Annotated in this window: 45 protein-coding genes and 2 tRNA genes (1 of these 47 running past the window's edge); 14 read left to right on the top strand and 33 right to left on the bottom strand. The window is 46.8% G+C overall.

Annotated features, from left to right (window positions below; all coding sequences use genetic code 11):
• Positions 1-1,180, bottom strand: the 5' portion of a protein-coding gene (locus L3C95_RS10060; protein ID WP_236386591.1) for a S8 family serine peptidase. 296 nt of this gene lie to the left of the window's left edge; the window shows 1,180 of its 1,476 coding nt (coding positions 1-1,180); the start codon lies at positions 1,178-1,180; its stop codon lies beyond the left edge, outside the window.
• A 105-nt stretch (positions 1,181-1,285) separates the two neighbouring features.
• On the opposite strand from L3C95_RS10060, the gene L3C95_RS10055 reads away from it, so the two are divergent.
• Positions 1,286-2,161, top strand: coding sequence for an alpha/beta hydrolase (locus L3C95_RS10055; RefSeq protein ID WP_236386593.1), 876 nt, complete (start codon positions 1,286-1,288; stop codon positions 2,159-2,161).
• Positions 2,162-2,416: 255 nt separating this feature from the next.
• Here the strand turns inward: L3C95_RS10055 and L3C95_RS10050 are convergent, their stop codons facing one another.
• A complete protein-coding gene (locus L3C95_RS10050) occupies positions 2,417-2,956 on the bottom strand; it encodes a hypothetical protein (protein ID WP_236386595.1) in 540 nt (179 codons plus the stop codon).
• Between the two features lie 405 nt (positions 2,957-3,361).
• On the opposite strand from L3C95_RS10050, the gene L3C95_RS10045 reads away from it, so the two are divergent.
• The 5 genes from L3C95_RS10045 (at position 3,362) to L3C95_RS10025 (ending at position 10,430) form a co-directional block, all read left to right on the top strand.
• Positions 3,362-3,649 carry an ArsR/SmtB family transcription factor gene (locus tag L3C95_RS10045; protein WP_236386596.1) on the top strand — a complete coding sequence of 96 codons (288 nt, stop codon included), beginning with the start codon at positions 3,362-3,364 and terminating at the stop codon, positions 3,647-3,649.
• A 31-nt stretch (positions 3,650-3,680) separates the two neighbouring features.
• Positions 3,681-4,355 carry a GNAT family N-acetyltransferase gene (locus tag L3C95_RS10040; RefSeq protein WP_236386600.1) on the top strand — a complete coding sequence of 225 codons (675 nt, stop codon included), beginning with the start codon at positions 3,681-3,683 and terminating at the stop codon, positions 4,353-4,355.
• Positions 4,356-4,796: 441 nt separating this feature from the next.
• Positions 4,797-7,883, top strand: coding sequence for a SusC/RagA family TonB-linked outer membrane protein (locus tag L3C95_RS10035; protein ID WP_236386602.1), 3,087 nt, complete (start codon positions 4,797-4,799; stop codon positions 7,881-7,883).
• 25 nt (positions 7,884-7,908) lie between these two features.
• Positions 7,909-9,420 carry a RagB/SusD family nutrient uptake outer membrane protein gene (locus L3C95_RS10030; protein ID WP_236386604.1) on the top strand — a complete coding sequence of 504 codons (1,512 nt, stop codon included), beginning with the start codon at positions 7,909-7,911 and terminating at the stop codon, positions 9,418-9,420.
• 266 nt (positions 9,421-9,686) lie between these two features.
• Positions 9,687-10,430 (top strand): hypothetical protein, encoded by a 744-nt coding sequence (locus tag L3C95_RS10025; RefSeq protein ID WP_236386606.1) that lies wholly within the window; start codon positions 9,687-9,689, stop codon positions 10,428-10,430.
• A gap of 195 nt (positions 10,431-10,625) precedes the next feature.
• Here the strand turns inward: L3C95_RS10025 and L3C95_RS10020 are convergent, their stop codons facing one another.
• From L3C95_RS10020 to L3C95_RS09985, 8 genes are all read right to left on the bottom strand, one after another.
• A complete protein-coding gene (locus L3C95_RS10020) occupies positions 10,626-12,374 on the bottom strand; it encodes a RagB/SusD family nutrient uptake outer membrane protein (RefSeq protein ID WP_236386608.1) in 1,749 nt (582 codons plus the stop codon).
• Positions 12,375-12,391: 17 nt separating this feature from the next.
• Positions 12,392-15,910 carry a SusC/RagA family TonB-linked outer membrane protein gene (locus L3C95_RS10015; RefSeq protein ID WP_236386610.1) on the bottom strand — a complete coding sequence of 1,173 codons (3,519 nt, stop codon included), beginning with the start codon at positions 15,908-15,910 and terminating at the stop codon, positions 12,392-12,394.
• A gap of 36 nt (positions 15,911-15,946) precedes the next feature.
• Complete coding sequence (locus L3C95_RS10010; protein ID WP_236386612.1) at positions 15,947-16,993, bottom strand: FecR family protein; 1,047 nt, start codon at positions 16,991-16,993, stop codon at positions 15,947-15,949.
• Positions 16,994-17,086: 93 nt separating this feature from the next.
• The gene (locus tag L3C95_RS10005) at positions 17,087-17,704 is read right to left on the bottom strand and encodes an RNA polymerase sigma factor (RefSeq protein WP_236386615.1); all 618 of its coding nucleotides are present in this window, start codon (positions 17,702-17,704) and stop codon (positions 17,087-17,089) included.
• A 114-nt stretch (positions 17,705-17,818) separates the two neighbouring features.
• Positions 17,819-19,144, bottom strand: coding sequence for an APC family permease (locus L3C95_RS10000; RefSeq protein WP_236386617.1), 1,326 nt, complete (start codon positions 19,142-19,144; stop codon positions 17,819-17,821).
• 85 nt (positions 19,145-19,229) lie between these two features.
• Entirely contained in the window at positions 19,230-19,916 is a 687-nt protein-coding gene (locus L3C95_RS09995; RefSeq protein ID WP_236386620.1) for a RibD family protein, read from the bottom strand.
• Between the two features lie 94 nt (positions 19,917-20,010).
• Positions 20,011-23,439 carry a PA14 domain-containing protein gene (locus L3C95_RS09990; RefSeq protein WP_236386623.1) on the bottom strand — a complete coding sequence of 1,143 codons (3,429 nt, stop codon included), beginning with the start codon at positions 23,437-23,439 and terminating at the stop codon, positions 20,011-20,013.
• 301 nt (positions 23,440-23,740) lie between these two features.
• Positions 23,741-24,223, bottom strand: a complete 483-nt coding sequence (locus L3C95_RS09985; protein ID WP_236386625.1) for an ankyrin repeat domain-containing protein — start codon at positions 24,221-24,223, stop codon at positions 23,741-23,743.
• A gap of 210 nt (positions 24,224-24,433) precedes the next feature.
• On the opposite strand from L3C95_RS09985, the gene L3C95_RS09980 reads away from it, so the two are divergent.
• Positions 24,434-25,912 carry a catalase gene (locus L3C95_RS09980; protein ID WP_236386627.1) on the top strand — a complete coding sequence of 493 codons (1,479 nt, stop codon included), beginning with the start codon at positions 24,434-24,436 and terminating at the stop codon, positions 25,910-25,912.
• Positions 25,913-26,112: 200 nt separating this feature from the next.
• Here the strand turns inward: L3C95_RS09980 and L3C95_RS09975 are convergent, their stop codons facing one another.
• The gene (locus L3C95_RS09975; RefSeq protein ID WP_236386629.1) at positions 26,113-27,051 is read right to left on the bottom strand and encodes a hydrogen peroxide-inducible genes activator; all 939 of its coding nucleotides are present in this window, start codon (positions 27,049-27,051) and stop codon (positions 26,113-26,115) included.
• Positions 27,052-27,089: 38 nt separating this feature from the next.
• Positions 27,090-27,557: an ankyrin repeat domain-containing protein gene (locus L3C95_RS09970; protein WP_236386631.1), complete on the bottom strand. Its 468-nt coding sequence runs from the start codon at positions 27,555-27,557 to the stop codon at positions 27,090-27,092.
• 159 nt (positions 27,558-27,716) lie between these two features.
• Between L3C95_RS09970 and L3C95_RS09965 the strand changes: the two genes are divergently transcribed.
• A tRNA-Gly gene (locus tag L3C95_RS09965) sits at positions 27,717-27,789 on the top strand.
• A gap of 10 nt (positions 27,790-27,799) precedes the next feature.
• Positions 27,800-27,871, top strand: a tRNA-Cys gene (locus L3C95_RS09960).
• Between the two features lie 4 nt (positions 27,872-27,875).
• Here the strand turns inward: L3C95_RS09960 and L3C95_RS09955 are convergent.
• The 4 genes from L3C95_RS09955 to L3C95_RS09940 form a co-directional block, all read right to left on the bottom strand.
• Positions 27,876-28,985: a hypothetical protein gene (locus tag L3C95_RS09955; protein ID WP_236386633.1), complete on the bottom strand. Its 1,110-nt coding sequence runs from the start codon at positions 28,983-28,985 to the stop codon at positions 27,876-27,878.
• 39 nt (positions 28,986-29,024) lie between these two features.
• Complete coding sequence (locus L3C95_RS09950) at positions 29,025-30,482, bottom strand: SDR family NAD(P)-dependent oxidoreductase (protein WP_236386635.1); 1,458 nt, start codon at positions 30,480-30,482, stop codon at positions 29,025-29,027.
• Between the two features lie 140 nt (positions 30,483-30,622).
• Positions 30,623-31,009 (bottom strand): DoxX family protein, encoded by a 387-nt coding sequence (locus L3C95_RS09945; protein ID WP_236386637.1) that lies wholly within the window; start codon positions 31,007-31,009, stop codon positions 30,623-30,625.
• 19 nt (positions 31,010-31,028) lie between these two features.
• Entirely contained in the window at positions 31,029-31,490 is a 462-nt protein-coding gene (locus L3C95_RS09940; RefSeq protein WP_236386639.1) for a hypothetical protein, read from the bottom strand.
• A 129-nt stretch (positions 31,491-31,619) separates the two neighbouring features.
• Here L3C95_RS09940 and L3C95_RS09935 point away from each other — a divergent pair, with 129 nt between their 5' ends.
• Positions 31,620-32,261: a MarR family winged helix-turn-helix transcriptional regulator gene (locus L3C95_RS09935; protein WP_236386640.1), complete on the top strand. Its 642-nt coding sequence runs from the start codon at positions 31,620-31,622 to the stop codon at positions 32,259-32,261.
• 125 nt (positions 32,262-32,386) lie between these two features.
• On the opposite strand, the gene L3C95_RS09930 is transcribed toward L3C95_RS09935, so the two are convergent.
• The 14 genes from L3C95_RS09930 to L3C95_RS09865 form a co-directional block, all read right to left on the bottom strand.
• Positions 32,387-33,826, bottom strand: a complete 1,440-nt coding sequence (locus L3C95_RS09930) for an NADH-quinone oxidoreductase subunit N (protein ID WP_236386643.1) — start codon at positions 33,824-33,826, stop codon at positions 32,387-32,389.
• Positions 33,819-35,288 (bottom strand): NuoM family protein, encoded by a 1,470-nt coding sequence (locus tag L3C95_RS09925; RefSeq protein ID WP_236386646.1) that lies wholly within the window; start codon positions 35,286-35,288, stop codon positions 33,819-33,821. The genes L3C95_RS09930 and L3C95_RS09925 overlap by 8 nt, the downstream gene beginning before the upstream one ends.
• Complete coding sequence (nuoL, locus tag L3C95_RS09920; protein ID WP_236386647.1) at positions 35,285-37,174, bottom strand: NADH-quinone oxidoreductase subunit L; 1,890 nt, start codon at positions 37,172-37,174, stop codon at positions 35,285-35,287. The genes L3C95_RS09925 and nuoL overlap by 4 nt, the downstream gene beginning before the upstream one ends.
• A gap of 7 nt (positions 37,175-37,181) precedes the next feature.
• Positions 37,182-37,490, bottom strand: a complete 309-nt coding sequence (gene nuoK, locus L3C95_RS09915; RefSeq protein WP_149694548.1) for an NADH-quinone oxidoreductase subunit NuoK — start codon at positions 37,488-37,490, stop codon at positions 37,182-37,184.
• Complete coding sequence (nuoJ, locus tag L3C95_RS09910; RefSeq protein ID WP_236386648.1) at positions 37,490-38,023, bottom strand: NADH-quinone oxidoreductase subunit J; 534 nt, start codon at positions 38,021-38,023, stop codon at positions 37,490-37,492. The genes nuoK and nuoJ overlap by 1 nt, the downstream gene beginning before the upstream one ends.
• A gap of 12 nt (positions 38,024-38,035) precedes the next feature.
• A complete protein-coding gene (nuoI, locus tag L3C95_RS09905) occupies positions 38,036-38,551 on the bottom strand; it encodes an NADH-quinone oxidoreductase subunit NuoI (RefSeq protein WP_236386649.1) in 516 nt (171 codons plus the stop codon).
• Between the two features lie 25 nt (positions 38,552-38,576).
• A complete protein-coding gene (gene nuoH, locus L3C95_RS09900) occupies positions 38,577-39,533 on the bottom strand; it encodes an NADH-quinone oxidoreductase subunit NuoH (protein ID WP_236386650.1) in 957 nt (318 codons plus the stop codon).
• On the bottom strand, positions 39,530-42,238 hold the full coding sequence (gene nuoG, locus L3C95_RS09895; RefSeq protein WP_236386652.1) for an NADH-quinone oxidoreductase subunit NuoG: 2,709 nt from the start codon (positions 42,236-42,238) through the stop codon (positions 39,530-39,532). Before nuoG ends, nuoH begins: the two co-directional genes overlap by 4 nt.
• 31 nt (positions 42,239-42,269) lie before the next feature.
• On the bottom strand, positions 42,270-43,547 hold the full coding sequence (gene nuoF, locus L3C95_RS09890) for an NADH-quinone oxidoreductase subunit NuoF (RefSeq protein WP_236386655.1): 1,278 nt from the start codon (positions 43,545-43,547) through the stop codon (positions 42,270-42,272).
• A 4-nt stretch (positions 43,548-43,551) separates the two neighbouring features.
• Positions 43,552-44,016, bottom strand: coding sequence for an NADH-quinone oxidoreductase subunit NuoE (gene nuoE / locus L3C95_RS09885; protein WP_236386657.1), 465 nt, complete (start codon positions 44,014-44,016; stop codon positions 43,552-43,554).
• 14 nt (positions 44,017-44,030) lie between these two features.
• On the bottom strand, positions 44,031-45,773 hold the full coding sequence (gene nuoC / locus L3C95_RS09880) for an NADH-quinone oxidoreductase subunit C/D (protein ID WP_236386659.1): 1,743 nt from the start codon (positions 45,771-45,773) through the stop codon (positions 44,031-44,033).
• A gap of 12 nt (positions 45,774-45,785) precedes the next feature.
• Positions 45,786-46,424: an NADH-quinone oxidoreductase subunit NuoB gene (gene nuoB, locus L3C95_RS09875; RefSeq protein WP_236386663.1), complete on the bottom strand. Its 639-nt coding sequence runs from the start codon at positions 46,422-46,424 to the stop codon at positions 45,786-45,788.
• Positions 46,405-46,842 (bottom strand): NADH-quinone oxidoreductase subunit A, encoded by a 438-nt coding sequence (locus L3C95_RS09870; RefSeq protein ID WP_236386665.1) that lies wholly within the window; start codon positions 46,840-46,842, stop codon positions 46,405-46,407. Before L3C95_RS09870 ends, nuoB begins: the two co-directional genes overlap by 20 nt.
• Before the next feature lie 146 nt (positions 46,843-46,988).
• Positions 46,989-47,420, bottom strand: coding sequence for a CBS domain-containing protein (locus L3C95_RS09865; RefSeq protein WP_236386667.1), 432 nt, complete (start codon positions 47,418-47,420; stop codon positions 46,989-46,991).
• A gap of 663 nt (positions 47,421-48,083) precedes the next feature.
• On the opposite strand from L3C95_RS09865, the gene L3C95_RS09860 reads away from it, so the two are divergent.
• The 3 genes from L3C95_RS09860 (at position 48,084) to L3C95_RS09850 (ending at position 52,195) form a co-directional block, all read left to right on the top strand.
• Complete coding sequence (locus tag L3C95_RS09860; RefSeq protein WP_236386670.1) at positions 48,084-48,806, top strand: hypothetical protein; 723 nt, start codon at positions 48,084-48,086, stop codon at positions 48,804-48,806.
• A 204-nt stretch (positions 48,807-49,010) separates the two neighbouring features.
• Positions 49,011-49,301 (top strand): hypothetical protein, encoded by a 291-nt coding sequence (locus L3C95_RS09855; protein WP_236386671.1) that lies wholly within the window; start codon positions 49,011-49,013, stop codon positions 49,299-49,301.
• A 608-nt stretch (positions 49,302-49,909) separates the two neighbouring features.
• Complete coding sequence (locus L3C95_RS09850) at positions 49,910-52,195, top strand: histidine kinase dimerization/phosphoacceptor domain -containing protein (RefSeq protein ID WP_236386673.1); 2,286 nt, start codon at positions 49,910-49,912, stop codon at positions 52,193-52,195.
• 180 nt (positions 52,196-52,375) lie between these two features.
• On the opposite strand, the gene L3C95_RS09845 is transcribed toward L3C95_RS09850, so the two are convergent.
• The 3 genes from L3C95_RS09845 to L3C95_RS09835 all read right to left on the bottom strand — a co-directional run bounded on the left by L3C95_RS09845 (position 52,376) and on the right by L3C95_RS09835 (position 54,953).
• Positions 52,376-53,374, bottom strand: a complete 999-nt coding sequence (locus tag L3C95_RS09845; RefSeq protein ID WP_236386675.1) for a hypothetical protein — start codon at positions 53,372-53,374, stop codon at positions 52,376-52,378.
• Positions 53,375-53,471: 97 nt separating this feature from the next.
• A complete protein-coding gene (locus L3C95_RS09840; protein WP_236386679.1) occupies positions 53,472-54,239 on the bottom strand; it encodes a rhomboid family intramembrane serine protease in 768 nt (255 codons plus the stop codon).
• A gap of 66 nt (positions 54,240-54,305) precedes the next feature.
• Positions 54,306-54,953, bottom strand: a complete 648-nt coding sequence (locus tag L3C95_RS09835) for an NAD(P)H-dependent oxidoreductase (protein WP_236386680.1) — start codon at positions 54,951-54,953, stop codon at positions 54,306-54,308.
• A gap of 786 nt (positions 54,954-55,739) precedes the next feature.
• Between L3C95_RS09835 and L3C95_RS09830 the strand changes: the two genes are divergently transcribed.
• Positions 55,740-57,671 (top strand): SusC/RagA family TonB-linked outer membrane protein (locus tag L3C95_RS09830; protein ID WP_236387251.1); only part of this gene is annotated, 1,932 nt, incomplete at its 3' end.

The following is a 57,671-nucleotide window of genomic DNA, read 5'->3' as shown; positions in this document are numbered from 1 at the left end:
CCTTATCCTTTCCATAAGGCGCTTTTATAATAGCAGTTTGTACGGTACGGGCGGGGAAGGTCTTTTTTCTACCCATCGCCGATACGGCTACAGACAGGCTGTAAGAGGCAGGGAAGCTCACCTTCTCGCGGTCGTCATTGCCATTGGCACAAAAGCACAATACGCCGGCATTGTAAGCCTGTTTGATATAACTGATGATACCTTCATCCTGTTCAGCTTCTCCCAGGCTCATATTGATGAGATCACATCTGTCGAGGATGGCCTGGTTGATAGCCTTCATGATATAGAAATTAGAGGCAGCTTGACCTACAGGGAATACCCGGTAACTAAAGATCTCCACACCTGCTGCCATACCATGTATGCCTCCTGATGCGCCGATGATGCCAGCCACGTGTGTGCCATGTCCTTCGCCGTTGTCTTTGTAATCTTTCGGGTCTTCATCTTTTACACAATTCATCCCACCAGATACCATGAGGTCTTTATGCGGGCCAACGCCTGTATCGATAACAGCTATTCGGATACTGGCAGGGATGGAGGGCCAGCCTGCAGTGTGATAAAAATGCCGTAATACATCTTTGTAGTTGATGTCAATAGATGTCAGTGCGATATTGAGTGTGGTGGTAGCGGTAAAGCTGCTGCGATAATATCCCCAGTAACTATGTTCCGGGTAAACATACATCCGCTGTATGCGTTTACCCTTCAGGTTGAGTGTGACCCTGCCTTTGCTGTTGGTGGTACCGGAATCGCCCAGTCTGTTTACAAAATCAGTAAAGGCTACGATGTATATATCTTTGAGCAGATTGCCAGCTTTGTCTGTTACTGTGATCTGCAGCTTATTATTGATCTGGTTTTTCTTCGCCTTTTTCTCTATTGCTTCGCGATAAATAATGGCCTTTTTATAAAACTTCTCCCTGATGATCCTGAAGCCCGGATAAGAGAAGCGGAAATCTGCCAGCTCATCGTTGCTGAGTTCTACCAGTTTGGCGCCATCTTCCTGTATTGAGTCCAGTACCTTTACGGGAATCTTTTTCTCCTGTCTGGCGGGCATCCTCGCATTGAGTTTCAGTAATTCACTTTTAACAGCAGGTTCGAGTACTGTAGTGAGGAAGTCTTTCACTTTCGGGTTGGTATCTTCGTTGGTCTGGGTTTGAGTAGCGGGCAGCAGGATGAAGTTTGCCATGGATGTAACTTTTGATAGTGAAAAAAGTATACTGACAGTTGCTCTTACTAATTTACTAATTTATACGGCCGGTAAAGTATATCTTGTAGTAAAACTACTTAGTCTATGCAACGCAGGTACGTTCTTCTGGCATTGCTCCTCCTGGTGCCATTTTCCACGATTATAGCCCAGGATACCGCCAAGACTTTCTATTTGTGGCCTAACGGTGCCCCCGGGTACGAAAACCGGAAAAACGAATCGGAAGAGGCCAAAGATTATTATGTGAAGAACATCCATAATCCCTCTGTCACGATCTATCTTCCTCCGAAGGAAAAAGCGACCGGTGCTGCGGTGGTGATCTGTCCGGGAGGAGGCTTTCGTTTGCTTGTGTACAATTCCGAAGGGCGAGATCCTGCCCGTTTCCTGAACAGTATAGGCGTAGCCGCGATCATTCTGAAATACCGCCTGTTCCGTGAGGAGAACTCGCCTTATACGCTCGAAAAGGAGATCAGGCAGGATGCCTACCGTGCTATGCGTTTTGTGCGCAGTCATGCAACCGAATGGAACATTGATACGAACCGGGTGGGCATCTGGGGCTTTTCAGCCGGAGGAGAAGTGGTGGCTCAGGTGGCGTATGGCCGGGGGGATGGTGATCCGAAAGCCAAAGACCCTATCGACCGCCTGAATGGTAAGCCGGATTTCCAGATATTAGTGTATCCGGGGCCCCTGGGCATTCCGGAAAAGGTGCCGGCAGATGCACCCAAAGCTTTCCTGATCGCCTCCAACGATGATGAATGCTGTTCTGCACCTATTGTCAGCCTCCTGGAGCGCTATAGGGAGGCAAAAGTGCCAGTAGAGGCACATATTTTCGCTAATGGCAACCATGCCTTCAATATGGGTTACCGCTCCAATTTACAGTCCGTCCGCGCGTGGCCACAGCTGCTCACCAACTGGATGACGGATTGTAAACTCCTTTCTCCGGCAACTACAGCCGCCAGATAAGCAATTTCAAAAATTCAATAGCAGTGCAGGAGTACGGCCTTGTCGTACTCCTATATGTGCTTGATATCAATGCTGTCCCTGATGATAAGGGACCAACTTGAAAAACTGAGGGCAAGGCTATGCCTACCCGCTTTTAAGGAGGGAACAACACCTATCAAATAATTGTCGCTGGCTGGCAGATTGGAGAATATTCCAGCTATACAGGTAAAAGTCCCCAATCAGAAAGAAGCCATTCGTAAACAGTGAAGACGTTTTTTATGTAAGCAGCAATTCCTTCACCGTATACCTCCCCGGCAAATTTTCCACTTCCACAACGACTTTACCGCCTGCAGGCAACGCTGTTGCTTTATAATGCCAATCAACGCCGTTCCAGCCTAAAACTGCCCGCCCACTCTCAGTAACAACACCGTCAGCGTCTACTACCTTTACCTCTACTTCTGCTACGCGGAACTCATTTTTCGCAGTCACTACCACTTCCTCCTTTTCTAACCTGATACTTTGGATCTCAGGACTGTTGTAAGCATCCTTCACTGCCATATTATAGGCATTTTGTCCTGGGCCCGCCAGCGACGCATTGTAGGCTTTTACCTCCGGATCAGCCATCATTAGCTGCGCACGTGCCGAAGCAATGGTCATCCTCTCCCTTGCTTCTAACTGCTTTTGGGTAGGCTTTTTCCTTGAAGGGCCACGTTTGGTCGCCATAATGATCTGCCCATTCCGTTCGTAGATCGTGAGTTGTTTGCCGAGGGTTCCCCGTACAAATTGGAGGAGGATATTGTCTTTAACAATGGCCATAAAAAGGTTTTTTGAGGTTATTAATTACAAGTGTACTGTTTCGCTTCTCTAAGGTATCGATAAACTTTCATAATTGACACCAAAATTATATTTAAAGGTCACTTCAATATCGAAAAGATATATAAATACCCTTTTGATACCCTTTTAATACCCTTGTGGAGACCTTTCAGTAAGTTTATCGCGAACCGATAGCGTACTTCCCGAGCAGGAGAAAGGATTAAGTATACCTGGGTAGTCTTATTATTTTGATGTGTGAGATTGCCGGATGGTTTAAGCCATTCGATCAGGATTGCCATGCAAAGGAGCCCCCGGCGATTAAAAACATATCGATATATGACATTTTAATGACACTGTAGGAGAGGGCATCTACGTCTTTCAAGAAGCATAATCGATAAATTTGCATCAATGAATAAGAAATTAGACATTAAAAGAATTGAAAAGATCTCCAAAGCACTTGGCGACCCCTACCGTATTAAGATCATGGAGGCCATACGAAAAGAGCAGGACTGGACCCCATGTACTTTGATACTTAATATGCTTGACCTGGCGCAGTCTACTGTTTCCCACCACATCAAACAGCTGGTAGACGCCGATCTGTTGCTGGCCGAAAAAGAAGGCCGTAATACAAAATATAAGATCAATAAAGAGGTCTTTGAAGAGTATGTAACATTCCTGTCGCTCTTCACCGCATAAGGTTTATTTTCAAACAAGCTCAATCTGTACCATGCATAACTATGCTGCATTAGATAACCCGGTATGGCACGCCTTACAAACAACGCATAAAGCATTTGCACAGGGAACTGAACGCGTTCAGCGCTATCCTGCCGATACGCTGCAATTTGTGGGATGTGCCGATCCACTGCGCGCTGATCTGAATGAAATATTACCCTGGACAGCTGTAGGGGAGAAAATGATCATGATAGGCGAGCTACCTGTTTTACCATCCAACTGGACGCTGCTCCGGCAACTGGATTGTATACAGATGATATGCGATGAACCAACGTCCGTTGCCAGCCCCGATGTAGTTCAACTGGACAATGTTGAAGAAATGCTGGCGCTTGTCAATCTCGTGCAGCCGGGATTCTTTTATAAGCATACACCTTTACTGGGGACTTACTATGGCATATATCAGGAAGGACAGCTTGTTGCTATCGCGGGTGAACGTACGAAGATAACTGGATTGGTAGAAGTGAGCGCTGTATGCACACACCCGGAATTTACAGGCAGAGGATATGCGCAACAGCTGGTAGCACATATTGTGAATAAGCAAGTAGCGGAGGGCAATGCGTTGTATTTACATTTCCTGACGAATAACGAGCGGGCAAGGAAGGTGTATGAGCGACTAGGGTTCAGAGATAGGAGGCCGATTGTGTTTTGGGAAATTGTGAGGAACACATAAGTAGGCTGATTAGTTAACCTTCATTGTGACGAAGACGAAAATAAAGCAGTCAATTCTTTTCTTTTAAATGATCCGAAACTAACGCTCGGTATTATAAATCCTGCCTCTATCACTCAAGATAAGAAGTTTGAAATTAGCTGAAAATATTACCCCACTATTTTGGTGGACTATTAATTTATCCTATTTTTGCAGTGCCCGATATGTTATTTCAGCAATGACTGGGATAAACGACAAGAACCAGGATTATATGAAACCAGCTGTACTTTTATCAACTTTACTCCATTCAACATCTTTGTCTGTAAGCATTAGTTGCTACTGTAGCTCTTCCTGATTTACACACATAATAAATTTAACTATTGCCAGCTGCTTTCACCCGGCAGCTGAATAACATACTATTGCCTCCAGGTAATGTATTTCTCTATTCTTATAATCTAAACACGCATGTTCAAGAAAAATGTAACCCTCGTGCTTACGCTGCTATTAAGCACAGGGCTTTTTGCGCAGCAAAGACAGGTACAGGGACAGGTACTGGCTGCAGAAAACAGGCAGCCATTGCCAGGAGTAACTGTCAAGATCAACCGTACTTCCGTTGGTACGGCGACAGATCAGGACGGACGCTTTCAGCTGAATGTTCCCGGCAACAAGACAGTGCTTTCAGTTTCCTTCATTGGCAGGGAAACCGTTGAAACGGAAGTACATGAAGGTGACGCGAATATCACCATTCTTCTGAAGCCTGCTAATACTACGCTGGACGAAGTAGTAGCAGTGGCTTACACAAGTGTAAAACGTTCGGGATATCCGGGGGCCGTATCAACAGTAAGTGCAGAGAAGATCAATAACCGGCTCACACCTAATGTGACCAATGCTTTGCAAGGATTAGTCACGGGGCTGCAAACCACATCGGCCAATGGACAACCGGGTAACAGCTCCACTATACGTATCCGCGGTGTTGGCTCTATCAATGCTTCCAGCGCTCCCTTGTTCGTTGTGGATGGCGCGCCGTACGACGGTGACATTAATGCACTCAACGCGGCAGACATTGCGGCTATCAGTGTATTGAAAGATGCTGCTGCTGCCAACTTGTATGGTTCTCGTGCTGCCAATGGCGTTATCATCATCACAACCAAACAGGGTAAGAAGGGAGAATCGGCAGTGAATGCTGTATTTAATCAGGGTTGGAGCAGCCGCGCTGTGGAGGACTATGACAAGATCAATACAGATCAGTATTTTCAGCTTTACTGGGAAGCATTACGTAACAAGCAACTGACGAACGGACAAACGCCGGCACAGGCGGCGGCTACAGCCAGTGCACGTGTCGTGTCAGATCTGGGTATCAATCCATATGGTCCTGACTTTCCTCAGCCCGTTGGTACAGACGGCAAAATTGTAGCAGGAGCGAGGCCTTTATGGAATGATGACTGGGAAAAAGGTATACAGCAATCCGGAAAATATACACAGGCACAGCTCAGCTTCAGTGGTGGGAGTGACAAATCTACTTACTATGTCAGCGGTGGCTATGTCAATAATGAAGGTGCTTACATGGGTTCCGGCTTCAAACGTTATAATGTGCGAAGTAATATCACCTTGCAGGCAAAGCCATGGCTGAAGGCTGGTCTGAATGTAACGGGTTCCAGCTCTGCACAGGATTATCCTACATCCGCTGATTCACGTACAGACAACGTGGTGCTGTTTGGCAGAACTGTTCCCAGCTTTTATCCCATCTATCAGCGTAATGCGGACGGTTCTTATAAGCTGGATGCCAGCGGACAAAAGCAGTTTGATTATGGCGCCTATCGTCCTTCCGCAGCGCTTGCCCGTGAGAATCTGATCGGTTCCCTGCCGCTGGATAAAAACAGGTATACCAATGAGAATGTTTCTGCAAGAACATTCCTCGAGGCCTCGATTATTAAAACACTGAAATTCAAAACCAGTTATAATATCGATTACGTCAACAACAATTCGCTGGTGTATACCAATCCTATAGTAGGTGGGGACGCCGAGATCGGAGGTACTATCAGCAAAGGCAATGGCAGAAAACTGATCTATACCTGGAATAATATTCTTACATACGACATAGACCTCCCGAGCGGTCATCATCTTAACCTGCTGGCAGGACATGAATATTATTATTTCAATTCCAGCACCCAGAGCGGCAGCCGGCAGAAGTTTGCACTACCTGACTTGTACGAGCCAGCGGCAGCTTCTCAGCTGAATGATTTTTCAGGCATTTCAGACAACTATACAAAACTGAGTTTCTTTGGCCAGGGACAATACAATTACCTGAACAGATATTATATCACTGCTTCAGTGAGAAGGGATGGTTCCTCCCGTTTCTCTCCCGATTCCCGTTGGGGTACTTTCTGGTCTACCGGCGCATCCTGGCGCATCTCGGAAGAAGCATTCCTTCGCTCTGTCAGCTGGCTGAATGCACTGACACTAAAAGGTAGCTATGGCGCTTCCGGCAATGACAATCTGAGTAGCTACTATGCATATCTGGCGCTTTTTGATATCAAGAACAACCTGGGTAACGGAGGCGTTATCACGTCCAGGCTGGCTACACCAGGCCTGAAATGGGAAAGCAATCTTAACCTGAACATAGGACTCGATTTCGGATTGTTTGACAATAGGTTGTATGGTACCATCAACTATTATAACAGGACCAGCAAGGATCTTTTGTATGCAAAGCCTATGGCGCCATCTACCGGCTTCGGATCTATCAGCGCGAATATCGGAGCCCTGCGTAACACCGGTGTGGAGCTGGAGCTGAATGTGATACCAGTGCGCACCCGCGATTTCAAATGGAATATCGGACTAAATGTAGCGCATAACAAAAACAAGATTACAGAGCTGCCACAGAAGGAAATTATCAGTGGCACTAAAAAACTGATGGTGGGCAGTTCCATTTATGAATTCTACCTGCGTGAATGGGCGGGGGTAGATGCAAAAACCGGTAACCCGCTTTGGTATCAGACCGGTGCAGACGGTAAGAAAGTAACTACTACCAACTATGCTGCTGCTACCCAGTACTATGCCGGTTCTGCTTTGCCGGATGTAACGGGAGGCTTCACCAATACGCTTAACTATAAAAATGTTGAGCTGTCATTCTTATTAGCGTACAGCATCGGTGGTAAAGTACTGGACCTTGATTATGTATCTCTGTTAAGCGGTGCTGCAAGTCCTGGTCGTAACTGGTCTACAGAATTATTGGAACGCTGGACGCCTGAGCATACCAACACCGATGTACCAAGACTTACAACTGATAACCTGAACTGGACGTCCACTTCTACACGATTCCTGTACAGTGCTACTTATGCACGTCTCAAAACGGTCTCACTGGGATATTCATTGCCCGCACAGCTGTTGTCCCGTATGGGTATTGGAAGCCTGAAGGTATATGCCCTGGGTGAAAACCTGCTTACCTTTTACGGTCACCAGGGTATGGACCCGGAACAGTCCATAGATGGTACCACTTACTATCAGTATCCCGCAATGAAGACATTCTCGCTGGGTGTACAGATAGGACTCTAATGTGTAACGTTAATATTGAATGAAAATGAAAGCAAGCAGAATTTATACATATACAGCAGCGCTGATCATTGGTTTATCAGCCTGCAACAAGCAACTGGACACTGCTCCATCCAATGCAGTATCTGAGGATATTGTACTGAAGAATGTGGATAATCTCAGTACTATTTCAGAAGGTACCTGGGCAGCTATGATGGATGATTTTTATGGCGGTACCTTTAGTAATCCGGGCTTCAAGACCATCGCACTTACCAGCGATGCGATGGCGAATGATGTAGCATTGATCACTACCAAATATGGTTTCCCTACGGCATACCGTTTTACGCAAATGAACGATAAGACGCAAGCTCGTGTAAGTGCTATATGGGGACAACTCTACAAGATTATCAATAATAGCAATATCATCATTGCTAATGCCGATAGGGTAGACGGTGACGCTACTGCGAAGAAGGTACTCAAAGGACAGGCGCTGGCATTGAGAGCCCATACGTATCTGACCATTGCCTCCTTTTATCAGTTCTCATTCCTGAAAGATTCTCTGGCCAAAACAGCGCCTATTTACACCACACCAACAACAGCAGCGACGCAGGGCAATCCTAAAGCCTCGCTGAAAGAGATCTATGAACTGATTTTTTCTGATCTGTTGCAGGCAAAAGAATTGCTGACTAATTACGAGCGCCCGGCTAAATACAAGATCAATGCAGATGTTGTGAACGGTTTGCTGGCACGTGCCTACTTAAACACCGGTAGGTGGACCCTGGCTGCAGCCGCAGCAGATGAAGCACAACGCAACTATCCATTAATGGCGCCAGCTGAATACAGCAAAGGTTTCAATGATGTCGGCAACTCTGAATGGATCTGGGGGCATACCGAAATACCGAGCCAGAGTGATGGCAGTTACAGCTTTCATTTCCTGGATGTATCCTCCGCATCCTCCTACTATTATAGCTTTATGGCCGATCCTTTTTTTGCAGAGCTCTTTGACGCTGGTGATATACGTAAAACACTTTTTTCGTGGGACGGTTCCGCAGCAGCCAGGGAAGGATTCCTGCAATACAGGAAGTTTAAATTCAGGGCAGATCAGACGGCAGACCTGGTGTTGATGAGAAGTGCAGAAGCTATATTGATCAAAGCAGAAGGTTATGCACGGGCCGGCAATCTTACTGAAGGCATCAATGCGTTAAATCAGCTCCGTACAGCAAGAGGCGCCAAAATATTTGAACCAGCAGGAGCTACGCAGGAGAACCTGATAAAAGAGATCCTGGTAGAAAGAAGAAAAGAATTGTGGGGTGAAGGGTTTGGTTTGTCTGATATTATCCGCAATCAGTTGCCTGTTGTGCGTAAACCTTATGTAGATGCAAACGGCGACGATATCAAGGTGACTGTAGTAACACCAGATGGTACTACCAAACAGGTGAATGCGAGATATCATACAGCACTCAGTTTTTCTGATCAGAGTAACTTTGTGCCGAATAGTCCTTATTATATTTTTGTGGTGCCGCAGGCGGAAGAACAGAATAATCCGAATCTTAATAAGTAGGGGAATTGAAGATATAAGTAAAGAGGGTGTCGAAAGGCACCCTTTTTTGATGACGCTAATTCATCCTCATTGCCTCATTCGCCGTATTTCCTCCATCATGTCAGTCAGGGGCAAAATGTTCACTCCATTCGACGACGGAAAGCGTTCTTTACCTGGGTAAACAATAAAACGCTTTGTCGCCTGAAATATAACACTTAGTCGACCAGTATTTCCCGACTTTTATTAATTTACCACAGACACATTAACAACCAAACCCATTTCAAACCATGCAGGACATCCACCGTGAAGTACTACGCCTACGTCGCCAGATGAACTATTTTCGTATATATGTTATTGCCACATCCGTTCTGATATTCGCACTCATTGGCTATGGCTTCCGCAAATCTGTCCAGGACGACATCGTGAAAAGTCTACGCGCTGAAAGGATCGAAATTGTAGAACCTGACGGTACCGTTAAACTTTCGCTGTTCAGCAAAAAACATCTTCCGTTTGCCGTTATTAATGGCAAACAATTAACTCGCCAGGGAGGAGATGAATCAGGCCTGATGTTTTACAATACAGAAGGAGAGGAGTGCGGTGGTCTGGTATATTCCGGAAACGGTAAGAACGGCAAAGGGCAGAATGAATTGAGTATGACATTCGATAAATACAAACAAGACCAGGTGGTACAGTTATCTTATATTCAACGGGAGAACGGCAACCATACAAAAGGACTAAGTGTTTATGAGCGCCCCGAATTTCCCCTTAATATGACAATGGATAAAATTGACTCGATTCGTAAGAATGTAAAAGATGTTCAGGAACAGAACAGCATACTGGAACAACTTAAAAAGGAAGGCTTTTTCGGTTATACACGCATGTTTGCCGGTCAGCAGGGACAAAGAACTGGCGTTTTTGTACGTGATGATAGGGGCAGAATACGCCTGGAAATGATCGTTAATGAGAAAAATGAACCAGAGATCCTTTTTTATGATGAAAAAGGCGCAGTGCATAAAAAGATCACTTATTAAACCCGTAATGGAACACACAAAAAAAGTCTGAGCCTTTATGCGCTACAACAGGAAATCAATGTTTGGCAAGTGTGCTTAAATGCAGGACTGTGTGAACATTCGCAACTTATCGGCTAAATAACCAAAAGGCTTTCAGGCACACGCCTGAAAGCCTTTTTCAATTGTAAAGGGAGGGCACCAGCCAACCATATCCTGTCAATGGTATCCGTTATTCTGTTTCAGCGTTTTTGTACTTCCATTCATTGAGAGATCTATCTGCCGCTGAGGAATGGCAAAGTATTCGTTCGTTCCCTTCACAAAACCGGCCCCTTGTACATCTAATGTCAGTGCACCTTCAAAAGCGAAGAATGCATTCAGCACCTGGTCAGCCACACCCCAGCGTACGAGGTCAAAGAAACGGTGACCTTCCATTGCCAGCTCCAGCTTGCGTTCAAAATAAATGGCTTTTAAGGCGTATTCCTGACCTTTTACTGCAAAGGAGCCTGTGGGGTAAGGGGCGACCCTATAATTGGCCGCAGGCACGTTAGAAAAGCCATCCATAGGGGCATTGTTGTTCTTGTACCTGTAAATAGCACTTGCCGGTTGAGCCGCACGTTGCCGTACGATGTTTACATATGTTTCTGCTGCATCAAAGTTTTGCAGTTGTGCTTCGCACTCCGCCGCCAGGAGCAATACGTCGGCATAGCGGATCAGGTTGTAGTTGATAGCATTGCCTGGCGCCCATCCGCGGGGATCGTAATATTTGTCCTGGGTAGCCTGCCAGTATACATTCTTTTTGGGAGAATAGTGACCGGCTGTAGAGGCTTCCCTTATCCAGGTATCGCCCGGGTGTACACCCCAGTCAAGATAGGGAATGCCCTGACGGCCTACTGTCCAGTCCAGGCGTGGATCTACCGTTTCTGTATTCACATTGTGCGTGTTATAGCTATCCAGGAAGGGAAGCCCCTGAGGATCGGTAATATAGGAGTTCACAAGATCTTGTGTAGGCTGGAAAAATCCGCAGCAGCTGAATGGACCGTTGTACGGATAGTTCAGCATCTGCCCCTGGTTGGCATTGGCGGAAGTGCCTGAATTGTCATTGGCGTTAAACTGTATTGCAAAAACAGATTCAGACGTGTTCTCTGTAGCAGCGTCGAAGTTATCTTCAAAACGATCTCTCAAGGCGTAACGATCGCCCCGGGACGTAATACCCTGGGTAATGATCTGGTCGAACAGTGGTTTCGCGTCTGTGTATTTGCGCCCGAACATATATGTCTTGGCCAGGTAACAGGCTGCTGCCCATTTATTGGGTCTTCCAACTTCAGTTTGTGTAAGAGCAAGGTTGTCCATGGCGAATTTGAAATCGGCTTCTATCTGAGGCCAGATGTCTTTGTCATTTGGCGTCTTCATGTCTGTGGTAGTTTCATCTATCCAGGGCACCATGTTGAACATCTTTTTAAGATCAGAATAGTAATGGCCCCGCAGGAATCGTGCTTCTGCTGCCGCTTCTGTCTTTTCGGCATCTGTCATATCGGTTGCCTGAGCTAACAGTTTCAGTACCGAATTACAGCGGGTCACACCTTCATAGTCTACCCGCCATTTATCGTTCAGGAAACTGTTCGTCGCGCCTGCACTGAAACGGGCGAGGTCCAGAGTGGGCGGGGAATCAAAATGATCACTCCCTTTGTGGGCATCACCGCCACATACGCTGCCATAGATCCAATTGTCCGGCGATACGGCGTAACCAGCGCCGCCAGAGAGATTGGTCATATCGCCACCGGTGAAGTCCTGTCCGTCGAGTGCCCCATAAGCACCTACCAGTAAAGCATTGACGCCTTTTTTATTGGCTATCAGCTCTTCCTTTAAAGATGAAGGCGGCACCCTGTCGAGAAATTTGCTGCAGGAAGGAGCACTTACGCCAATGCCTGCTATGAAGAGTGTCGCTATATGTTTATTCAGTTTCATGGTTTTCAAGTTTAACATCAGAAAGTAAGATTAAGACCTGCCAGGAATTGCCGCTGACTGGGATAAGTGCCTTCATCAATGCCGAAGCTCCTTACATCGCCGCCGCCTATTTCCGGATCAATCCCTGAGTACTTTGTAATGGTGAACAGGTTAGCCGCCTGTACATAAATGCGAAGTCTTTCTATATGCCATCTGCCACCCGGCTGTTGAGGGAAGGTATATCCCAGCTGCAAGTTCTTGCAGCGCAGGTAAGCCCCGTTTTCTACATAGTAAGAGTTGGGAACGGCATTGGTGCTAAAAGAGCCTTCACCCTCCTGTATGGGTGCTTTGGCGTTCATCCGGTCTGGCAGCCAGGATTCATACAAAGCCGTTTTGCTCTTGGCGCCATCAAAGGAGGAAGAAAAGTCTGTCCACCATTTCACCTGGTTCCAGATCTCATTGCCCTGTACGCCGAACAGGAACATGCTGAAGTCAAACCGTTTGTAGGTCAATCCCAGGTTAATACCATATGATACTTTCGGATTTGGATTGCCAAGGAAAGTACGGTCATCCGCATTGATCACACCGTCCTTGTTAATGTCTGTATACCTGAAACGACCGGGAGCTGCATCTTCCTGGAAGCTGGCAGAAGGGTCGCCGGTGGCCGACTGTGCTGATTGATCGGCTTTATCTATTTCGCTCTGACTGTTCCAGAAGCCATTGATCTTATAACCATAGAAACTGGAAATAGGCTGTCCTACCGCATTACGGATGATGCTTTCCGAGAAGTTGCGGGGATCCCTGTCGAAGTAATCTACACCTTGCGCTATTTTTACGATCCTGTTCTTAAAGGTCGTAAAGGTAACGGTGGCATCAAACTTGAGATCTCTGGTAATAGTTGTATGGCTGGCAATGGTAAGGTCTATCCCCTTATTCTTCATGTTGGCCACATTAGAGTAGGGGGCCGGTGCGGTGCCATAAGTACCGGGCAGCTCGCTGTTATAGAGCAGGTCTTTGATGTTTTTCTGGTAATAATCTGCGGATACTTCCAGCTTTCCGCCAAAGAGGGTAGCGTCAAAGCCGATGTTGGTATTGATATCGCTTTCCCACTTCGCATCCGGGTTGCCGATCTGCACCTGCTGGAAGCCCAGTACAATACTGTTGTTTGTTCCCAGGAGGTCATAGAAGGACGTATTCTTGTTACCGCCATACAGTGTAAAGGCATTACCGGGAGTAAGGCTGAGCTGATTACCCATAATGCCCCATCCTCCGCGGATCTTCAGGTCTGTCAGCCAGTGGATGTCTTTCATAAAAGGTTCCTGCGAGATCCGCCATCCTGCACTGGCAGCCGGGAAGAGACCATAACGATTGTTAGTGCCGAATTTGGAGGAACCGTCGCGCCGCAGGGTACCACTCAACAAATATTTATCCCTAAAGTTATAGTCTATTCTGCCGATGAGTGATAAGAGGCCTGCAGAATAGCGGGTGGCTGTGATGACCTGTCCGCCGGAGCCCGTACCATTGTCTACATAATCAGGATCGAAAATGAAGAAGTCCTGTGTAGTACCTACCTGCTGGCGTGAGCGTTCATCATAGGCTTCCGCACCTACCAGTATATTGAGGTTATGTACGGTGTTAAAACTATTGTGATAGTTCAGTGTATTTGTCCATGTCCAGTTATGTTCGAAATTGCTGGATTCTGTATAGGCGTTCACTCCTGCGTTCTCTTTATTCTCATATTGCGGATATGTGAAGTTGTGCCGCCATCCGGAGTTCACCTCGCCGCCGAAGCTGGTGTGGAAAGTGAAGTGGCGAAGGAAGTCGATATCTGCATAGATATTTCCAAATACCCTGTTCACCTGTCCGCGGTCATTCCTGGTGCGGTACTGCATGGCAACCGGGTTCATGGCATCACCCAGGCCCAGGCCATTGGAGCCTCCGAAATTCCCTTTAATGTCATATACAGGGATAATGGGTTGCTCACGTAAAGCCATGCCTACCGTACCACTGGATGTAAGCAGGTCTACAGTGGGATTATCGGTAATGGAGAAGGAAAGGTTTTCTCCTATCCGGATATTCCTGCTGATGCTAAACTGGCTGTTGGAACGGATGATATATCTTTTGAGATAAGTGTTCATTAATGTACCCTGCTGATTGAAATAGTTCAGCGAGAACAGGTAACTACCTTTGTCTGTACCACCACTTACAGATAGATTATGACTTGTCATGGACGCAGGATTGAAGATCTCATGAAACCAGTCAGTGCCTGCTTTATTCGCCTTTGTTATATAGTAGAAACTGTTGTAGTCGTCCTGGTCAGTGTAATTGGGATTGACATAATAGAGGTCGGGATTGACACGTGGATCGCCCTCCTTTAATCCTACAGGTTGTATGTAATCTGGTAATACGGGAGTAGCGCCGTTTCCATACAATGTATCACTCAGTGGCATACCGGTGTTCTTATAACGCAACCAGCGGAGATTGGCCATTTCCTGCGAATTGAGTGTATGCCACACGTTACCGCCCTTAGGGTACTGACGGCCATAATAGGCGTCGTACCTGATCTTTACCTTGCCACTGCCTTTTTTGGTGGTAATGATGATGACACCGTTTGAAGCACGTGAGCCGTAGATGGAGGCAGCACCTGCATCTTTCAATACCTGCATCGAAGCTACATCATTGGGGTTGAGGTCATTGATGCTTTGTGTGGGCACACCATCTACTACGTATAGCGGCGTGTTGTTGTCAAAGGTGTTCACACCGCGGATGCGTACCACAGGTTCCTGGCCTGGTTGTCCGGAACCGATGACGGTCACACCGGAAGCCTGCCCCTGTAACTGGCTGGTGACCTGTCCGGAAGGCTGTTTGACCATCTCGCCGATATCTACAACTGTAACAGCGCCCGTGAGGTCCTTTTTACGTTGTGCGGTATAACCGGTTACGATCACTTCGTTGAGGTTACTGGTGTTTTCTGAAAGTGTAATATTGACTTCAGATTGTGTACCGACAGGGATCTCCTGCGACTGGTAACCGACCAAGGTTACTTCGAGTATGTCATTCCCTGTACCTGGAACATTGACTGTATAGGTGCCATCGGCAGCTGTTACGGCGCCGGTGTTTGTGCCCTTGACGCGAACAGTTACGCCGGGCAATGCTGCGCCTTTTACATCAGTGACTTTTCCGCGCACGGGTCGCTGAGTGGTCATGACGATGGTAACCGGCGAGGCCTCCTTTGCTTTAACGAGATAAAATTTGTCACGTACTTTTTCGAAAGACAGGTTAAAGGGGGCCAGTGTTTTTTCGAGCGCTTCTTCCGGCGACCTGCAGGAGGCGATATCGACGCTGGCTTTCTGATCTGTGATCAGTTCACTTTTGTAGGCAATGGAAACGCCGAATTTTATTTCCGTTTGCCGGAATAACTGCCTGATGGATATGTTATCCTGCTGTTTCAGCAAATGCAGGGCCGGTGTGGCATCTGGACTATGGGCCAGCGCATGCGAGCATAGGGCGCCTGACACAAGGGCATGCATCAGCAGCACACGTAAATTTGTTTTCATGTGCGATTTAATTTTGGTTAATAAAAAATCCGGGTATCAGTTTTCCCTTACGTGGTTTGTATCATCGCGTTTGTCAAAGCGTACATTGAAGGCCTTTTCAAACTGCATTAACATCGTGTCTGCATTGTAAATAATCGGCATGGATCCGGAAACACTGTACTGTAGTAACCGGCGGTCTTTTATAGTAACGTGCCTGTCAAACACCTGTTGCATAAATTGTATAGCGTCAGCAACAGTATATTCATCCATTATTAATTGTCCGTGTGTCCAGGCAGTTACTTTTTCAGCATCAGTCCTGCTTTTGGAATAATCACCGTCTTTTTTGTCATAACGAAGCATTTCTCCCGGCGTGAGATAAAGTTGTGTAACATGCTGTCCCTGTTGCTCCGTAATATTCAGTTTGATACTTCCTTCCTGTAATACGACCGCTATCTTATTTCCAAAGTTGTTCACATTGAATTGTGTACCCAATACTTCAACTGACAGGTGGTCGTAGGTGTGTACAATAAAGCTCCTGTTGTCTTCCTTGTGCTTTACGTGAAACCATGCTTCACCATCCAGCCAAACTTCCCGTACAAGACGCTCCTTCTGGGTGTAGAGCAGGCGGGAGCTGGCATTCAGGAACACTTCAGAGCTATCAGGTAAAAGCAGTCTTTTCGTTTGTCCGGGCTGCGTGGCTACGGTGGCAGTAACCGTATGGAATGGCGGTGTTCTCATAAACAACCAGAGTATGCCCAGAAGTATGAACAATAAAATGGCAGCGGCATACTTCCATGAAAAGATCCGAAAGCGGCTGGCTGCAGGGGCAGGCGTGGAGGATAGGGCGTTTATATCATCTGCAGCAATACTGTCCCATATATTCTCCCATAGCTGTTCTTTGTCGGCAGCAGTCATCTGATAGCCCCGGAAGTGAATAGATTTCACCAGCTGAATAGCCATATCCACGGCTTCCTGTTTTTCGGGATGTAGTTTCAACCAGGTGTCCCAGTAATAAGTGTTTTTTACATCCGGTCGCAGCACCCACTCCTGAAAGTATTCATCGAGGGCAAAGTCACGGGCGGTATATAAATGGTACTGCTGCAAATGGTCGCTTTTATATAAAGAGACAAGGGTGGGAGGAATCTCATCACTTTCGGGCAACTTTTTTTGAAATTATTTTCAGACGGGTGGCGGGGCTTACTTCCCGGGTTGCATTAAAAGCAGTAGTACAGCCGGAGGCAACGTTTTCCTGAGTACGCCGATGGCCCTGGAAATGATATTGTAGACGGAGTCGACCTTCATGGACATCATATCTGCCACTTCCTCGTAGGAAAGCTCATGAAAGAAGCGCAGGTAGATGGCCTCCCGTTGTCTGCGAGGAAGAGCGTTGAGGGCTGAATGCAGTTGTCTTACCTGTTCCTGCTGCCTTTCATCCTGTATAATTGCGTGTTCCGGGCTGGGGATCAGTTCGAAGTCGAAAGGTATCTCTGTTGTTTCAACCCGGGAGCGGCGGTCTCTTTCCAGGGTACGCAAGAGGCGGCGACGCAGGCTGCTAAGCAGGTAATAGCGGATGTTGAGGAGCTGTTCTGACAAATGTTCCCGGCTTTGCCAGAGGTCATGAAAAAGCTCCTGGAGGCAGTCCCTGACCAGTTCACCATCGCCGCAAAGGTGAACGCCGTAGTGGTACAGATTATCCACATGGTCGTGGTAGATGCGGGCAAAGGCCTCCCGGCTGCCTTGCCGGAAGCTATTCCAAAGTTCTTCGTGGGGAGATGCCGTATGGGAAGCAGTGGCAGCTGTTTTTACTGCTTTCATGCTGGTCTTTTTGGTTGACGTAATCCTCTAGCGAGGATAAATGTAATCATTTTAGAAAATTAAAGGACTGCTTTCATCGAAGTCATCCTTGCTGGTCAACCGCTATTATAACCGTTATAACATCCTTTTCTGCAGCCTTGACTTAATAATATAAACAATGATACCTGCCATTGTCACCGTGACGCCGGCCAGCATCATATGCAGTCCGGTAGAGATGAAAATGCCTATCCAGATCATGATAGCGAGAATTACAGGCAGCGGATATAAAGGCATATGCCATTTGAAGAAATCCCTTCCCTGTCTTCTGCTGAGTAGTATGAGTCCCACCGCCTGGGCAATGAACTGTATCATAATGCGCATGGCGAGGATAGCGCTGATGACTTCTTTGATCTTGAATAAGAGACTGAATATAAACGCCACTGCTCCTAAGAAAAGCAGCGATACATAAGGGAAATTTTTCGTAGGGTGAAGACGTGCAAATACCTTAAAGAAAGCGCCATCCTGTGCAGCGGCATAAGGAATACGGCTGTAACCCAGGGTAGCCGAGAAGACAGACGCAAAAGCCACCCAGAGGATCAGGATAGTGGCAATTTTGGCGGCAGTGGGTCCTCCCAGTACTTCGATGAACTCACTTACTACGAAGGGGCTGCTCTCTACCCGGTCGAAGGGTAATACCGATGCCACACTGATGTTCATACACAGGTACAGTACAGTGATACCTGCGATGGAAATCAGCATACTGCGGGGAATATTCTTTTCCGGCTGCCTGATTTCTCCACCCAGGTGACAGATGTTATAATAACCGAGGTAACTGTAAATGGTCTTTACGCTGGCAAAACCCAGAGCGGCTGCAAATGCAGAATTGAGTTTCAGCCCGTCGTTGATATGTTTAATGGGATCTAGGAAATTGCCGTGTACTATTCCTCCACCGATGATCCAGACCATGGTAACAAGTACCCCCATCCACAGCAATACACTGATCCTGCCAATGGTTTCGATATTGCGGTACAGCAGGAAAACAATCAGTAGTACCATACCACCGCTGACAGCCTTTATGCCCCAGAAGCCTAACGGAAATATATACCCTGCGTATTGTGCAAAGCCAATAGCAGCCGAAGCGATGACAAGGGGCGCCTGGATCATGGTCTGCCATACAAACAGGAAACTCATGAGCTTCCCTGTTTTGGGGCCGAAGCCTTCTTTCAGGAAGTTATAACTACCGCCTGCTTTAGGGAAAGTAGCTCCCAGCTCACTCCAAACCATGGCGTCGATAAACGACAGTACTGCCCCGGCTATCCAGGCGTACAGAAAGCCCGGACCACGCATGGTCTCAGCCACCACACTCAATACTATAAATGGGCCTATGCCCACCATGTCTGTCATATTAATAGCAGTAGCCTGTAACAGACTAATGCGCCGGGATAGTTCTGGTTGCTTCATTTGAGGCGTAAAAATAAATATTTTGCGCCGCAGAGAAGAAAAATTTATTGATGTTCTTCAATGTTTTCCCTTCAGTCGCCACGCTTTATTTTAATACTTTATATTTTATCCACACCACGTCATCTGTCATTTGTTGCAGATGGATCAGTTTCAGATGTTTGTAAGGGATGGTTTCAACGGTGGGAAGTCCGGTATCATTGAGTGTAGCAGTGTCACTACCATCCGCAATAGGATAATAGAGGATGCTGAATTCATCTATCAATCCGGCAGCGTGGAATGATCCATTTACGCCACCACCACCTTCCAGCATTATTTTGTTGATATTAAAATGTTGTTGCAGCTTGTTCAGGATAAGCGAAAGATCAACGGAAGTAGTGCCGCCAAACAGGTAAGAAATACCTTTTGACTGTAGGTAACCCAGGTATTCGGGTGCTACCTTTTCTGTCAGTACAACAATCAGCCGGTCTCCGTCCAGGTCGTTGGAATCCCATCCGAGTTTACCCGAAGCATCGAGTGCTATTACGTAAGACGCTGCCCTGGCGTCAGCGATGAAGTCCGTTTTGTCCTGTATCTTTTCAAAGGATGATAAGTCTGGCAATTCAGCCGCAAAATGTTGTTCCATTGTTACTCTTCCACAGAACCAGGCATCTGCGTTTTCATGTTTCCCTCCTGTCTGCTCATACAATTCAGCTCCTTTAAACGGCTTCCAGTTGTCTGTAATGATCCTGCCGTCAATTGAACAAAGCATGTGACAAATAACGTATGGTTTCATATTGCTCAGTGTTATTTATCACAAAGATGAGACAATTGACGAACAGGATCTGGTAGAAAACAAAGTATAACTTACTCATTTCAAAGATAGCAGCTTACTCTGCGCTCTTTATGAGATGTTTCGTTGTCTTTACACCATTAATATCGATCTGGATGAGGTACACGCCAGGACGCAGATGCGCGGTGCTGATCTCCTGACCGGAAGTAACGATCCTGACTGGTGTAACCTGTCTTCCTAATGCATCATAAATGATGAGCTTCGCTTGTTTTGCGCCGAACTTCAATCGCACATGAGTGGCAGCCGGATTGGGATAAAGTACAATGTCTTTGCCTGTAGCTGATTTCTCATATGCGGCTGCCAGACGGCTGTTGGCAAGCGACAATGGCGTTGCATACAGCTGGTTTTTCGGAATGATCTCCTTGCCTTGTGAAGCACTTGACCATGACAGTTTGCAGTTGGCGCCGCCGTTGTTTTCGAAATATTCCAGTCTGATATCGTATTGCTGACCTGCTGTCAATGTAATGGTACCGGAGTATTCAATATCCCAGTCATCCAGCCATTTGTCAATGATGAGCTGATTGTTGACCCACAAACGTCTGCCGTTATCACTGGTGATATAGAAGGTATACTGACCTGAATATCTTGGTTCTACTTTCCCTGTCCAGCGTACCGTGTAACCGTTTGTGTTGACACCGGTGCCAGGAGCACCTTCACCCCAGTCAAAATTGATTGTGGGATCCAGGCGGGAGAAGACGAATGTTTCGAAATTCATGCCGTTGTAGTAATTACCCGTAAGGCCGTTACCATTGCCGACAGGTGGAACAGATAACAACTGCCATCTGGCAGAGAGCTGGCCTGTGCCTGTATGCTGTACCACCTTAGCTTCCGGTGCTGTGCTCTCGTTAAGCGTGGAGAGCACTTTACCACTCAGTACAGATATGAATTTGTAATAACCGCTATCTGCCTGTACCGCAATGAACTGCTGGTTGGCAGCTTCCTGGTTGGTCCATTGCCAGAGACTGACATCTTCATTCAGGCTGGATTGTGGAATGTCAAGGCATTTGGCGCTATGATAAGCGGTAATAGTATAACGGCCATCGCCAAGATGTTTGAGTGTGAATGTCTGATTGGCAGCACCTGTACCGTGCCATAACTGTATGGGCGTACCATCGCCTGTACCACCGAGTCCACCGCGTACGTCGAGGAACAATCCACTGCTTACGTTTTTGATGGTGTAAGAGCCTGCCAGGTTAGGATTACCGTTTGCCAGTACTTTAATAGAGCTGGTCTTGTCATTCCAGGTGCTTCCCAGGTTAGCACTGGAAGATGTCAATACGGTAGAATCGCCGGCAAAATTCTCATGCTCAAACAATATCACTTTATAACCTTCTGCGATCTTCACGGAGGAAATGTCATCATTAAGCACACCTTTCAGCTCCAGTCCTGCCAGTTTGTAACCGCCGATAGGAAGGCCGGCACGGAAGCCATTGTATTGTGCATGCTCGTAAACGGTGACCGGACCGTTGCTTGTGTCAGGTCTGCTGTAGAGCTGTGCTCTGGGAATGATCTGTCTTGACTGGGAGGCACTTTCCCATTGCAGGTGACAGAAGGCATCACCATTGCCTTCAGCATACCGCAGTTCGATGTTGTATTTCTGGCCGGCTGTTAAGGCAATAGTGCCACTTCGGGTATAAGCGCCCTGTGTCTCAAAATCGTTGATGATAGGTTGACCATTCACTGTAAGCTTTACACCATCATCTGAGTATACATGAAAGGTGTATTGCTCGGAGTATAAGGGTTGTACCTGTCCGGACCATTTCACAGAGAACTGGTTGTTGCCCAGCTGGGCCTGATCGGGAGAACCGGCGCCCCAATCGAAATCTACATTGCCATCGGTCTGCTGATATTTTAGGTTGTCGAGATGATAGCCACTATAGTATTCCGCTTTCAGGCCATTGCCGGTTCCGACAGGTAATCCTTTCAGATTTTTACGGATCAGCCATACAAATTCATCGGGTGCTACTACGCGTACATTAGGCCCAAGGCGGCTGATACACTCCTGTACATCGTCGACATCTCTTGACCAGATGTGTACGGAAACAAGGCTGTACCCATCTGCTGAGTTGATATTGGTAGATGCCTGGTTCAGTTGATTGGCCAATGATTGCGGAGAAGAAAGCGTTCCCCATAGCGTGTACCTTCCGCCAATGGATGGTTTGTCTTTATACCAGTCGATCTGTCCATGTCTGCCGGTATAATTGGCACCATAGCTGTAATAGAACAGCGCATCGATGTTATCCTGTTTCAGATAAGCGCTTGGATCATTATCGCTGTCGTCTGCATCAATGATGTTCACAATACGCAGGTCGGCTTGTTTCATATAACTATTGAGCAGCTTATTTTCCGTTTCAAGATCGGCATCCGGATAACGCCCGGGGAAGTAGTAACTTCTTCCGGAAGGACCAGCTATCAGTACATTCCTGCCATCGGGCGTGGTGAGGCAGTTCTCTACATATTTCTCGTATACCACAGGCGCCAGTTCAGATAGGGAAGGAGAGATGGTCCAGCCCAGGTTGACATGTGCACGGTTAGGATTATTCCAGTTGTTGATGTTATCGTGAGAACCCAGGAGCCATTGCACATTATCTCCGTCGGTAATCACAAAACAAACGGTATGCACGCCGGGTTTCACTTCAAAGGGTTTAATGGGATCTTTCTGTTTAAAGATCTTCGACCTGGCTGGGATATTGCTCAACGCAGACATATTGGGCGCCCAGTCAGAGGGAAGGATACTCATGGACTTCAGCGAGAGTTGTTCCACTGTTTCATATTCCGCCGGTCCCCAGCCGAAGAAGGTAGCACCTTTATTCATGCGGTTATACACACTTGTAGCCAGTGTACCGGAAGGCGAATTATCCCAGAACTGAAATGCTTTTGTGTAGGCACTGTAGTCGCCCAGAGAGAATACGCGGTCATCGGAGCTCTGTTGATAAGCAGCTATTTTCTGACTAAAAAGACTGCCATAGTTGGCCAATGCCCAGGCTTCATCCCGGGTGCGTACATCGAGCAGACGGGTGAGACCGGCATTGATGGCTGTCTGTTCGATGTCGGCCGGAACAGCGACAGCATTCATCACACCCGCCAATGAGATAGCAACATTAGTCGATTTGTCTTTCTGGTTGCACAGGATGTAGCCTGATAACCTGTTAGCAAAGCGGTTGAGCAGACCGGAAAAATTGGTGTAATAGGTGTCATTGATCTTTACACCGGCATTTTCCACCAGTGTACGATGACCTGAAATGTCTCTGAGGATAGCGGGTTTCGTTTGCGCCAGAACCCCCATCAGCGTTTGCAGGGCTATCTTTTCAGATGCCGCATAATTCTCAGATGTAAGGAATAAGGTGTCGGGCACGGCAGAAAGCGGAAACGGGCTTCCCGGCACCCTCGGTACTGTTGTCTGTGCCTGGGTAAACAGTGTGGGCATCCATACAACAAGGAGTGTGTAAATGATTCTCTTTTTCATGATGGAATTGATTTGGTTACATGAGTACTTGTACGTGAAATGGAATGTATGTAAGTGGAGGGCGTAGATAGTTTTCAGCTATTACGAGCTACAGAGCGGGTTACACGCATTAAATATAATAACCGGGATGGTTATTTCATAGTGTAAAATAATATTTATCAGCCGGCGTGCGGATAAGAGATTGTTTCTAAAGGGGTTTCACGGGTGATGTGGAAAGAGGTATCAAAAAATAAATGAAGACCCCGGCGTTGCTTAAACGATGACAAGCCAACATGAGGCCTCGGAATAAACAGAAAGTGTATCAGGCTTTGGATACACTTTCTGTCATGATTGCAGGCTGTTTCTTCGTTGGCAACAATATTCTGCCCAATAAGCCTGTTATTAACTTAATCTTCGCCATGACCTTTTTCTTAAGCGGGTTAGCGCCGTTGTCGAGCAGTAGGTCTATGATGTCGTTATGTCCAAATGTGGCCGCATAGGTCAGGGCAGTGGCGCCGTGGTCTGTTTCCGTGCTAATGGAAGCACCTTTTTTTAGCAGAAGTTTTACGATGTCTATATGTCCTTTAAAGCAGGCGCCCATTAACGCTGTATGTCCCAGGTTGTCTTTCAGTTCTGTTTTAGCGCCTGCCTTTAACAGAAAATCTACTGCCTTGCTGTGATTGTAATAGGCGGCAATGATCAGTGGTGTGGATCCTCTGTTATCTCTTGCATTGAGCTGACCATCTGTTATGTATTCCCGCAGGAGTGAAATATTGTTTGTTCTTGCGGCTTCAAATATGTCCATGTGAGAAATCTTTTGTGCAATATTATTTATTCCGGTGGCTTACAGATACTGAATAGAATAATATCATAGGCGATAGATTTCGTCTATTGATGCTTCAATACGTCTCTGATAGCTATCATCTATAGGCCATCTTATTTCCTTATTCTCTTCTCTGTTGATATCTGCAGAGATACTTTTGTGTCCAACAATTACACAAAAAAAATGCGTTTTATGAATCAGCAGAACAATCATTTAACTACACGCCAGGGACACCCTGTACATAACAACCAGAGCATGCGTACCCTGGGTAACCGGGGACCAGCTGTTTTAGAGAACTATCAGTTCCTTGAAAAGATCGCTCATTTCGACCGTGAGCGTGTGCCCGAAAGAGTGGTACATGCGCGTGGAACGGGTGCACACGGCATATTTGAAGCTTATGGCACAGTAGGAAATGATCCGGTTGCGAAATATACACGCGCAAAGTTGTTCCAGGAGAAGGGAAAACAGACGCCTGTGTTTGTTCGCTTTTCAACAGTAATACATGGTGGCCATTCTCCGGAAACATTAAGAGATCCGAGAGGTTTTGCAGTGAAATTTTATACAGAAGATGGTATATGGGACCTGGTAGGGAACAACCTGAAAGTCTTCTTTATCCGCGATGCTATTAAGTTCCCTGATTTTATTCATGCCCTGAAACCGGACCCTGTTCATAATCGCCAGGATGGTGGGCGTGTCATGGACTTCTTCAGTAATTCCCCTGAAGTGATGCATATGATCACCTGGGTGTTCTCTCCATGGGGTATCCCTGCTAATTATCGCCAGATGCAGGGTTCAGGTGTAAATACTTATAAATGGGTGAACAAGGCGGGAGAAGCCGTTTTAGTGAAATATCACTGGGAGCCGCTGGCAGGTGTAAAGAATCTAACGCAGCAGGAAGCAAAGCAGATACAGGCAGAGAACTTCAATCATGCTACACAGGACCTGTATGACGCAATAGAAGCAGGTAATTATCCCGAGTGGGAACTGTTTGTGCAGATCATGAGTGATGATGCACATCCGGAGCTGGATTTTGATCCTTTAGACGATACTAAGATCTGGCCGCGGGAGCAATTTCCATGGCTGCCTGTAGGTAAAATGACCTTGAACAGGAATCCGCAGAACTACTTTGCAGAAGTGGAGCAGTCAGCTTTTGGCCCGGGAGTACTCGTGGATGGTCTTGATTTTTCTGATGATAAGATGCTGATCGGCCGTACTTTCTCATATTCTGATACACAGCGTTACCGCGTAGGGCCTAATTATCTGCAGTTGCCAATTAACGCTCCTAAAAATCATATCGGTACTAATCAGAGAGATGGTAGTATGACCTACAAAGTGGATCTTCCTGCAGGTGCCAATCCGCATGTGAATTATGAGCCGTCCAGTTTGAACGGATTGGTGGAAGCTCCTCAGACAGACATACCATACGAACCGACATATGCAGCAGCCAGGATAGTGCGCCAGAGCATTGACCGTACTAATAACTATAAGCAGGCAGGTGAGCTTTACAGGTCGTTCCAGGAATGGGAACGCGAAGACCTGATCAATAACCTGGTAGATACATTGGTAGCCGCTACGCCTGCTATACAGCAGAAGATGGTGGAGCATTTTTATAAATGCGATGAGGATTATGGACGCCGTATAGCAGAAGGCTTAAAGAAAGCAGGTAAATAAGGATGTTGTACAAATGCACAATGACAGGAGATAAGCTAAAGAAAGGAGAATTGCTAAAAAGTAGAAGTGCCCCCATAAGTGTCTTACTTATTGGGGGCACTTCAAAGTATTATGTAGCCTGTTTTTATTCGCTACCTAATAGCGCCAGGTAGTTATTTGAGCAAGTTTAGGATGTTCGTTTGTTTGGATACATCTTCCTTTTATATTGCTTCTATTAATTCTTTCCTGCTCTTTGTTTTCAATTTCTGTGGCACGCTGGCCAGTATCTCCGTTTTCAGCGCTTCTATCATTTTCCGTTTTACAAAATTTTTAGGCGTGATCAGACCTATTTCACGGGCTGGCTCGGGAAAATGAAAGTATCTGAGCTTTTCACGTTGTGCGTCTGTCAGGTCGGTTAATGCCAGTTCAGGAAGAATGGTGGCGCCATTGTTTTCATCTACCATACGTTTCAGCGTTTCTATACTGCCGGTATTGTATTCGTAGTGCTGTGAACCCTTCGTGGTTTTGCGGCGCTGACAAATGTTCAGCACCTGGTCGCGCATACAATGACCATCATTCAATATCCACAATTCTTCTATATTGATATCCGAAGGCTTCAGTTTTTTCTTTTTAAACAACACGCTTTCGGCTGAAACGTAGGCCACAAAATTCTCGTAGAATAAAGGCGTTTCGGTGAATTGTGGCTCATGTACCGGAGTGGATACAATACCGCAATCTATATGGCCGAGCTTCAGCTGTTGCGTGATCTGCTCTGTGTTCTGTTCGCCCACTATCAGTTTTACACCCGGGTACTTGTTGATGAATTGTGTGATGATCTTTGGAACAATATAAGGCGCTACTGTAGGAATGATCCCGATCTTCAGTTCACCTGTGAGTTCTTTGTTCCTGTCTGTTACCAGGTCCTGGATCTTCTGGTATTCGGCTAAGAGTACCCTTGCCTGCATGATAATCTCGGCTCCGATCTCTGTGGGTACTACCGGCGATTTGGTGCGGTTAAATATTTTTACACCCAGTAAGTCTTCCAGTTTCTGGATCTGCATACTGAGCGTAGGCTGGGTGACAAAACATTTCTTTGCCGCCACATTGAAGCTGCGGTAGGTGTCTACGGCGACGATATATTCGAACTGTACAATAGTCATACAAAGTGTTTATCCCTGGCAAACAGGCATGGTGCAGGTCAGCGCTTTGCTGCAGCTACCATTGTTTCATAACCTGTTGCATTTTCCTGTAAAAGTGCATAATCGATCGGGTTTTTGCCAAACCTGTCTTTCTTAAGCGGGGATGCTCCATGATGAAGTAACAGCGTGATGATGTCGTTATGTCCGAAGGTAGCAGCAAAGGTCAATGCGGTAGCGCCGTTGCCGTTTTCAGTGTGTACGGATGCGCCGTTTTCGAGTAACAGTTGAGCTACCTGTGTATAGCCTTTAAAGCAAACTCCCATCAGGGCGGTATTGCCCATACCGTCCTGTATTTCCGTATCAGCACCTGCTTTGAGCAGGGCAGATACTGCGGCTGTATTGTTGTAATAAGTGGCTAAAATAAGCGGAGTAGAACCCCTGGTGTCTTTTTTATTTATCTGGCCTTCTTTCAGAAGATCGTTCAATGCCGTTACATTATTTGTACGTGCTGCTTCGAAGATGTCCATCGCTTAACTGGTTTAATTTATGCTCAATATTAGATAAACCAGCTGGAAAATGGCCAGGGATAAGATAATATCATAGGCTATAGATGAAATCTATAGCCTATGGCAGATTTGATAGAAATAATTTAAATAGTCAAATTATTATATATTTGCGCCCGTGATGGCGGGGTAGTTTAACATGGAAGAACGCTTTCTTGCCAGGAAAGAGATCTAAGTTCGAGGCCTAGCGTCGCCATCCACTTTATGGAGGATAATTTAACTGGAAAAATATCAGATTGCAAATCTGAAAACGTGTCGGTTCGAGCCCCGCTCCTCCTCAGCTTATCTATAAACGCTTTTTATAGCTTTACTGTCAGGATGGATGTGATAAGCAGGCTTCTCAGGGAAGCCATCCATAATGATTGTATTTACGCCCCTTTTTTCCACTTCTTTTTTCAGCATTACTTTATTTTCTTCCGGCAAATTGGTTTTGGTAAGATCCAGGTTTTCTATCTGCGCCTGTTCGATAAAGTATTCAGTCAGCAGTTGTGCGGATGCGGAAGACAGCTGGTTAGCTTTTGCTCCCAATGCCCGTGTGGATGCTGCATAACCAAGGTCAAGGCTTCGGAGGCTTTTGTTAGTTTTCAGGGCCGTAAACAGCAATTGCATGCCTTTATCGGCAATGCCGCAACTTGCCAGGCTGAGGTCCTGCAGGGTGGCGTTAGTACTTAATGCAGGCGCCAGTGCCGCTATGCCTTCATCTCCGATATTGTTTACACTCAGGTATAGTGACTTCATGTGGGTGTTGCGGAGCAGCATATCATTTACATATTTCATAGTGGCGGCAGTCAGGTAGTTCCCGCTGAGATAGAACCTTTCAATGGTGTTGTTCTCTGCAAGGTATTGCAGCAGGGTATGTAATTCTTCACCTACACAGGTATTGACAAGATCAAGCGTGCGGATATGTTGATTCTTTGACAACAGTTTTATAAGCGATGCTGCGCTTTCCCCGCCGATAGGGTTTCTTTTGAACCAGATGCTTTTTACACTTTGATTCTCTTCCAATGCTTCGCAGATAGCCTTGCAACCTGCATGCTCAATATAATTACATCCGAGGTAAACGGTTTCAATTGAGTTGTTTGTCTTTAGTAAATCTGCTACTGCTATGGCGCCAGGATTGCCGAAGGCGTTTGTTCCTAACAGAATATGTTTTATAACTGTATTGTGCTTTAATGCTGCTGCGACCAGTTCAATGCCTTCCACACCTAGTTTTTGTTTACACATATCCAGACGTCCGTCTGACGTAACTGTACCGACAGGGAATGCCTTATCTGTGGCGGGCAGGGGGGCATTGTTTAACAGGAAGTCAATAAGCGGTTGAAGCGCCTGTCTGGAAAAGGGAAAGGTAGCGACAACGTTATCAACCGGACAAATTACCTGTGCTGCTTGCATATGAAATGGGTTTATTGTTATTATACTTAATAATGTTGTTTACCACGCGTGTGGGAGATAGTCTTTGAGAAAATGACCGAACAAAGGTAGTTCAGGCAAATTAATGCCTCTTACTACGGGATCGTAAATCCTTGCCATGCCATCAGTTTCATCCAGGGGAGGTACGAAGCCTTCTTCCTCATATAAGCGTTCTTTTTTAGGATAAGGGTTTTCCTGTGTGATCCATCCGGTGTCTACGCTGTTCATGAATATATGGTCCTGTGCATATTCCTGTGCAGACGTTCTGGTCATCATGTTCAGGGCCGCTTTGGCCATATTTGTATGCGGATGGAAAGGTGTTTTTGATATGCGATTGAATTGTCCTTCCATGGCAGAAACGTTGATGATGAACCTTCTTTCAAAGGGAGAGCGTATCATCATGTCTTTCAGCTGACTATTCAGCATGAAAGGCGCAGTGACGTTCACCAGCTGCGTTTCAAGCATCTCGCCGGGAGGCACTTCCTGGAGCCGCATTGTCCAGCTATTGCTTGTTCTCAGGTCCACTTGCTGCCTGTCTTTATCATAACGGTTTGCCGGAAAAGCAGTAGCCGTTTCGTATGGCAGCAACTGTTGTTCATGGCTGCTGGTCAGGAACTGGAAGGGAGTTGAAAAAGCAATGCATTGTCTTACCGCTTCCGGCAGATTATCTGAATCGCTTTCTTCCAATTCAAACAGGTGCCGATAAAACGCTACCGGCCGTTTGATGGTTTGGGCGGCGTTATTAATAAGGATATCCAGGTGTGTTTCCTGTGTTTGCAGGTATTGTATGAAACTGTTTAACTGTGCCAGGTTGCGCAGGTCTAATGCTACTATTTTCAGCCGATGATTCCATTCAGCAAAATCGGCTTCCTGACTGAAGCGCATAGCGCAGTCCTTCGCAAAGCGGGTAGTGACCCATACTTTAGCGCCATCGCGCAACATGCGCAGGGCGGTGAGATAGCCTATCTTTATTCTTCCGCCGGTGATCAGCGCTACTCTGCCTTCCAGGTTGGCCTGCTGATGTCTGCGGGTGTAGTTGACATCAGCACAGGAAGGGCAAAGCATGTGATAAAAGAAATGTACCTGTTTATAGGGTGTTTTGCAGATATAACATCGCTGGTAGCCTGCAAGTTCCAGCGGTTCCTTTGCGTCCGGTACGTCTTCTGTATCAGGCAGCTCATATTTGCGATGCATGGCAGTCTGTGCCAGCACTACTTTTTTATCGTATTGTTTCAGTAAACTTTGCTTTTGAGACAACTTCTGTACTTTCTTCAATGACAGTAGCTGTGTTGATACGGCCGGCTTGTTGAGCAGTTCATCAGCAACCTGTTGTTTATTGTCTTTCTTGGCCCGCTTATAGAGTTTGGTTACCAGCCCTTTCAGGCTTAGGGTGTCCAGTGATTTATCAGGATCCCGGGATAGCACCTGCAATACCTTGATACACGTTTCCCACTCTTCTTTTGTGAAATCATTCTTCATAGGAAGGGATCTTTAGATAGATAAAAATATGAAATATATATCTATCTAAAGAACTTGCCCAAAAAGCTGCTCTCCAACAAATGGTCTTTTATCCCGGATCGTACATGATCCGGAATAAAAGAACCCTGAAAGCCAATATATTAATTGGCCGGCCCTGACAGCTTCAGGCCATTTATTTTGTAATAATACAGGTACGAAACCACCAGGCTGACAAAGAAAAAGGTATGTCCTATTTCAAGCAGCACACTGTCTCCACTGGATAGGTGAGCAATAGTTGCCGAGATAAGCGTGATCGCAAAGCCGAAATAGGCAAACTCCTTAATTCTGTGTGGTACCATAGGAAGCACTAAGGCCAGTACTCCGAGGAGCTTCGCCACTGTTAGTTCTATTCTGAACCAGCCGGGAAGTCCCAGGTGTGCAAACGCGCCTTTCATTTCCTCATTGAAGGAAAAGTTGATAGCGCTCCACAGCATGACAGCAGCTACGATACCTGTTGCTATCCAGTAGATGATTTTATCTTTTTTCATTGTCTTTGTTTTGAATGGATCAGTTAAACTTGAAAACACTGAGCAGGATGATGACGAAGAACATGAGCAGCTGTGCATAATGGAACAGACGAAGCTTATGCTTTATCTGTAAGGTTTCTCCGGCCTCGCTGGTAACCTCCGTCATTCTTTTTCTGAGGCTGATCACCAGACGTCTGCCAATGATGATGTTGTTGAGAATAATAAGCACCACAATGGCAAACTTGATCCTGAACCATAATTGCTCGCCAAATACGCCATGGGTCATAGCCATCATACCGACGCCACTGAGAATGATGGCAGCCATTCCCAGTCCCATCAGCAAAGGGAATTTTATCATGCTCTGCAACATGGGTCTTGCCGCAATGGCATCCAGTGCATATTGTTTCCAGAATTGGCGGAAGGAGACAAAGTCGGCGGTAGTAGTCCCTGCAAACAGCACCAGCCCCACCAGGTGAAGTAACAGAAAGCTTTGAAAGATCATTGGATAGTGATTTAGCGGATATAATATTTCGATTTCGTGATTTGTCTTACAAATATATATCGTTTCCGTAGTAAATATACCATTTCCGAAGTATTTATTTTATGTTTGCTTCGAAAACAGAGTAATTTAATGAATAAAGCAGTTGCGCTCGTCAATGAATGGGGGGCTTTCGATGATAAATATCCGGAGGGCAGCGTTGCCGATTTTTGCCGGTATTACCTTGCTAATCAAAAAGAAAAAGAAGATAAAACGCCCCTGCCTAGGGGTAAATTTCTGCCTGTCAGTACTGACGGGGTATTAATGCGTCTGATAGGCAGGATCTTCAAGCTACATGCTATTTATACGGCTGCTGCCATGGAGGGGACCGGTATCAATACAGTAGACGAATATTCCCTGCTCAATACCGTGCAGCAGCTGGATGAACCGAGAAAGACCGAGGCGATCTATGCGGCATTACAAGAACTATCCACCGGCACAGATATGCTGGCCAGGTTACAGAAACTGGGTTATCTGACGGAGTATGCTGATAAAGAGGATAAAAGATCAAAACGGTTGAAAGTAACCCCGAAGGGTGAGAAGGTATTGGTGACCTGTAGAAAAAGAATGAGCCAACTGGCTGAGATCATGTTCCATGACCTGAATGAAGATGACAAGATGTTATGCTTCCAACTGCTGAAAGGCGTCGAAACAAAATTTGCCGGTATCTGGCAGTCGCATAAAGGCAAGGAGTTTGACGATATTTATGAGGAGATCGTCACGTCTGCGAAATGAACTTAGATCACATATTGTGACATGCTCAATGTAATGCCGTGTTAAATAATTAACCAGGGTGCAACAGGAAGAGATACTCTGTTTTGCAGCCTGGTTAATATTTTAGTATGATAGTCTATTTGATGCTAATGTAGCATCAGAAAATCCCGTATGCCCTCCAGTGTCAGATTGGGAAATATTCCTAACCAGCATATCAGTCCGGCCATGATCACTAATGTGATGTAGGTGGATACATGGAAGAAAGGATGGACCGGCTTTGGTATCGCTTCTGCCGATACAGTTGTAGAGAACAGCGCATTAATGACCCGCAGATAGTAATACAGACCGATTACACTGGTCAGCACCAGCACGATCAACGGTAGCCAGACAGATTGATGTACACCGGCTGACAGTACAAAGAACTTCGCCAGAAAACCCGCAGTTAGCGGGATGCCTGCCAGAGATAACAGGGAGATGGCCAATACAGTTGCGATGATAGGTCTCTTCCAGATCAGCCCATCATATGTATGCAGCTCTTCTGCTTCATGGTGCCTGGATGACAAGAGAATGATCACGCCAAAGGCTGATAATAAGGTAATGGAATAAGCAGTCAGATAGAAGATGGCGGCTTCGGTGCCAGCATTGTTCCCTGGCAGAAATGCTACAAGCAGGTAGCCGAAATGGGCAATAGACGAATAGGCCAGCAGGCGCTTCAGGTTACGCTGTTGTAAGGCCAGTATATTACCCGTCACCATAGACGCAATGGCAATGACAGAAAAAATAGTAACCACCAGCGGATACTCCTGCAGGTGAATACTCTGTGCAAAGCGGAGCAACACTGCAAATGTGCCTATCTTCGAAATAGTAGCGATGAAGGCAGTGACAGGAGAGGGCGAACCCTGATAAACGTCTGCCGCCCACAGATGGAATGGCACCAGCGCCAGTTTAAAGCCCACAGCAACGATGATGGTGCCAAGTCCCATCAGGAATAGGGGAGATGACCCTACCGTTGCCAGCTGCTCCGCAATACCGGAAAATTTCATACTGCCGGTTTCCATGTAAATAAGCGCCATCCCGAATAAGAGAAATGCGGAAGAAAGCGCTGCCAGTACAAGGTATTTCATGCCGGCTTCCACCGCATTGTTCCTGTTGCGCAGGTAGGCAATCAGTGCATATAAGCTTACGCTCAGTAATTCCAGTCCTATGAACAGGGAAATGAAATGCTGGCTGATGGTCAGGATGGCTGCGCCCAGCGTAGCAAGGAACAGGAGTATGTAATACTCTTTGGGGTTCTCTTCCCGTTCCTCAAAATAGATATAGGAAAACAACCCGATCACCAGCACGCAAAATATGATCAGGCCTGTAAATACCGCTGCCTGCCCATCTACAATAAAGAGGGGGGGTATTTCCTGGGGAAGTGTATCTCTGACATACCAGGTGGCAAAGACAACCAGGCACATCATCAGGAAACCTACCACCTGGATAACAGTATGGCTTAAGCGGAAAGCGATCAGCAATATGACAACGACGGAGGCCATTGCCAGTACAATGAAAGGAAGCAGGGCTGATAGTTGTAGCTCATTCATGGAGTGACGGATGAATAGTAGATAAATGTTGCACGGTATCGATGACAGGCTGCGGGAATAATCCGAGTACCACAATACTGATACTCAGGGCAGCCATAATAACCAGTTCCCTGGCGCTGATCTCTTTTACAGGCTCTGTAAAATGCTGCTGTCCCATGAATACTTTCTGCAGCATACGCAGAGAATATACGGCAGACAGGATCAGTCCGAGGGTGGCAATGATGCTGAATGCCGGATGACTGCCAAATGTTCCCAGCAGGATGAAGAATTCAGCAATGAAATTGCCCAGTGCAGGCAAACCAGCGGATGCCATTGTAAACAATATCGCTATGCCTCCCATTGCCGGCATGGAGGTCCACAGGCCCCCCATCCGGTCAATATCCCTCGTATGTAATCTTTCCTTCAGCATGCCCGCCATTACGAAAAGGGCCCCTGTACTTAGACCATGGGTCAGGATCTGCATCACGACGCCCTGCATAGCAATGGTGCTGAAAGAGAAGACGCCTACCAGTACAAAGCCCATATGACTCACAGAGGTATATGCGATCAGGCGTTTGAGATCGGTTTGCGAAAAGGCCAGCAGTGCGCCATAGATAATGCCGGCCACGCCAAATAGGATCATTACAGGGGCAATAGCTACAGCACTTTCGGGGAAAAGTGGTAGCACAAAACGGATGATGCCATAGGCGCCTGTCTTCAGTAACAAGCCGGCCAGTACAAGGCTACCCGCCGTCGGCGCTTCTCCATGTGCATCCGGCAGCCAGTTATGGAAAGGCACTACCGGTAGTTTAATAGCAAACGCGATGAGAAAGCCCAGCATGAGCCATTTTGCTATAGCAGGATCTGTTGCGGTTTGCAACAGGCTGAAATAATCGAAAGTATATCTGCCTGTCTGGTCGCCGTGAATAAAATATAAGGCCAGTATAGACAACAGCATGAAGAGGCTGCCTACCTGCGTAAAAATAAAGAACTTGTAACCGGCATAACGGCGGCGTGCATCACCCCATAAGATGATCAGGAAATACATCGGTATCAGCATCACTTCCCAGCAGAAATAGAACAGTATCAGGTCCATGGCGATGAATACACCACTGATACCTGCCAGTGTCCATAACAGGTTGAAGAAATAGAAGCCGGTTTTTTCTTTAATCTCTTTCCATGAACAGAGCACAGCCAGGATGCCCAGGAAAAAGGTCAGCAGCAGCAATACATGGCTGAATCCATCCATGGCCACGTGGAAACTGATACCCAATGCAGGTATCCAGTCTGCCTGATAATTGATATACCAGGAAGTATTGTCCGGGAAAGCTTTATAGACGCTAAAGAGCCAGCATGCGATCAGCAGATCGGCAGTGACTGTAAGCAGGGCAATCCATTTTGCCAGCAGGGGTGATCTTCGCGCTGCCAGCCAGCTTACTATGCCTCCTGCCAGTAAAATGCATATCATCCATATCAGTATCATAACAGTATTTGTAAGGTGATGATGAACAGGATACCTACCAGCACACCAGTTACATACCATCGCAAGGAGCCATTCTGCGATACGGAGAACAGCCTGTTGAGATGCAGGTTGGCATTAGCGATGGCTGTATATAGTTTATCGGATACATCAGATTTATTAATACCGGTAATGAAGAGGAAAGGCTTTACCAGCAGTATGTCATACAGCTGATCGAACTTCCATCCTTTAAACAGGAAATGCCGCACATTCATCAGACCGTCAGATTGCTTCCATCGCAAGAGCAGTTCGCTTTGTCCGTAGTATAACACATAACCGGTATAGATGCCGAGAAGAGAAACACCCACGGCAATCAGCTGGAATACTATTTCAGGTGGCAGGTTGCTTTTCAGTGCGGTAGCGGGCAATGCCTGCTGGACTATTTCCGAGAACACAGAAACGTGTAAGAGATTATGCGGCCATTCTATCCAGCCTACTGCTATAGAGAAGAATGCCAGTATGACCAGCGGAACGGTCATGGCACGTGCCGGAAGATGTCCCGGTGTTGTTTTCATATCTCCCCAGAAAACGACCAGTATCAGCCTCGTGGAATAAAATGCGGTAATGAACGCACCCAGCAGGGCTAATGTCCAGAGTACCGGGTGACCACCATTGGCACTCCATGCATACCAGAGGATCTGGTCTTTACTAAAGAAGCCGGCAGTGACCAGGGGCAATGCGGCCAGTGCAGCTGCGCCTATTGTAAACGTATAAAAGATAACAGGCATTTTCTTTCTCAGGCCTCCCATTTTAAAGATGTCGTGTTCGTGGTGTAGGGTTTCAATAACTGCTCCTGCAGCAAGGAATAGCAGGGCTTTGAAGAAAGCATGTGTGAAGAAATGGAAGATCGCTGCACTCCAGGCGCCTACACCCAGTGCCAGGAACATATACCCGATCTGGCTGATGGTGGAGTAGGCAAGTACTCTCTTAATATCTGTCTGCACCATAGCGCTGCAGCCTGCAATGAATAGTGTTACGGCTCCTATAATGGCAGTGATCTGCATAGCAGTGGGTGAGAGTTCGAACAGCGTATGCATTCTTGCTATGAGATAAACGCCTGCTGTTACCATGGTGGCTGCATGGATCAATGCACTCACGGGCGAGGGGCCTGCCATTGCATCGGGCAGCCATGTCTGAAGGGGCAGCTGTGCAGATTTACCGATTCCGCCCGACAGGAGTAATAATGCGATCAGTGTAATAGTAGTAGAACCGCTGCTGAATTGCTGAGGAGCCTTTGCCAGGATATCTGGGATGTATAATGTGCCCAGCTCTCTAAATAGCAGAAACAGACCAATGATCATCGCGGTATCGCCAATACGGGTGATCACAAAGGCTTTATTGGCTGCCCGGTAATTGCCCGGTGTTTCATACCAGAAGCCGATGAGCAGGTAACTGCACAATCCCACGCCTTCCCATCCCAGGTACATCAATACGAGGTTGTCGGCCATCACCAGCGTCAGCATGGCGCAAACGAAGAGGTTCATGCTGGCGAAGAAGCGGGCATAATCCCGGTCGTGACGCATGAATGCAACGGAGTAAATATGGATCAGGGCTCCTATGAACGTAATGACGCAAATGAAGACAAGCGACAATGCATCGATGCGCAGGCTGATATCTGCCGACAAGTGACCGGTAAGGAACCAGTGCCATAACACCTGTGTGTAAGCTCCACTCTCGGGAGGCGATTGCAGGAAGCCTGCACTGATGATGAGTGCAATGATGGCGGAAATGCAGATACTACCGGCCCCGATGCCCGCAATGAAGTTACGGGACAGGTGTTTCCCCGCCATTGATAACACCAGGAAACCCAGTAGCGGCAGGGTAGGTATCAGATACAGGTACTGTTCCATATAAAACTTAATCTTTTAGTTCTTTGAGTTCTTCAACATCCAATGTTTTATGCTGGTGCTGGATCTGTAATACCAGCGCCAGTGCAACAGACACTTCTGCTGCTGCCATGGCCAGTATGAACAGGTACATGACCTGTCCGTCCGGCTGCTGCCACCTGGAGCCGGCAGCTACAAAGGCCAGTCCTGCGGCATTGAGCATGATCTCGATAGAGAGCAGCATAAAAATGATGTTCTTTCTTGTGAGTACGCCTGCCAGTCCCAATACAAACAGGATTGCAGCGACTATTAAGACCGTGTGTGCGTGAACAATTGACATCAGTTCAGGTTTGGATATGTTTGAAGGAACCTGTGCAGGTTCTTTTTCTTGTGCTTACCGATATGTGCTGCTCCTACAATACCCGTCATTAGCAGAAAACCCACCAGCTCCACAGCAATGATGTATTCACCGTACAGCGATAAGGATACCTGCTTTGCTGTAACGACAGCAGCCGGCATGGGGGTAGGTTTATCCTGTAACAGCAACACAGCCATTTCTGCCAGCAACACCAGCGATAATATAGATGGGCCAAGCCATGCCCGCAATTGCAGCCACTCTTTCTCCTGTTGGGCGGTTTGCTTGCCAAGGTTAAGCATCATCACCACAAAAATGAAGAGCACCACAATGGCGCCTGCGTAAACAATCACCTGCAATGCCGCTGCAAAGGGAGCTCCCAGTGAAAGGAATGTAACTGCCAGCGCCAGGAAAGATACGACCAGGTACAACAGCGCATGGATTGGTTGGTAGCGTGTGATCACCATAATGGTAGACAGGATCGCAATGAATGACGATATATAGAAGACCAGAGACATATCCTTAGATTTTCAGGGTAATAAGCTTTTGATATCTACAGGGGCTTCTTCGTCCTGCCCCTTACCTTTTTCTTTCACACCTGCATCCAGACCAGCCACATTATAGAAGTTATAACCGGGATATTTTCCCTGGCTGTCGATCAGCAGATCTTCTTTTTCGTACACCAGGTCCTGACGATTGTATTCGGCCATCTCAAAATCAGGGATCAGCTGAATAGCGTATGTAGGGCATGCTTCTTCACAGTATCCGCAGAAGATGCAACGGGAAAAATTGATGCGGAAGAATTCAGGGTATCTGCGGCCTTCCTCGTTTTCTGTAGCCTGCAGCGCAATACAATCTACCGGGCATGCAGCGGCACACAGGTAACAACCTACACAGCGTTCACCGCCATCAGGATCTTTTGTAAGCACAATACGTCCTCTCCATCGCGGATACAAGGGCGCTTTTTGTTCCGGGTATTGTATAGTGACCTTCTTATGAAAGAGGTGCCGGAATACCAACCACATTGTACGCAGGTGACTAATCATTGTTATAAGTTTTATGTTATCTCATTTAAGATCTGAGCCAGAGTGCAATTGCACCGGTAACTAAGAGATTGAGCAATACCAGCGGCAACAGCAGTTTCCAGCCATAGCCCATCAGCTGATCATAACGGGGGCGTGGCAGTGATGCACGCAGCAGGATGAAAAGCCCTATGAAGAAAAATGTTTTCAGGAAGAACCATACTACCGGCGGCAGGAATGCAGGTCCCAGCCATCCGCCAAAGAACAGCGTGACGGTCATTGCAGAGATCAATGATATTCCCAGGTATTCGCCAATGAAGAACATCCCGAATTTCATCCCGGAATATTCCGAGTGGAAACCTGCTATCAGCTCACTCTCTGCTTCAGGGATATCAAAGGGCAGGCGATGGGTCTCTGCAAGGCCCGCAATAAAGAAAACAACAAAACCAACGGGCTGCGTAACAACAAACCACAGGTCCTGCTGTGCGGCTACGATCTCCGTCAGGTTGAAAGACTTGCTCAGCATCACCACACCCATCAGGGAGAGGCCCATAAACACTTCGTAAGCGATCATCTGAGAAGCGCCACGTAATGCACCCAAGAGGGAGTATTTGTTGTTGGAAGCCCATCCTCCCAGTACAATGCTATATACGCCCAACGATGACATGGCGAGGAAGAACATCAGGCCAACATTCAGATCGGCTACCACAATGCCGGGTGCAAAAGGAATGATGGCAAGGCCCATCAGTACACTGGCCACTACGATAGCAGGGGCAAGGATAAATACCCATTTATCGGCGAACGGCGGGATCCAGTCTTCTTTGAAGAAGAGCTTCAATGTATCTGCCAGCACAATGAAAAGACCCAGTGGTCCTGCGCGGTTGGGTCCTAATCTGTCCTGCCACAAGGCCAGCAGCCTGCGTTCAACCCATATGAGCCCTGCGGCAATATTCAGGAATACGAAGAGTACACCTAAAACGATCCAGATGTGTTGCATTACAGTCATACGATTACAGTTGAGAGGTTTACCCATGCACCCCAGCTGAGTGCTTCCATACCTGTTAGCCCTGCCGGCGCCAGCATAATGCCATCGGGCAATGATTCATTTATAGAGAGCGGGAGTGTGTACGTTGAACCATTGGTCTTTATGGCAACAGTGTCCCCATTCTTCAACTGGGCCTGTTCAGCATCGCGCCTGGACAATGAGACATAAGGTTCCGGAGAAAGTGAGGCGATCCCTTTTGTATATACACTTAGTTCGCCGGAGCCAAACATGTGATACTGTGGTAGCAGCATCCACTTGCCTGCCCGGGGCGTAAATGCATCAGGGATGTCTTTTGAGAACACAGGAGGGGTGGTGGTCTGCTCAAACAGCCGTATACCCGGATCTCCTCCTTTCAGCGCACCACCGGCTTCTTCCTGGTACTTGGTGACCGACTGATTGGAGTTCCACCCCGGCGCCCAAAAGAAAGGAATAAGGGGAGAAGGCGGCAAGCCTCTGTATCCTTCCATCGTATATGACAGCGATGAATCGTCGTCCTGCAGCGGTTTAGGTTCGCTTACGGTCAGATTGGCCAGCATGGCCGTACGACCGCTATAGCGGTGTGATTCGCGTGGAATACGGGCGCCATGTACGCGAAAGTCGTGTGGCGGTGCTACCCTGGATACACCTGCAAACTGTGGGAATTTGATCTCTAATCCATGCAGGAGATCCTCCATGTGCTTTCCATGACCGTTGGAAGAAGTCATCACTAACGATTTGATGTCTGCCAGCCACTTAAAGCTTTCCCTGATCTCACTGTTGGCCGGCATGAATACCTGGCTGCTGCGTTGCGCGCGGGCTTCGTTGTTCACGAAAGTACCATCTGCCTCAGCGAATGTAGCGGCCGGGATCAGCACATGCGCTTTCTCTGTAGTGCGATTGTGCAATGTATCGAGCACGACGATATGTTTACACTTGCTGAAGAATGCATCTGCTTTGGCCGCCGGAATACTACGGTAAAGATCATTTTCCAGGATGATAGCCGTAACGTTGGTAGTGCGTTGCACATGTGTTACGGCTCTGTCAAAAGATGATGCACGCATCATAGCGAGGCCCATGCTGTTGCAGTCCTGCATGACAAATGCCAGCCCGGCTTTCTTTTCGTTGATGTCCAGCGCTGCGGCAATGTCAAATGCGGCCCTGATCAGGGCATTGTTCCAACAGGAAGTACCCGTAATGATCACAGGGTGTTTTGCCTGTTGCAGTGCTTTACTGATCGTGTTGGCGGTAGCTAGCAGTGCTTCTCCCGCATTACGTACTTCGGGCAGTGAAGGATTCAGTATATGCGCTATTGCAAAGCCCAGTCTTGCCATGTCGTCCGGTGTGGCCTTCATGGAAGAAGAGGATATCTCGTCAAGCGGTGAGGGCAGCATGGTGATGTTGGCCAGGAAGCCTTTATCCTCCTGCACCAGCTCCCTGATGGCTGCGTCATGCCAGGTAGGAATAGGCAGTTGTTCGGTGGTATGCGTGGCAGCCGTTTTCATGACTGACTGGCGAACAGCCAGCGCCATGATGGGCGCCGTATTCCAGATATCTTCACCTAATACCAGCACTGCATCTGATTGTTCGATCTCTTTCAGAGAAGGAGTATGGATACAACCTGATTGCAGGATATCTATTATTTTCTGTTCGACATATACCAGGTCATCGGGTACGCCCTGGTAGAAGTTTTCCTTGCCTACCAGTTCAAGAAGGGCGTAATTGCTTTCAAGAGAAGCTCTCGGAGAGCCGATGCCGATCAGGTTATGTCCGGCCACCAATGACCGTACATACTGTAGCACTGTATCATGTCCGGCTGCTTCTACGGGTTGATTACGGATGAGAGGCTGTGTGATGCGGTTTTCACTGTTGACGAATTCATATCCGAAGCGTCCTTTGTCGCACAGGAAATAGCCGTTCACTTCATGGTTATATCTGTTGACGATATTACGCAGTTGTCCGTAACGTTCGCCGGCAATCGTGTTACAGCCAAGGCTGCAATGCTGGCAAACGGAAGGTGCATTGGTGAGGTCCCATTTGCGGGTATAATGTTCTTTTAAAGTCTTGTCGGTAAAAACCCCTGTAGGGCATACCTCCACAAGATTACCGCTGAAGGGACTTTCCAGTACACCATCTTTTTCCCTGCCGAAATAAACGTGGTTGTGTGCTGCAAAAACGTTAAGATCTTTTCCTCCTGCATAATCGTGGTAGAAACGTACACAGCGGTAACACTGGATACAGCGGTTCATTTCATGATTAATGAGAGGGCCCAGGTATTGATTGGGATAGGTGCGTTTTTTGAAATGATAGTGCCGGTAGTTATGTCCTGTCATAACAGTCATATCCTGCAGGTGGCAGCAGCCACCTTCATCGCATACGGGGCAGTCGTGCGGGTGATTGGTCATCAGCCATTCCACGACCTGCGAGCGAAACGCTTTGGCTGTTTCATCATTTACAGAAATGCGCATTCCGTCTTTTACACCTTCCATACAACTCATGACCAGGCGGCCACGTGTATCTTCTTCATCTTTAAAGACTTTTATTGCACACTGGCGGCATGCGCCAACGCTTCCCATGGCAGGATGCCAGCAGAAATAGGGCAGATCAATTCCCAGGTTCAGACAGGCTTCCAGCAGGTTCTTACCTGTCTTTACATCGAAGGGTTTGTTATCAATATAAATTGTAGGCATGTTGACGATATATTTATATAACTATGCTTCCTTAGTCATACGGACATTTCTTATGTTCAATATGTTTTTCGAAATCATCACGGAAATATTTCAATGCACTCTGCAATGGTTCCATCGCTCCGGGCGCCAATGCGCAGAATGTATTACCAGGGCCAAGGAATTGTGCGTGCATGTTCAGCAGGTCGAGATCTTGCGGTGTGCCATCTCCTTTTTCGAGAGAGAGCAGGATCTTTTCCACCCAGGGCAGGCCTTCCCGGCAGGGAGTACACCATCCGCAGCTTTCCTGTGCAAAGAAATGCTGGAGGTTGTGCACGAATCCGACAGGACAGGTCCCGCTATCCATCACGATCATGGTGCCTGTACCTAAACGGCTGCCTGCCGCTGCCACAGACTTATAATCCATTTTAATATCCAGGTGCTGCGTGGTGAGAAAGTCTGTGGAAGCACCACCCGGTAATACGCCTTTCAGCTGCACGCCATTTTTCATACCGCCGGCATGTTCTTCTATCAGCTCACGCATAGTAACACCCATAGGCAATTCCCATGCACCGGGCCTTTTTACTTTACCACTTACGCCATATAGTTTGGTGCCACCGTCTTCGCTGTAGCTGAGACCTTTGAACCAGTCAGCGCCATTGTTGACAATATGAGGAACACAGCAAAGGGTTTCTACATTATTGACAATAGTGGGTTTACCAAACAGGCCACTGATCTGGGGGAAGGGCGGTTTTGCCCTTGGTGTGGCGCGTTTCCCTTCCAGTGCATTCAGCAATGCAGTTTCTTCTCCGCACATATAGCGGCCTACGCCTGTATGCAGGTGCATGTCCAGGTGGAAACCACTTCCCAGAATATTCTTGCCAAGGTAGCCTGCCTCATATGCTTCATGGATACTTTTCCGGATAAGGTCTGCAGCCTTGTGATACGCCCAGCGCAGGAACACATAAGAGACCTCCGCCTGGATAGCGTAAGCGGCCAGGATCATGCCTTCTATGAGCTGATGCGGATTGCCTTCCAGCAACACCCGGTCTTTGAACGTACCGGGCTCCATTTCGTCTGCATTGGCAATAAGATACTTGGGATGAGGGGCCTGGTCACCCATGGGGACAAGGCTCCATTTGATGCCGGTATTAAAGCCGGCGCCACCGCGTCCTTTGAGATTACTGTCCTGTACCAGCTTTTGCAATGCAGCTGGGGACATTCCACCACCACATACCTTGCGCACGGCAGCATATCCGCCCGTCATTTCATATTCTTTCAGGTTGAGCGGCGGGCGATCCGGATGAATGTTTCTGGTAAGCGGGCGTTCCATTTTATTAAGTATATTTTTTTAAGATTTCATCCAGCATGGCAGGTTCCACATCACTATACAGGTCTTTGTCTATCATCAGGGCAGGCGCATGGTCACAGCAGCCCAGGCAGACGTTGGGCAGCAAAGTAAACCGTTGATCGGTGCTTGTTTCTCCCATGCGGATATGCAGCTTTTCTTCAAGGGCTTTATGTAAGGCGCGATAGCCCATTACATAACAGGAGATGCTGTCGCACAACAGGATAACATGCCGGCCCACCGGTCTGCGGAAGATGAGATTATAGAAAGTAGCTACGCTGTCTACTTCCGCCGGACTTATTTCCAGATAGTCTGCAATGGCATCCACACTTTCGTCACTGATCCATCCACGGTGCTGCTGTACTATTTTCAATGCCTCGATGACGGATGCCTTTTTGTAAGGCACCAGGCTTATTTCGTGATCTATTGCTTGTTTTTCTGTTGCTGTAAGCATAAAAAATGATTTCACTATCTGTCTATATCTGCCAGTACATAATCCACGCTTCCCAGGATAGAAAGCAGGTCTGCCACTGTATAACCTTTACTGATGTAGGGTACCATCTGCATATGCGCAAACGACGGAGTGCGTATGCGCGTACGGTAAGATGATGTGTTACCGTCGCTCACGAGGTAATAACTGTTAGCTCCCTTTGTAGCTTCCACGCAGCTCATCGCTTCTCCCGGAGGGATAACGGGCCCCCAGCTCACATTCAGGAAGTGATTGATGAGGGTTTCTATGTCCTGCATGGTATGTTTTTTAATGGGGGGAGTGGTGAGTGGGTGGTCTGCCTTATAGCTTCCTTCGGGCATATTGTTAAGGCATTGTTCGACGATGCGGAGGCTTTGTCTCATTTCTTCCACTCTTACAACAGAGCGGTCATAACAGTCGCCATTCTGGGCAATGGGGATATCGAAATCGAACATTTCGTAACCGGAGTAGGGCCTTTTTTTGCGGAAGTCCCATTCGAATCCGCAGGCCCTCAATCCCGGCCCCGTCACCCCCCATTCGATAGCCTCTTCCAATGTATAGACACCGATGCCTTTAGTACGGGCTTTTATGAGGCTATTCCGTAGCACCATGTCGTTATATTCCTTTAGTTGCTTAGGGAAGTTGTCTACGAACTCACGTACCAGTTTTTCCCATCCTACCGGAAGATCCTGCGCCACGCCACCAATGCGGAACCAGTTAGGGTGCATGCGGTCGCCGCAGATGGCCTCGATAATGTCGAAGATCTTTTCCCTTTGAGTGAACATGTAGAATACGGGAGACAGTTGTCCGAGGTCCTGAGCAAATGTGCCGAACCATACCAGGTGGCTGTTAATGCGGAATAGTTCGCACAGCATCACCCTGATCACTTTCACTTTCTCGGGCACTTTGATGCCCGCCATTTCTTCAACTGCCAGCAGATAGGCGAGGTTGTTCATTACTCCTCCGAGGTAATCCACGCGGTCAGTATACGGGATATAAGTGTGCCAGCTCTGGCGTTCGCCCATCTTCTCCGCACCGCGGTGATGAAAGCCGATCTCGGGCACAGCGTCTACGATCTCTTCACCGTCCAGTTGGAGGATGATGCGCAGTACGCCGTGGGTACCGGGGTGCTGCGGACCTATGTTCAGGAACATGAAATCGGAGTCGTCGCTTTGTGATTGCATACCCCATTCTTCCGGTTTGAAGCGCAGGGCTTCCTGTTCCCTGTCCTGTTTTTCGTCCCACAGGCGAAAGGGGCCCATTTCTGTTGCTCTGGCGGGGTATTCTTTACGGAGGGGATGGCCTTCCCAGGTGAGGGGCATCAGCAGGCGTTTCAGATGAGGATGGCCTTCGAAGCGGATGCCGAACATGTCATATATTTCGCGTTCATACCAGTTGGCATTTTGAAAGATGGTAGTGATAGAAGGGAGGGTTGGGTATTCGCCTGCCAGTGCTACCTTGATGCGAATGAACTCATTATGTTTGAAAGAGAACAGGTGATAAACAACGGTAAAATCAGCAACAGGTAGTTTCTCTTTGCCGGCCCTGTCCCGTTCGTCTATCCCACATAGATCGTACAGGAACAGAAAGTGATTTGATTTCAGGTATCCGATAACGGATAGAATACTTCTCTTACTGGTCCATAGCGTAAGTATTCCATCGGCGGTTATCTGTTGTTGAAATGTATCGGGGCCGAAGCGTTGTATCAGTTGTCCGTATATTAAATGTTCCGTCTCCAGCATATTTATCCGGTTTTATATTTCGTCGATTCCTCGGAAGGAGGTCATGTTAGTACGTATATCACGTCTGCTTTCTTTCATTGAAAGCATGTGTGGTTTTATTACTCCCTGCTCACCGATGGTCCAGCTGAGGGGGCGGGCTTCCTTACCTACTGCATCTGCGAGCAGTGTGAGTCCCTGCATGAAGGCGTCAGGTCTCGGAGGACAACCGGGCACATATACATCAACGGGCAGGAATTTATCTACGCCCTGGACGACGCTGTATATATCATACATGCCGCCGCTATTGGCGCAGCTGCCCATAGAAATGACCCAGCGGGGCTCCATCATCTGTTCATGCAGCCGTTTGATAATAGGAACCATTTTGATGAAAACGGTACCGGCGATCACCATGACGTCTGCTTCGCGGGGAGTGCCGCGGATCACTTCAGCACCGAATCTTGCAACGTCGTATTTACTGGTAATGCTGGTAGCCATTTCAACGAAACAGCAACTTAAACCGAAGTGGAATGGCCACATGGAATTTTTGCGTCCCCATGCCAGGAGGTCCTGGACGGTGGTGAGCATAATACTTCTGCTGACAGCTTCTTCCATGCTGCCGTTTCCCGAGATATGGCCCGACTGATCGCCTGCTTTACTTAGCCACCATTTCATTTTGTTTCTGTTTTTGTTTGAGGGCTTTTAATATTTTCTTTGCGTCAGCTCCTATGTTGAGAGCGCCGATACCCCATTCGTATATCAATACGACTACGAGTTGCGCAATAAAAAGAGCAACGCCGATGTAACCGGGCCAACCAAGGTCATAGAAGCCAAGGGCCCATAGCATGATGAAAACGGCCTCCACGTCGAAGATGACGAACAACATGGCGACCAGATAAAATTGTACAGAGAAACGAATGCGTGCAGAACCTGTCTGTTCTATACCACCTTCATAGGGCCTGTTGGTGGCGCGGTCATTGTGACGTTGTCCAAGTATATAGGACAATGAAAGGATAGCAGCAAGTAATATGACTACCAGGCTGGAATAGAGCAATAGAGGCCATAAGGGAATACCTTGTGTTTCGTTTCCCATAACGTAAAATTTTCCCGGAAGAGGAATACAGGGGTACCCTCTTCTTTTAATAAAAAAGAAAGATGGTCCTTAATCCGATTTGACATACCGTATACCTGACTAACGAAAGCGCAGAAGTGGTACAGACAGTCTAACGTACTTAGTACTTAGCTAATGATGTAATGTTCAAGATTCTGAATAATGAAGTCCTTGTTGCTGATGACATATTTCAGAATGTCACCGATGGAGATAAGGCCGGTCAGTTGATTGTTTTCGATAACGGGGAGATGGCGGATGAACTTATTCGTCATCAATTGCATGCAGTATTCTACTTCTGTATCAGGTGTAACAAATACCGGACTATCGGTCATAATGTCCCTGACTAGTGTTTCTTTGGAGGAGCGTCCTTTCAGGATGACTTTGCGTGCGTAATCCCGTTCTGTGAATATTCCTATCAGTTGTCCACTTTCGTCCACTACTACCAGTGCGCCTAAATTTTTTTCTTCGAGTACTTCCAGTGCTTCGTACACGGTGCAGGTGGTGCAGATCGTGTAGACCATGTTTCCTTTTATTTGCAGGATATTTCTAACAGTATCCATAACAAAGAATTTAAGGAAGTGACTTTACTATTAAGTTAGGCTTTTTTTGAATAAAAACAACTTTAAATGTGGATTTTAAATTCAGAAGACTGATAAACGGCGTCTGGATGGGACCTTCGAGCCGTTTCTGGGAGCTGGCTATAGGGTTATTAAGTTTAATATATCAGCAGTCAGTATATCTAGGGCGACTAATATGGATAAGTCTGTTGATTTGGTTGCTGCTTCGCCTGATAAGTCATCATGCTGTTCATATATTTGCTGCTGCGAAGAGGTGCGTTGTGTATCAGGCTGCTGGCGTGAGGAAGCATGTTGAGATCAAAGAAAAACAACCATCACTGCAGAAGTGCCGACGGACATTAACAAAAAATATGCGTACCTTTAAGACAAGATTCTCCTTAATAAACAACTCCAAAACAGCAACAGGCTTCTACCTGAAAGACGGGATAGTATACAGGTATTGTTGAATGAGCACAAGCATTAAATAACCAATTTGTTACTATTGGGCAAATCCACTTATCAGCAACGCGAATTCGCAAGAAACAAAGCAGTGCAATGAAATTCTATGCTCCGAACTTTAGCAGTGTATAAAGCGCTGGTTAATCATAGCTTTTGTCGCTACTGTCTGTAGCTGCTCCATTTTTTTTATCACCAAAATCATACGCCATGAAAAAGGTTTTCCTCCTTTTCCTGCTTATTCCTTTATTGGGAACAGGACAAACAACAAAAACGGTTCTTTCAACTAACCGCGTATTTGCAAAAAATGATAAGGTAGTCCAGTTTGAAAAAGCACTTGCCAGCCATGCGCAGAGATTTCATAAAGGAGATCTGAGCTGGCGGGTATGGAGTATTGAATCCGGTCCGGACTTCGGTGGCTACCTGATCGTTGAGGGGCCTAATACCTGGGATTCACTGAACAGCCGGGGCGATATTAGTACCGCACATACGGCAGACTGGAACAATAATATCATGCCATTGACCGATGGTCGTGCAAAGGGTGGATATTACGTTTTCCAGGGAGATTTGAGTACTGTACAACTTACTGACTATGCGGACAAGATAGTGATCAACCATGTAACAGCAAATCCCGGTAAGATTGCAGATGTGCAGGAGCTTATCAGGAAATTGAAAAAAGTATGGGAAGGCGGTAAGGAATCTGTCGCTGTCTATTCAGTGGCCTCTTCGGGAGAGCCAGGTTATATTGCTGTAACACGATTAAGGGAGGGCTTAAAAGAATTAGCTACCGACTACCGTAAACCACTATCAGTAAGATTCGATGAGACTCATGGTTCCGGAGGATTTGACACCTGGCTGAAAGATTATGCCGGTGCAGTAAAATTCCGCTGGACGGAATTACTCTTCTTCAAGCCTGAACTCAGTTCGAAATAAATCCTTATAGAGCCAACAAGAGAACCGGCCCGTTGCTCAGTCAGCCGTTGCGGATTTCATCTAAACCAACCTTTGCCAGCAGCTTTGCTGCCGGATAAACCATTATGGATATAACATCTCCATTTGTTAATCTCAAAAATATTTAGTTACTTTGAATAACAAAGTGCTTTATTAATGAGTTTTTCGCTTTAAAAATCCAATACTATGATCACACAAAACAAAAGACTTGCCGGTATTATACTTACCGCGGGACTGCTATTGCTCGTGCCATTGATCGCGATGCAGTTCACCAGCGAAGTGAAATGGACACTGTCCGATTTCATTGTTGCGGGGTTCTTATTATTCGGCGCCGGGCTGCTATTAGAGTTAATAATGAGAAGGGCGAAGAGCCTGCAATCGCGTTTGGTTTTATGTGTAGTTCTTTTTGTTGTTTTCTTCCTGATCTGGGCGGAGCTGGCAGTAGGCATTTTCGGGACACCATTTGCCGGAAGCTGAATGAAGATATCAATGGCTTGGAAGCAGCGGTGAAACCTGTTGCACAGATATACCCTCTACGGTCCGGATGCCAATCTCTTTTTGCGTTTTATGCCATATACGCAGCAAGATCCAATGAACCAGCACAGGTATAAAAATTGTTCTCCAACCCAATATACCGAAAAGCTTAGCTACAAGCATTTCCTGTTTAAACTTTACTTCATAGCTCTCATCATTGAAGTGATATTTACTGCGCTCTGTTTCGCGCTGTAAGCTCTTATACGGGTAAACACATCTACTGTTTTCAAAAAGATCTCCGGGCAGCGGTTGTTGTTCGGTGATCTCATTTTACAGTAACGTAGAATAATTAGTTATCCTGACTAATGTTGAGATGGTATAATTTAACATGATAAGGTTTTATCATGCCACTTTTGTATTATGATATACTTTTCTCTATTTTGTCGTGTGAATTGTACAATTAACAATAATCGTATACAAAGAGCCGATTTTCGGGATGAATGACAGCTTTCCCAGACTGTCTGATTTTATATTGATACTATTCAAATTAGCTGATGATGCCGGTCCTGAGAGATGCCAGGATCAGGAAACTTATTCAAAACTTAGGATGCATGTGTCGCAAGATAATTTTAACCATTTATTGGACGGCCGTCCTGTTCCTGCTTTCCAACTATTATTGTCTGGGCCAGGATATACGCCACATGACGTATTGGGAGCTTTACAAGCTGTCAAGTAAGCAGCTGCTCCGCCTGATCGATCAGCAGCCGGAAGACTCTGTAAAAGCCAAGCTCCTTATCGCACTGGGAACTAAAACAGAATATAAGCCTGGTAGTATAAAAGAGGATATGGACAGTGCCAGAAAGTACCTGGGTGAGGCTGAAAGGATCATCATGCAACAGGACCTGTACTGGATGAAAAGTGACATAGCTGAGTACCTGGGTGTGATGTATTTTAACAGCGGAGAGCCGGAGAAGGGGAGGGCCGCTTTTGCAAAAGGAATTGACTTTTGTAGAAAGGCAGGTTATAAGGAACAAGAAGCCGCTCTGTGGATAGAAATGGCCAAATGTGAAGATGATGGCGATATCAGACTGACTTATCAGGACAAGGCCTTAAAGTTATTCCGGTCTGTAAATAATCGATTAAAGGAAGCGGAAACAGTGAAAGAGATGGCTGATGTGCATTTAAACCAGGGTAAATATGAATTGTCTGAAAACGAATTAAATCAGGCACTGCTCATATATAAAGATTTAGGCTATAAAAGGATCTATTTCACTTATGATCTGCTTTCAGCCGTCTATCACTGGAAGGGGGATTTTGCCAAAGCGCAGGAAAATGCTATCGCGGCCATACAGGCCGCTGAGAAGCAAAAAGATTCCGCGATGCTGGGTACTTTTTACTGGCGCCTCGCTGTAGCTTATAAAGACGCTAAAAATCATGTGAAAAATCAGGAGTACCTGAAAAAATCACTGTCTGTTCAATTGAACCATCCCTCAGCCTTATTATATCATGTATTGGCCGAACTGACTGATCAGCTTATCATCAGCGGCCAGGTGAAGGAGGCGCTTGATCTTTTATTGCTTGTAAATAAGCAGCAACCGCCAGCAGATATTCATGACAGGATCAGCCTTTCTTTTTCTACTGCAGATTGTTACCTGGCACTGAAAGATTACGATCATGCTGAGTTCTATTACCTGCAGTATGCGGATATTTTAGGGTCAGGGGATGATGTGAACACTGATCTGATTAAGATCTGCCGGTTTTATTTAGGGCGTCAGCAGTATAAAAAGGCGGCTATCTATTTGAAAAGAATACTGGATGACAATCCGGAGCACTGGGATTTGACTACCAGCAGGGAAGTTAGCTTATTGCGATTTAAAGTGGACTCAGCGTCGGGAAATCTGCTGTCGGCAATGAAACACTTACAGCATTATAATAAACTGGCTGATTCTGCCTTTGCTATCGAAAAGGTAAAACAGGCGGAAGAGATGCAGGCAAGGTTTGATTTACAGAATAAAGAAAAGGATAATGAGCTATTAAGAGAGCAAAGTGCACTACAAGCAAAGACCATAGAAAAAGAAACACTGGTCAGAAATGTCATTATTGCCGGATGTGTTATTCTGTTACTGTTACTAGCGCTGTTGTACAACCGTTATAGAGTTAAAATAAAGACCAATGCCATATTGGAAGGGCAGAAAGCGGAAATCCGCACTGCATACTTAGCCCAGGAAAAATTGGTTGGAGAGAAAAGTAAGTTGCTGAATGAAAAAGAGTTCCTGCTGAAAGAAATACACCACAGGGTAAAGAACAATTTGCAGCTAACCATGAGTTTACTGAATACGCAAAGCAAATATCTGAATAATGAAGCCGCCATCCAGGCTATAAATGACAGCCAGCATCGCCTGAGGTCCATTTCATTAGTACACCAGAAATTATATCAGGGAGAGAATGAAGGACTGATCAATATCAAAAGTTACATGTATGAGATGCTGGAGTATTTAAAAGATAGTTTCGGTGCGGGCAGGCGTATGCGGTTTAATCTGAGCATGGACGAAGTAGATCTTGACGTTGGCAAGGCCGTTTCATTGGGCCTGATTTTAAATGAAGCAGTTACCAACATTTTTAAATACGCTTTTCCCGGTAGTTCACAGGGACAGGTAGATATTATTTTAAGGGTAGTGGGAAGCAGGATCTTTTTCTCGATCAGTGACAACGGTGTAGGTTTACCGCCAAACTTCGATGTCGCATCCAGCGGATCTTTAGGACTTTCGCTTATTCATCTGCTAAGCACACAGCTGGAAGGAGATTTAGAGATTAAGAGCAACAATGGTGTACAGATCGGTTTAACATTCGGGATAAAAGATGTACATGTTGCTGCCGTTATTGCCGCAGTTGACTGACATCCAGATAAAAGCAGGACGAACTATCAATTGTTACCAATAGCCATCATGCTGATCTGATTTGTAGAGCGTAGCGCGGGACAGATCGGGCAGTGATCACGACCTCCTGAAAGCAACAAACCCCGGGATGATTGTCCGGGGTTTATTGTTATTATTTGTAGACATGTCTATGTTGCCTGACTAGTAGCTTTGTGGACTCTTACTGAATTTATGCTCTTTATATTCTGCCAGCCGTTTGTCGATGATCGCTTTCACTATTTGATAATTGCCTTCATTATAGGCTATCTCATTTAATTGCTTTGTTGCAGCTGCTCCGAAGTAGTTTTCTTTTAGTTCGGCGCTTTCTAAGAAGGCATATGCAACATCACGGGTATAAAGTATATCGTGCCTTAGGTTTTTGAGATAAGCATGAATGAAAGCCTGTTCAGCGGAAAAATCATCTTCCAGGATATATCCTCTTTTAAGGGCACGTACCCACTCGGTAACAGGCTGTTTGCCTTCTTTAATATCTTTTGCCAGGGCTGACGTATGTCCATCGGTTTTTACTAGGTCATGCGCTATGGCCCACTGCAGGAACATCAGATGTGCTGTGTCGTCAAAACGCTTCGATGACAGGAACTTTTCAAAACTCTCATACTGCCATTCAGAATAGAAATAGTAGAGAGGCTTGACGTAATTCAGTCCGAGGGAAAAATACCCGATGGTTTGATCATCAGTAAACTCGAGGCCCCAGACAATATCCCCCCCGGCGTCTAAAGGTTTTTTCCATCTGTAGAAGCTTTCACTTCCATCGTCATTTAACCAGATAGGGGAAATCTCACTGCTCTTTAATGTTGGCTCGCCCAGTTTCAATTTAAGCGTTTCAAAATTGGCCTTGAAATCCAGCTCCAGGGGGAATTCTGTATTCGATTTATTGCCATACCATCTTACGCTGCTCAGAACAGGTACAAAAATTCCCTTTTTATCTCCCTGGATCAGGGGATAGTTGTCAAGATAGGTCTTCGCTTCAAATAACAGATCGATCTCCAGTTTTTTATTCTGCACCCAATAGTTGGTGTCGGTACTGCGATTGGAAATAAAGGGTTTCTTAGGGTATTTGAATCCATTGTTCTCAATAAATGATTTGATTTTGTCATCGTCGATCCGTAGTCCTACAAGATCCTTAAGGGTATTGAACATTCTTTGGTTTTTATTTCAAGTTGGGATATCGGCATCCAAATTAGAGAATATTTCGGAGGACTACAAACATACGTACGGCGATCGGGCGTTAAGCGGTTTAACGAAATCTGCCCGAGGACCGTGACCGGAGGAGCAGGAACTTTTTAGCAAATTTCCTTACCAGCAAAAGCCCGAATATAAACCCGCCGATATGGGCAGCATATGCTACACCCCCTGCTTCCTGTCCGCCTAAGGTTCCAAGTCCGTTCACCACCTGGAATATGAACCAGAGTCCGACAACTATTAACGCGGGCACCGAAATAATGAAGAATAATAGCCAGACATGCACCTTTTTATGGGGAAATAATACCATATACCCTGCCAATACTGCGGAGATAGCGCCTGATGCTCCCATCACCGGGATCAGTGGGTCTTGTCCAAGGATAAATGTAGTGAAGACATGACTGAGCCCTGCCAGCACCCCGCAGAGCAGATAAAAGACGAGATAATTCCTGTGCCCCATGGCATTTTCCAGGTTGTCTCCAAAAATGACCAGGAATAACATATTACCTCCCAGGTGCGCCCAGCCTCCATGGAGGAACATGGAAGTAAGCAGGGTTAGAAAGACCGATACCCCAGTTACCTGCAAGCCAGGCATAGGAAAGGAGTTTCCTGTATAGGGATCGATCAGTACCTGGTCCGGAGTAACAATATCGCGTCCTGTCAGTATTTCTGCCGGTACAGCGGCATACGCAAAAGTAAAGTACAGATTTGCTCCCGCCTGCTGCAGGAAGATGAAGACCAGGATATTAATAGCAATAAGCATATAGTTAACTATCGGGAAAATCTTCCTGTCCCTGTTGTCATCGCCTATCGGAAGTAACATGTTTTTATTAGTAAGTGTACAAATGTTGTTCCCGAAATCGGATGGGCGGAATTACCAGGGTACTGGTTACGGCAGGAATCTGGGAGAGCCCAGATCGAGTGGTCCCTTGCCAGGCCAGGGGCCATCGGGAATCGTGAGTGCTGAATGAGGCCAGGCAATCCAGTTGTTGCGGGGCATGCCCGCAGCTGTAACCAGGTTTTGGAGCACGGCAGAAAGGTCGGCCATGCGCCACACATCTTCGTTCGGATCATCTTCCTGACCGGCAGAGGCAGCCACTGCTTCCTGACCCGTTCGCGACAATACGATCACTGAGCAGGGTGGACTCCAGCAACCCAGACCTCCAAATACGGCCTGCAATCTTCCCGCCACCTCGATACCCCCCACCGAATCCATCGTCACCGCACAGGCAACCGGCTTGCCGAAAAAAGCAGGCGTATTTTCAAAAGCAGTAGTTACTTCAATAAACTGCTGGAGGGGTGAACTCCAGTTATTCCAATATACGCCTGTTATTACCAGAAAGCCGTCGCAACTGGTCAGCAGGTCATAGACTTCCCGGATTCCCGGCAAGGGGTCGGTAAGCGTCAACACGGATACCTCCTGCTGAAGGTCGTTTACCAGCACCTGTGCCGCCTGTTTTGCTAGTGCTCCTGAGTTGCCTGCTGCTCCCCGGAGGGAACCATTAATGATCAATATCTTTTTTCCTGTATGTGTCATAGCATCCGGTGCCAATGGCTCCCTGTTTTTGTTAAAAGTTATACCGCCCGGCCATATCGCATATAGATCGAAGCTCCTGTCGTGCCAGCTTATTAAAGTGAAGATATATTAAATGAGGATGAACCAACATATATTTTGACGATACGTAATATCTGATTCCAGAGAAAATGCTGATATGAGTTTGGGGAGGTGTTATAAAATAGACAGGGTTTAAAAAAAGGTTGTGTTTTAAGTCCCTTATTATCGGTTCAAGTGTGCATGTGACTAGCATGTAACTAGCATATGACCAGGATTAACTTCCGATAATCCTCCGATCAAATCGGAAGATAATCGGAGGTTAATGCTAGTCATATGCTAGTTACATGCAGGACATAACCAGTTCAGACAGTATTTGGCCTCGCCATGGCAATGACGAACGACGATACTATTTCCATCGTAAGCATTGGAACGTTGTTAAGGTATGTTGTTTGATAATCAATTAGTTGAGTGTTTTGTCCTGTTCCTGTCGCTACAATTTTCTCATTTTTTGCTACAAAAGTTACAGCCCCGGCGACGTATTGATCGGTACTTTATACCGACAATACAAAATTCCACCATGAAGAGAGTATCACGTTATGTAAGCACGTAACATGGCTTATGCCTGTGTTGCATTTCTTACCTGGCCAACACCACCTACGGCCAAGTTTTAATTCTATTCCAGGAACTGAGCGACAATCCACCATCCATCCTCAGACTTCCAGTCTTGCATCCCGGTTTGCCATTACCCCCTTTAAAACCAATTTCTATATGAACAAAATGCCAAAAATTACCGCATGTTTGCTGCTTGTCAAGCTGCTCTTATTTTCCACGTTTCTGGCCAATGCCCAGAACCGTACTGTCAGGGGGAAGGTCGCGTCGGCCGACAAAGGGGCGCCGCTGGCCAATGTAACAGTATTATTAAAAGGGGCCAATACCAGGACTACAACTGATGCAAATGGTAACTTTTCTATCCCTGTACCTGGCAACAATGCCGTACTGTTGTTTTATTTAGTGGATTATACTACCCGGGAGATCCCGGTAGGGGACAAGACTACGCTGGACGTGGCCCTGGAACTGAAAAACGAGAACCTGGGCGAAGTTATCGTGGTGGGATACGGAACGGTGAAAAAGTCGGACGTCACCGGATCTGTTGTGTCGCTGAAATCGAAAGACCTCACACCCGGCGCCAATATTAACGTCGAACAGACATTGATGGGGCGTGCCTCCGGTGTGCAGGTATACCAGAAAAGTGGTGAGCCGGGCAGCGCGATGAGTGTAAAGATCCGTGGGGCCAGTTCCATTACGGCAGGCAACGACCCTTTGTATGTGATAGACGGAATGCCGGTGAACAACCTTGCCCCCGTAACAGGTAGCGGAGCCGGTTTTGTGGCCACGCCCAATCCCCGTAACCCGCTGAACAGTCTGAACCCTTCGGATATTGAGTCCATCGAGATATTAAAGGACGCTTCCGCTACGGCCATCTACGGTTCCCGTGGTTCCAACGGTGTGGTGATGATCACCACCAAAAAAGGCAAGAGCGGAAAGTTAAGCGTCAACTACAGCACCTACTATGGTGTGCAGAAAGCTTCCAACTCGCTGGACCTGCTGACAGGCCCGCAATATAAAGAGGTATTGAACGCCATCATTGATGCCGGCGGTGGGGTGGCCTCCGAAAGGGTGACCAACGACCCGGTGAATGTAGACTGGCAACAGGAGCTGTACCGTTCTGCCAATGTGCAAAGTCATGACCTTTCTTTCTCCGGCGGGAAGGACAATACACGGTTCTACGCATCCCTGGGTTATTTCAACCAGGAGGGCGTGGTGCAAAATTCTTCCGTAAAACGATACACCGCCCGGTTCAACCTCGAGAACAGCGTTGCACAGAAATACGCGTTCGGTGTTAATTTTAATACATCTTATATCAGGGATAACTACAATTCCATCGGTATAGGCGTGAATGAGAACGGCAGCGCATTGTATGCCGCTATCAATTATGATCCTTCCTATCCGGTGTATAATGAGACTGGTGGTTATAACCGCTCGCCTTATATGACCACCATCGACCATCCGCTGATACTCATAAACGGGCAGTATGCCAACAGTGATGGTTTCAGGACCTTCGGTACCGTGTATGGCGAGTATTTCTTTATACCTGGTCTTTCACTTAAGCTGAAGGGATCTGGCGATGTGAATATCACCCAGCGGAATACCTGGCTGGACCCATCCACGATACTCGGATCTCCTACCGGAGGTGTCGCCTCTATCAACACCGGTAATGTGAACTATTACATGGGAGAGGCGACAGTGAACTACAAAAAGGACTTTGGAAAGGACCATGTCGTGAACGCAGTAGCGGGTAGCACATATGAGCACTTCGGTTCCAATTCCTTCGGCGGCAATGGCCGCGGGTATGCCTTGCCTGATCTTACCTACAATGCGATAGGCACCGGCAACAGTACATTGAACCAGATCGGCAGCGGCCGGGCGTCTACGAAGATCGTTTCCTTCCTGGGACGAGTGAACTATACCTTTAAGGACCGTTACCTGCTCACCGCCAGCTTCAGGGCAGATGGCTCTTCCAGGTTTGGTCCCAATCACCGCTTCGGCTATTTTCCTTCTGCCGCGCTGGCCTGGAAAATGCATGAAGAATCTTTCCTGAAGAGAGCCAATTTTATTGATGAACTGAAGTTCAGGGTGAGC

The sequence above is a fragment of the Chitinophaga filiformis genome (genome assembly GCF_021646545.1).
Lineage (GTDB): Bacteria > Bacteroidota > Bacteroidia > Chitinophagales > Chitinophagaceae > Chitinophaga > Chitinophaga filiformis_A.
Note: the sequence above shows the minus strand (reverse complement) of the source record. Positions and strands in the feature narration are given on the sequence as shown.

Coding starts and splice junctions, on each gene's coding strand:
- nuoJ (WP_236386648.1), bottom strand. CDS start 38,023: ATGTCTCTGGTCTTCTATATATCGTCATTCATTGCGATCCTGTCTACC.
- nuoB (WP_236386663.1), bottom strand. CDS start 46,424: ATGAAATGGTGGCTAAGTAAAGCAGGCGATCAGTCGGGCCATATCTCG.
- L3C95_RS09950 (WP_236386635.1), bottom strand. CDS start 30,482: ATGAAGAATGATTTCACAAAAGAAGAGTGGGAAACGTGTATCAAGGTA.
- L3C95_RS09985 (WP_236386625.1), bottom strand. CDS start 24,223: ATGGACATATTTGAAGCCGCAAGAACAAACAATATTTCACTCCTGCGG.
- L3C95_RS09930 (WP_236386643.1), bottom strand. CDS start 33,826: ATGAATGAGCTACAACTATCAGCCCTGCTTCCTTTCATTGTACTGGCA.
- nuoE (WP_236386657.1), bottom strand. CDS start 44,016: ATGCTTACAGCAACAGAAAAACAAGCAATAGATCACGAAATAAGCCTG.
- L3C95_RS09925 (WP_236386646.1), bottom strand. CDS start 35,288: ATGATACTGATATGGATGATATGCATTTTACTGGCAGGAGGCATAGTA.
- L3C95_RS09990 (WP_236386623.1), bottom strand. CDS start 23,439: ATGAAAAAGAGAATCATTTACACACTCCTTGTTGTATGGATGCCCACA.
- nuoK (WP_149694548.1), bottom strand. CDS start 37,490: ATGTCAATTGTTCACGCACACACGGTCTTAATAGTCGCTGCAATCCTG.
- L3C95_RS09970 (WP_236386631.1), bottom strand. CDS start 27,557: ATGGACATCTTCGAAGCAGCACGTACAAATAATGTAACGGCATTGAAC.
- L3C95_RS09835 (WP_236386680.1), bottom strand. CDS start 54,953: ATGACACATACAGGAAAAAAGATATTGATCATTAATGGTTCCCTCCGG.
- L3C95_RS10000 (WP_236386617.1), bottom strand. CDS start 19,144: ATGAAGCAACCAGAACTATCCCGGCGCATTAGTCTGTTACAGGCTACT.
- L3C95_RS10035 (WP_236386602.1), top strand. CDS start 4,797: ATGTTCAAGAAAAATGTAACCCTCGTGCTTACGCTGCTATTAAGCACA.
- nuoC (WP_236386659.1), bottom strand. CDS start 45,773: ATGCTGGAGACGGAACATTTAATATACGGACAACTGATACAACGCTTC.
- nuoI (WP_236386649.1), bottom strand. CDS start 38,551: ATGATTAGTCACCTGCGTACAATGTGGTTGGTATTCCGGCACCTCTTT.
- nuoF (WP_236386655.1), bottom strand. CDS start 43,547: ATGGAACGCCCGCTTACCAGAAACATTCATCCGGATCGCCCGCCGCTC.
- L3C95_RS09865 (WP_236386667.1), bottom strand. CDS start 47,420: ATGGATACTGTTAGAAATATCCTGCAAATAAAAGGAAACATGGTCTAC.
- L3C95_RS10045 (WP_236386596.1), top strand. CDS start 3,362: ATGAATAAGAAATTAGACATTAAAAGAATTGAAAAGATCTCCAAAGCA.
- L3C95_RS09995 (WP_236386620.1), bottom strand. CDS start 19,916: ATGAAACCATACGTTATTTGTCACATGCTTTGTTCAATTGACGGCAGG.
- L3C95_RS09845 (WP_236386675.1), bottom strand. CDS start 53,374: ATGTTCAATACCCTTAAGGATCTTGTAGGACTACGGATCGACGATGAC.
- L3C95_RS10050 (WP_236386595.1), bottom strand. CDS start 2,956: ATGGCCATTGTTAAAGACAATATCCTCCTCCAATTTGTACGGGGAACC.
- L3C95_RS10020 (WP_236386608.1), bottom strand. CDS start 12,374: ATGAAACTGAATAAACATATAGCGACACTCTTCATAGCAGGCATTGGC.
- L3C95_RS10030 (WP_236386604.1), top strand. CDS start 7,909: ATGAAAGCAAGCAGAATTTATACATATACAGCAGCGCTGATCATTGGT.
- L3C95_RS10040 (WP_236386600.1), top strand. CDS start 3,681: ATGCATAACTATGCTGCATTAGATAACCCGGTATGGCACGCCTTACAA.
- nuoH (WP_236386650.1), bottom strand. CDS start 39,533: ATGACTGTAATGCAACACATCTGGATCGTTTTAGGTGTACTCTTCGTA.
- L3C95_RS10055 (WP_236386593.1), top strand. CDS start 1,286: ATGCAACGCAGGTACGTTCTTCTGGCATTGCTCCTCCTGGTGCCATTT.
- L3C95_RS09975 (WP_236386629.1), bottom strand. CDS start 27,051: ATGACTATTGTACAGTTCGAATATATCGTCGCCGTAGACACCTACCGC.
- L3C95_RS09955 (WP_236386633.1), bottom strand. CDS start 28,985: ATGCAAGCAGCACAGGTAATTTGTCCGGTTGATAACGTTGTCGCTACC.
- L3C95_RS09940 (WP_236386639.1), bottom strand. CDS start 31,490: ATGATCTTTCAAAGCTTTCTGTTACTTCACCTGGTGGGGCTGGTGCTG.
- L3C95_RS09840 (WP_236386679.1), bottom strand. CDS start 54,239: ATGTTACTTCCGATAGGCGATGACAACAGGGACAGGAAGATTTTCCCG.
- L3C95_RS09855 (WP_236386671.1), top strand. CDS start 49,011: ATGATCACACAAAACAAAAGACTTGCCGGTATTATACTTACCGCGGGA.
- L3C95_RS10015 (WP_236386610.1), bottom strand. CDS start 15,910: ATGAAAACAAATTTACGTGTGCTGCTGATGCATGCCCTTGTGTCAGGC.
- L3C95_RS09935 (WP_236386640.1), top strand. CDS start 31,620: ATGAATAAAGCAGTTGCGCTCGTCAATGAATGGGGGGCTTTCGATGAT.
- L3C95_RS09870 (WP_236386665.1), bottom strand. CDS start 46,842: ATGGGAAACGAAACACAAGGTATTCCCTTATGGCCTCTATTGCTCTAT.
- L3C95_RS09980 (WP_236386627.1), top strand. CDS start 24,434: ATGAATCAGCAGAACAATCATTTAACTACACGCCAGGGACACCCTGTA.
- L3C95_RS09860 (WP_236386670.1), top strand. CDS start 48,084: ATGAAAAAGGTTTTCCTCCTTTTCCTGCTTATTCCTTTATTGGGAACA.
- L3C95_RS10005 (WP_236386615.1), bottom strand. CDS start 17,704: ATGAAAGCAGTAAAAACAGCTGCCACTGCTTCCCATACGGCATCTCCC.
- nuoG (WP_236386652.1), bottom strand. CDS start 42,238: ATGCCTACAATTTATATTGATAACAAACCCTTCGATGTAAAGACAGGT.
- L3C95_RS09945 (WP_236386637.1), bottom strand. CDS start 31,009: ATGAAAAAAGATAAAATCATCTACTGGATAGCAACAGGTATCGTAGCT.
- L3C95_RS09850 (WP_236386673.1), top strand. CDS start 49,910: ATGTGTCGCAAGATAATTTTAACCATTTATTGGACGGCCGTCCTGTTC.
- nuoL (WP_236386647.1), bottom strand. CDS start 37,174: ATGGAACAGTACCTGTATCTGATACCTACCCTGCCGCTACTGGGTTTC.
- L3C95_RS10025 (WP_236386606.1), top strand. CDS start 9,687: ATGCAGGACATCCACCGTGAAGTACTACGCCTACGTCGCCAGATGAAC.